General features: G+C 70.9%; 47 protein-coding genes. 17 read left to right on the top strand and 30 right to left on the bottom strand.

Features of this window, described 5'->3' with window-relative positions:
- Positions 1-468: 468 nt before the first annotated feature.
- A complete protein-coding gene (locus OG329_RS39295) occupies positions 469-987 on the bottom strand; it encodes a pyridoxamine 5'-phosphate oxidase family protein (RefSeq protein ID WP_405791471.1) in 519 nt (172 codons plus the stop codon).
- Positions 988-1,166: 179 nt separating this feature from the next.
- On the opposite strand from OG329_RS39295, the gene OG329_RS39290 reads away from it, so the two are divergent.
- From OG329_RS39290 to OG329_RS39265, 6 genes are all read left to right on the top strand, one after another.
- Positions 1,167-1,442 (top strand): hypothetical protein, encoded by a 276-nt coding sequence (locus OG329_RS39290; protein ID WP_405791473.1) that lies wholly within the window; start codon positions 1,167-1,169, stop codon positions 1,440-1,442.
- A 150-nt stretch (positions 1,443-1,592) separates the two neighbouring features.
- Positions 1,593-2,051, top strand: coding sequence for a site-specific integrase (locus OG329_RS39285; protein WP_405791475.1), 459 nt, complete (start codon positions 1,593-1,595; stop codon positions 2,049-2,051).
- 58 nt (positions 2,052-2,109) lie between these two features.
- Positions 2,110-2,661 carry a tyrosine-type recombinase/integrase gene (locus OG329_RS39280; RefSeq protein ID WP_405791477.1) on the top strand — a complete coding sequence of 184 codons (552 nt, stop codon included), beginning with the start codon at positions 2,110-2,112 and terminating at the stop codon, positions 2,659-2,661.
- 267 nt (positions 2,662-2,928) lie between these two features.
- Positions 2,929-4,035 (top strand): hypothetical protein, encoded by a 1,107-nt coding sequence (locus OG329_RS39275; protein WP_405791479.1) that lies wholly within the window; start codon positions 2,929-2,931, stop codon positions 4,033-4,035.
- 19 nt (positions 4,036-4,054) lie between these two features.
- Positions 4,055-4,999: a hypothetical protein gene (locus OG329_RS39270; RefSeq protein ID WP_405801597.1), complete on the top strand. Its 945-nt coding sequence runs from the start codon at positions 4,055-4,057 to the stop codon at positions 4,997-4,999.
- 1 nt (position 5,000) lies between these two features.
- Positions 5,001-5,489 (top strand): tyrosine protein phosphatase, encoded by a 489-nt coding sequence (locus OG329_RS39265; protein ID WP_405791481.1) that lies wholly within the window; start codon positions 5,001-5,003, stop codon positions 5,487-5,489.
- 987 nt (positions 5,490-6,476) lie between these two features.
- Here the strand turns inward: OG329_RS39265 and OG329_RS39260 are convergent.
- Together OG329_RS39260 and OG329_RS39255 are read right to left on the bottom strand one after the other, a co-directional pair.
- Positions 6,477-7,112 (bottom strand): NADPH-dependent F420 reductase, encoded by a 636-nt coding sequence (locus OG329_RS39260; protein WP_405791483.1) that lies wholly within the window; start codon positions 7,110-7,112, stop codon positions 6,477-6,479.
- 33 nt (positions 7,113-7,145) lie between these two features.
- Complete coding sequence (locus OG329_RS39255; RefSeq protein WP_405801598.1) at positions 7,146-7,829, bottom strand: SDR family NAD(P)-dependent oxidoreductase; 684 nt, start codon at positions 7,827-7,829, stop codon at positions 7,146-7,148.
- A gap of 114 nt (positions 7,830-7,943) precedes the next feature.
- Between OG329_RS39255 and OG329_RS39250 the strand changes: the two genes are divergently transcribed.
- The 3 genes from OG329_RS39250 to OG329_RS39240 all read left to right on the top strand — a co-directional run bounded on the left by OG329_RS39250 (position 7,944) and on the right by OG329_RS39240 (position 11,458).
- A complete protein-coding gene (locus OG329_RS39250; RefSeq protein ID WP_405802231.1) occupies positions 7,944-8,414 on the top strand; it encodes a TetR family transcriptional regulator in 471 nt (156 codons plus the stop codon).
- A 359-nt stretch (positions 8,415-8,773) separates the two neighbouring features.
- Positions 8,774-10,360 (top strand): amidohydrolase family protein, encoded by a 1,587-nt coding sequence (locus tag OG329_RS39245; RefSeq protein ID WP_405791485.1) that lies wholly within the window; start codon positions 8,774-8,776, stop codon positions 10,358-10,360.
- Positions 10,361-10,453: 93 nt separating this feature from the next.
- Positions 10,454-11,458 carry a hypothetical protein gene (locus OG329_RS39240; protein WP_405791487.1) on the top strand — a complete coding sequence of 335 codons (1,005 nt, stop codon included), beginning with the start codon at positions 10,454-10,456 and terminating at the stop codon, positions 11,456-11,458.
- A gap of 10 nt (positions 11,459-11,468) precedes the next feature.
- Here the strand turns inward: OG329_RS39240 and OG329_RS39235 are convergent, their stop codons facing one another.
- Positions 11,469-12,689, bottom strand: a complete 1,221-nt coding sequence (locus tag OG329_RS39235) for a hypothetical protein (protein WP_405791489.1) — start codon at positions 12,687-12,689, stop codon at positions 11,469-11,471.
- Positions 12,690-12,791: 102 nt separating this feature from the next.
- On the opposite strand from OG329_RS39235, the gene OG329_RS39230 reads away from it, so the two are divergent.
- Complete coding sequence (locus OG329_RS39230; RefSeq protein ID WP_405791491.1) at positions 12,792-13,730, top strand: aminoglycoside phosphotransferase family protein; 939 nt, start codon at positions 12,792-12,794, stop codon at positions 13,728-13,730.
- Positions 13,731-13,845: 115 nt separating this feature from the next.
- Here the strand turns inward: OG329_RS39230 and OG329_RS39225 are convergent, their stop codons facing one another.
- Positions 13,846-14,082, bottom strand: coding sequence for a hypothetical protein (locus OG329_RS39225; protein ID WP_405791493.1), 237 nt, complete (start codon positions 14,080-14,082; stop codon positions 13,846-13,848).
- 54 nt (positions 14,083-14,136) lie between these two features.
- Between OG329_RS39225 and OG329_RS39220 the strand changes: the two genes are divergently transcribed.
- Complete coding sequence (locus tag OG329_RS39220) at positions 14,137-16,719, top strand: Helicase associated domain protein (protein ID WP_405801596.1); 2,583 nt, start codon at positions 14,137-14,139, stop codon at positions 16,717-16,719.
- An 883-nt stretch (positions 16,720-17,602) separates the two neighbouring features.
- Here the strand turns inward: OG329_RS39220 and OG329_RS39215 are convergent.
- The 7 genes from OG329_RS39215 to OG329_RS39185 form a co-directional block, all read right to left on the bottom strand.
- Entirely contained in the window at positions 17,603-18,451 is an 849-nt protein-coding gene (locus OG329_RS39215) for a hypothetical protein (RefSeq protein WP_405791497.1), read from the bottom strand.
- The gene (locus OG329_RS39210) at positions 18,435-19,022 is read right to left on the bottom strand and encodes an RNA polymerase sigma factor (RefSeq protein ID WP_405791499.1); all 588 of its coding nucleotides are present in this window, start codon (positions 19,020-19,022) and stop codon (positions 18,435-18,437) included. The genes OG329_RS39215 and OG329_RS39210 overlap by 17 nt, the downstream gene beginning before the upstream one ends.
- Complete coding sequence (locus tag OG329_RS39205; protein ID WP_405791501.1) at positions 19,019-19,180, bottom strand: hypothetical protein; 162 nt, start codon at positions 19,178-19,180, stop codon at positions 19,019-19,021. Before OG329_RS39205 ends, OG329_RS39210 begins: the two co-directional genes overlap by 4 nt.
- 613 nt (positions 19,181-19,793) lie before the next feature.
- Positions 19,794-20,663, bottom strand: coding sequence for an SAM-dependent methyltransferase (locus tag OG329_RS39200; protein ID WP_405791503.1), 870 nt, complete (start codon positions 20,661-20,663; stop codon positions 19,794-19,796).
- Positions 20,664-20,782: 119 nt separating this feature from the next.
- A complete protein-coding gene (locus OG329_RS39195) occupies positions 20,783-21,877 on the bottom strand; it encodes an NAD(P)-dependent alcohol dehydrogenase (RefSeq protein WP_405791505.1) in 1,095 nt (364 codons plus the stop codon).
- A gap of 2 nt (positions 21,878-21,879) precedes the next feature.
- Positions 21,880-23,304, bottom strand: coding sequence for an aldehyde dehydrogenase family protein (locus OG329_RS39190; protein WP_405791506.1), 1,425 nt, complete (start codon positions 23,302-23,304; stop codon positions 21,880-21,882).
- An 8-nt stretch (positions 23,305-23,312) separates the two neighbouring features.
- Positions 23,313-24,089 carry a (5-formylfuran-3-yl)methyl phosphate synthase gene (locus tag OG329_RS39185; RefSeq protein WP_405791508.1) on the bottom strand — a complete coding sequence of 259 codons (777 nt, stop codon included), beginning with the start codon at positions 24,087-24,089 and terminating at the stop codon, positions 23,313-23,315.
- A 500-nt stretch (positions 24,090-24,589) separates the two neighbouring features.
- Here OG329_RS39185 and OG329_RS39180 point away from each other — a divergent pair, with 500 nt between their 5' ends.
- From OG329_RS39180 to OG329_RS39170, 3 genes are all read left to right on the top strand, one after another.
- Positions 24,590-25,471, top strand: a complete 882-nt coding sequence (locus tag OG329_RS39180) for an aromatic prenyltransferase (protein WP_405791510.1) — start codon at positions 24,590-24,592, stop codon at positions 25,469-25,471.
- Entirely contained in the window at positions 25,468-26,256 is a 789-nt protein-coding gene (locus OG329_RS39175; protein WP_405791512.1) for a nuclear transport factor 2 family protein, read from the top strand. Before OG329_RS39180 ends, OG329_RS39175 begins: the two co-directional genes overlap by 4 nt.
- A 180-nt stretch (positions 26,257-26,436) precedes the next feature.
- Positions 26,437-27,735, top strand: a complete 1,299-nt coding sequence (locus OG329_RS39170) for an NAD(P)/FAD-dependent oxidoreductase (protein ID WP_405791514.1) — start codon at positions 26,437-26,439, stop codon at positions 27,733-27,735.
- A 122-nt stretch (positions 27,736-27,857) separates the two neighbouring features.
- On the opposite strand, the gene OG329_RS39165 is transcribed toward OG329_RS39170, so the two are convergent.
- Positions 27,858-28,772: an aromatic prenyltransferase gene (locus tag OG329_RS39165; RefSeq protein WP_405791516.1), complete on the bottom strand. Its 915-nt coding sequence runs from the start codon at positions 28,770-28,772 to the stop codon at positions 27,858-27,860.
- Between the two features lie 444 nt (positions 28,773-29,216).
- Between OG329_RS39165 and OG329_RS39160 the strand changes: the two genes are divergently transcribed.
- The 3 genes from OG329_RS39160 (at position 29,217) to OG329_RS39150 (ending at position 33,375) form a co-directional block, all read left to right on the top strand.
- Positions 29,217-30,131, top strand: a complete 915-nt coding sequence (locus tag OG329_RS39160; RefSeq protein ID WP_405791518.1) for an aromatic prenyltransferase — start codon at positions 29,217-29,219, stop codon at positions 30,129-30,131.
- 70 nt (positions 30,132-30,201) lie between these two features.
- Complete coding sequence (locus tag OG329_RS39155; protein WP_405791520.1) at positions 30,202-31,641, top strand: DUF6851 domain-containing protein; 1,440 nt, start codon at positions 30,202-30,204, stop codon at positions 31,639-31,641.
- A 150-nt stretch (positions 31,642-31,791) separates the two neighbouring features.
- Entirely contained in the window at positions 31,792-33,375 is a 1,584-nt protein-coding gene (locus OG329_RS39150) for a DUF6851 domain-containing protein (protein ID WP_405791522.1), read from the top strand.
- Between the two features lie 94 nt (positions 33,376-33,469).
- Here OG329_RS39150 and OG329_RS39145 read toward each other — a convergent pair whose 3' ends face one another.
- The 17 genes from OG329_RS39145 to OG329_RS39065 form a co-directional block, all read right to left on the bottom strand.
- On the bottom strand, positions 33,470-34,123 hold the full coding sequence (locus OG329_RS39145; RefSeq protein ID WP_405791524.1) for a hypothetical protein: 654 nt from the start codon (positions 34,121-34,123) through the stop codon (positions 33,470-33,472).
- Between the two features lie 174 nt (positions 34,124-34,297).
- Positions 34,298-35,692: an MFS transporter gene (locus OG329_RS39140; protein WP_405791526.1), complete on the bottom strand. Its 1,395-nt coding sequence runs from the start codon at positions 35,690-35,692 to the stop codon at positions 34,298-34,300.
- Between the two features lie 106 nt (positions 35,693-35,798).
- The gene (locus OG329_RS39135; RefSeq protein ID WP_405791528.1) at positions 35,799-37,091 is read right to left on the bottom strand and encodes a cation:proton antiporter; all 1,293 of its coding nucleotides are present in this window, start codon (positions 37,089-37,091) and stop codon (positions 35,799-35,801) included.
- A gap of 55 nt (positions 37,092-37,146) precedes the next feature.
- Positions 37,147-37,896: a helix-turn-helix transcriptional regulator gene (locus OG329_RS39130; protein ID WP_405801594.1), complete on the bottom strand. Its 750-nt coding sequence runs from the start codon at positions 37,894-37,896 to the stop codon at positions 37,147-37,149.
- A 61-nt stretch (positions 37,897-37,957) separates the two neighbouring features.
- A complete protein-coding gene (locus tag OG329_RS39125; protein WP_405791534.1) occupies positions 37,958-39,031 on the bottom strand; it encodes a polyprenyl synthetase family protein in 1,074 nt (357 codons plus the stop codon).
- Between the two features lie 139 nt (positions 39,032-39,170).
- Complete coding sequence (locus OG329_RS39120; protein WP_405791536.1) at positions 39,171-39,419, bottom strand: acyl carrier protein; 249 nt, start codon at positions 39,417-39,419, stop codon at positions 39,171-39,173.
- A 33-nt stretch (positions 39,420-39,452) separates the two neighbouring features.
- Positions 39,453-40,478: a beta-ketoacyl-ACP synthase III gene (locus OG329_RS39115; protein WP_405791538.1), complete on the bottom strand. Its 1,026-nt coding sequence runs from the start codon at positions 40,476-40,478 to the stop codon at positions 39,453-39,455.
- Positions 40,479-40,505: 27 nt separating this feature from the next.
- Positions 40,506-41,504, bottom strand: coding sequence for an AvrD family protein (locus OG329_RS39110; RefSeq protein ID WP_405791540.1), 999 nt, complete (start codon positions 41,502-41,504; stop codon positions 40,506-40,508).
- 11 nt (positions 41,505-41,515) lie between these two features.
- Positions 41,516-41,947, bottom strand: coding sequence for a nuclear transport factor 2 family protein (locus OG329_RS39105; protein ID WP_405791542.1), 432 nt, complete (start codon positions 41,945-41,947; stop codon positions 41,516-41,518).
- A 1-nt stretch (position 41,948) separates the two neighbouring features.
- Positions 41,949-42,572: a flavodoxin family protein gene (locus OG329_RS39100; protein ID WP_405791544.1), complete on the bottom strand. Its 624-nt coding sequence runs from the start codon at positions 42,570-42,572 to the stop codon at positions 41,949-41,951.
- 72 nt (positions 42,573-42,644) lie between these two features.
- Complete coding sequence (locus OG329_RS39095) at positions 42,645-43,367, bottom strand: AAA family ATPase (RefSeq protein ID WP_405791546.1); 723 nt, start codon at positions 43,365-43,367, stop codon at positions 42,645-42,647.
- On the bottom strand, positions 43,364-44,950 hold the full coding sequence (locus tag OG329_RS39090; protein WP_405791548.1) for an AMP-binding protein: 1,587 nt from the start codon (positions 44,948-44,950) through the stop codon (positions 43,364-43,366). The genes OG329_RS39095 and OG329_RS39090 overlap by 4 nt, the downstream gene beginning before the upstream one ends.
- Positions 44,951-45,077: 127 nt before the next feature.
- A complete protein-coding gene (locus OG329_RS39085; RefSeq protein ID WP_405791550.1) occupies positions 45,078-46,217 on the bottom strand; it encodes a DegT/DnrJ/EryC1/StrS family aminotransferase in 1,140 nt (379 codons plus the stop codon).
- Positions 46,218-46,222: 5 nt separating this feature from the next.
- Positions 46,223-46,780, bottom strand: a complete 558-nt coding sequence (locus OG329_RS39080) for a cupin domain-containing protein (RefSeq protein ID WP_405791552.1) — start codon at positions 46,778-46,780, stop codon at positions 46,223-46,225.
- Complete coding sequence (locus tag OG329_RS39075) at positions 46,777-47,802, bottom strand: type III polyketide synthase (RefSeq protein WP_405791553.1); 1,026 nt, start codon at positions 47,800-47,802, stop codon at positions 46,777-46,779. The genes OG329_RS39080 and OG329_RS39075 overlap by 4 nt, the downstream gene beginning before the upstream one ends.
- A 523-nt stretch (positions 47,803-48,325) precedes the next feature.
- On the bottom strand, positions 48,326-48,691 hold the full coding sequence (locus OG329_RS39070) for a DUF3099 domain-containing protein (protein ID WP_405791555.1): 366 nt from the start codon (positions 48,689-48,691) through the stop codon (positions 48,326-48,328).
- A gap of 100 nt (positions 48,692-48,791) precedes the next feature.
- On the bottom strand, positions 48,792-50,525 hold the full coding sequence (locus tag OG329_RS39065; RefSeq protein WP_405791557.1) for a cytochrome bc complex cytochrome b subunit: 1,734 nt from the start codon (positions 50,523-50,525) through the stop codon (positions 48,792-48,794).
- Positions 50,526-50,742: the final 217 nt, after the last annotated feature.

Below are 50,742 nucleotides of genomic sequence, written 5' to 3'. Positions count from 1 at the left end.
CCCCAGCGCTGCGCGCTGGGGAATCAAACCGCCGCGCGTCGCTCGGCGGGAGCGGGGGCGCTTCGCGTCCCCGTGAACCCCGTTGCTTCGCAACGGGGTTGCCCCCGCTTCGCGGGGGCCGGCCCTTCGGGCCGTCAGATCCCGCGCTTCGCTTGGGATCTGGAAAGAGACTGCGGGCGCTGCGCGCCCTTGTGGCAGGTCCGCTTCGCTCCCCTGCCCGGTCTTTCCGGCTTCGCCTCCAAGCCCTTATGGCCCGCTTCGCGGGCAAGCTGGCTACGAGGGGCGGGGGGCGTCTTGTGGCGGTTCATCGGCACTGACTCCTACCGCTCGTGTCCGTACCGAAGATTGGCTTTATCGAGCAGTAGTGACGTCACCTGTTGATGAGTTTGGGAGGCGCCCCGAACCACGGTCGGGTGATGTTGATGAGTTTGGGAGGCACGAGGCTCTTACCAGGACAGGGGTTCGCGGCTACCTGCCCGATCTGGTCCAGAACTGGCGGGGCGCGAACCCCTCGCGCCGCAGCCAGTGCTCGGTATAGACGATTCGCTCGGCCTCGATCACGATGAGCGGCCCCAACGGGGGTTCCTCGAGGGAACGGGACCGCTCGACGTGGTCGGACTGCCAGCGGAAAGCTGGCCAGTAGTGCTCGAAATCGGGGTCGTCTTCGGACAGCACGCGAGCCTGTCCGAAGAGCTGAGCGCCTCGGCTGCTTGCCTGACCGACCAGCGGAGCGAAGATTCCTACTGACACCCGAGGGTCCGCAGCAAGGTTTCTCATCTTCGGCGAACCAGCGGCTGCGGAGAACATCACCGCGAAGTCGAGGTGGTAATACCGGACAGGAGTCGCGAGCGGCCCCTCCGGTCCGGCCGTCGCGATCACGCACATGTTCTGCGACGACAGCAGGTTGAGTATCCGCTCTTCCAGGCGCTGGGGTTCGAGTCGCTTCTTCGGGGACGGGCCGGCCAGCCACGGGTTGGTCACAGGCATGATCAAGTGTCCCATGCCTCTCCCGGGCTCTCCAGAGTTCAGACAGCACAGTCGTCGGCAGCGCCGTCAAAAGTCGGGTTCTGGCTCACTTTCCGTGGAGGGCTGACTGAGCGTGATGTCAGTGGTGTGTGATGGGATGGCCGGGCTCTGCTGCCGTGACCTGCTGGGAGCCCGTCTCGATGCCCGTGTACTCGTCTCTGACCCACGCCCTGGCCGAGGCCTTGGTCGACGTCCTGTGGTTCATCGAGGGCAGTGAAGACGAGCAGATGGATCCGGACGACGCGGTCAAGGTCCTGGAGGGCGTCGCCCACCTGGTCGGCAAGCTGTCGAGCGACCAGCGGAACGAGTTGATCGACCTGCTCGGGACGATGGCCGAAGCCGAGTCCGACCCCGCGCGGCGGGAGTTCCTGGAAGGGTTCCCGGAGGGCTTCGGGCTCCTTGATGATGCGGTCTGACCTGTGCTTCACGAGTAGAGCAAAACGCGTGTGCGCAGGAGGGCGAAGCCGGCCCGGCCGAACATCTGGCGTTTGAGCATCTTAAAAGTTACGTGGAATCTGCCGGAGTGATCATGTCTCTCCGGTGCAACCACGGACTTGGGAGATGTGTTGAGCGCCACGACGGTGCTGATGGAGAAGTGGCCGGTGCTCGGCCGGCACGAGCAGGCGGCGACCTGGCTGACGATCTGGATGGATCTCGGACGTGCGCCCCGCACGATCGATGCCTACGCCCGCGGGCTGGCCGAGTACCTGCTGATGTGCGAGCGGGAGGACGTCGACCCGGTCACCGCGAACCGCGCACATATAGCCGTCTACGTAAGGGAATTGACCTCACGGCCTCACCGTCGAGGGGCCAATGTGGTCTCGATCGACTCGGGGGCAGGACTGGCCAACGCCACCATCCAGCAGCGTCTGGTGCCAGTCCGTCTGTTCTACGACTTCCTCATGGAGGAAGGTCTGAGAGAGTCGAACCCGGTCGGCCGGGGCCGCTACACCCCGGGGCGCCAGCGGGCCGGGCAGCAGCGGGCTGGTACCGCGGCTGACGAAGCTGCCGTGGATCCCCAGTGAACAGCAGTGGCTGGGGATCCTGCAGGTCGCGCGGGAGGAGCCGGTCCGCAACCGGGTGATGTTGGCCCTGGCCTACGATGCCGCGCTGCGGCGAGAGGAGTTGTGCTCGCTACGGACCGGTGACCTTGATCCGGCCCACCGAACGCTGAGGGTGCGGGCGGAGACGACGAAGAACCGGTTGGAGCGGGTGGTGCCATACTCGGCGTCGACGGGCGTGCTGATGTCGGCCTACCTAGCCCACCGGGCCACGGTCAGCCGGGCCAGGGGGCCGCTGTTCCTTTCGGAGTCCCGGCGCAACCACGGGCAGCCGCTGGCCCTGTGGACCTGGTCGAAGGTGGTCCGCCGGATCGCCCTGGAGGCCGGTGTCCCGCGGTTCTCCACCCACACCACCCGGCACCTGTGTCTGACCGATCTGGCCCGGATGGGCTGGGAGTTGCACGCGATCGCGACCTTCGCCGGCCACCGCAACACCGATTCAACGCTCCAGTACATCCACCTGTCCGGCCGGGACCTGGCCGACAAGCTGGCCCGCGGCATGGAGCACATCCATGCCTGGCGAATACAAATGCTCACGTCTGCGGACGGCACGACGGCGGAGGTGTCGCGGTGACCGCACCACTGCCGGCCACCGCCGCCGAGGACGGGGCCGAACGCTGGTCCTGGCCGATCTCCCCGCCCCGCGACGACGCTGCGGCGGTGATGCGACCTGCCGAGGCCAGGGCCGTGGCCGACCTGGGCGTGCGCAATCTGCGACGACTGCAGTACCACGACCGACCCGTCCGCACCAGGCTGGCGCGTGATAGCGCGGCTGCTGGGCCCGCTGGAGACGGTCAACGCCGCACTGGACTCCCCGCCTACCCCGCACCGCCGACGGGCCATGCTCGATGTGGTCGCGGTGCTGCTGACGCGGTGCGCGGCGACCGGCCGGACCTTCTGGGGCTGGAGCGAGCAGGAATGGACCTACCTGCTCGGCCGCACTCAGGCCGAGTTCCGCCAGCACGCGCCCGCCTGGGCAGGCGACGAGGTCCGCCCCTATCTCGCAGCGCACGCCTACCTGCTCGGATCCTTCAACGAGTTCCACCGACTCGGCAGCTTCCAACGGCTCACCCTGGCCTGGAGGATCTTCGGACGCGACCGCGTCAACGGCGAGATCGCACGACTGCGCGCGGTCCTCGGCGCTTGGGGATACCGGCTCGGCCGGGACGAGGACACGCTGCTGCCGATGGTGGCCTGCCATCTGTTCCTGCTCGACCGCAGCCCGCATCTTGAGGATCTGGACACGGCGTTGTTCGACCGGGTCCGCCGCGACGAGTTGCTGGAGGGCAGTCGGCTGAACACCCTGCACGCGATGCAGCGGGCGGTCGCCGAGCTCGGATTCTGTGATCCTCCGCGTCCCGGCACCGGCCGCCACTCGGCGCGGGCAACCGGTGGCGCGCCGGTCTGGGAACAGTGGGCCGACCGCTGGCACACGACCTCGACGCTGACCCCGCGCGTTCGCGGCAGCGTCCGATCGAACCTGCTCAAGGTCGGCCGGTGGATCGCCGCCGAACAGCCCGACGCTGCGGATCCGGCCGACTGGACGCGTCAGACCTGCGCTTCGTGGATCGCCGCGCTGGACCGGATGAAGGTCGGCGACTACGTCCAGCGCACGATCGGTCTGGGCGACCGTCTCGGCAAGCCACTGGAAGCGCCCAGCAAGGCCGGGCAGATCACCGCGCTGTGGACGTTCTTCCGGGACTGCCAGGAATGGGAGTGGCTGCCCCGCCGCTTCGATCCACTGCGCGCTGGCCATCCCCCGCAGCATCACGGCCCTCCTCGGACCCGATCCCAGAGTGATCGCCGACGAGATCTGGGCGAAGCTGTTGTGGGCCGGCCTGAACCTGGAGCTCGCGGATCTGCCGCAGACCCGATCCGGGCATTTCTACCCCTTCGAACTGGTCCGCGCCGTCACGCTGACCTGGCTTTTCTCCGGCCAACGCAGTGACGAGATCGCCCGGTTGAGGGTGGGCTGCATCCGCTGGCAGCACGACGGGGCACCGATTGCCGGCGACTCGCAGCAGGTCCTGGCCCGCGACGTGGTCTGCCTGCTCGACGTCCCGACCCATAAAACCGGCTCCTCGTTCACCAAGCCGGTCGACCCGATCCTCGGCCAGGCCGTCGACGCCTGGCAGAGCATCCGCCCCGACCAGCCGAAGTTCACCGACCGCCGAACCAGCGAGCTGGTCGACCCGCTGTTCGCCATCAGGGCCCGCCGCGTCTCCACCAGCTACATCAACAACACGATGATCCCGATGCTCTGTCGCAAGGCCGGAGTCCCGGCCGCCGACATCCGCGGCAACATCACCAGCCACCGGGCCCGGTCCACCATCGCCAGCCAGCTCTACAACGCCAAGGAACCGATGACGCTGTTCGAGCTGCAAGCCTGGCTCGGACATCGGTCCCCGCAATCCACCCAGTACTGCGCGAAGATCACGCCCAACACCCTCACGAAGGCATACACCGAGGCCGGGTACTTCGAGCGCAATGTCCGCACGGTCGAGGTCCTGCTCGATCGCGACGCCATCACCTCCGGGGCAGCGGCCACCGGTGAACCCTGGCAGTACTACGATCTCGGTCACGGGCTGTGCTCTTACTCGTTCTTCGAACAATGCCAGCACCGGATGGCCTGCGCTCGCTGCGACTTCTACACACCCAAGGAATCGACGAAAGCCCAACTCGTTGAAGCCAAGGCCAACTTGCAGCGCATGCTCATGAGCATTCCGCTCACCGAGGAGGAACGCGCCGCCGTCGACGACGGCCAGAGCGCCCTCGACCGGCTTCTCCAGCGCCTCGCAGAGGTGGCCACCCCAGCCGGCCCGACCCCGAACGAGCTCCGCGCCGAACCCGGCCGACCCCTGCCACTGACCGTCCGATCACCACCTGACTCCACCGACCGAAAGTGCTGCTGACATGCGACCCGACCTCTTCACCATCGACTTCTCCGGCCCGGGACAACTGAGCACCATGGCCAGACCCCGTGGCAATGACTGGCTCGAAGACGAAATGGCCGCGCTGAAAGACTGCGGCGTCGATGTCTTGGTCTGCGCGCTCACCGACCCCGAACTCGACGAACTCGGCCTCGCAGACGAATCCCGGACAGCCATCACGGCCGGGCTGCAGTTCGTCGCCATCCCCATCCCCGACCGCACCGTCCCCGACCTCACCACGATCCTGCCCGCCCTGCACAGACTCGCCGAACAGCTACACGAAGGCGCACACGTCGTCGCCCACTGCCGAGCTGGCATCGGACGCTCATCCCTCCTCGCCGCCGCACTCCTCATCCTCAACGGCGTCGATCCCGACACCGCCTGGAACCAGATCGAACGAGTTCGCGGGCTCGCCGTCCCAGACACAGCCGAGCAACGAGAATGGACGATGGACCTGCGCAAATATGCATGATATTGACAAATCAGATTCCACAGAATGATTCGGTTGGCGTGACCTTCGACGACGCCTGAGCTCCAGGGCAGGGTGAGGCTGGCGATGACTGCATCCCGGTCACGGTCGATGCCTGCGGCGAGTGTGTGGAGGCCGGGAAGGTTGTCTCGCCGGACGGCATCGAGCCACTGCGGCAGCCGTTCGCCCTGGCGTTCTGTGAGCATCTGGCCGAAGGAGCGGACGTGGCCTGTGAGTGCGTCCAGCTCAGGGCAGTGGACCAGAACTGCCTTGAGCCGAAGGTGTTCCGTCTCGGTGAGGGTCTCCGGCCGGCGGAGGATCCATCCGGCGACGACCCGGGGTGACGGTGGCCGAGCCGTGACGCGGCCCGGCGAGAGCCGCTTCTCCCGGAAATAGGCGCGAACCCGCTGGTAGCTGCCCTGATAGCCAAGCGGCACGATCTCCTCCCACACCGTCCAGGCGTTCGTGCAGCCTTGGTTCCAGCGGTCATCCAGGTAGGGCTTGAAGGCGTCGAGTTTGGATGGCCGGCCCTGCCACTGCCCGTGGAACAGGTCCTCCGGGGTGGCTGCGTGTGATCGAGGTCGGTGGTGGCGGCCAGTGCGTAGGCGGTGCGGATCCGGATCGGAGGAGACTTCGGCGAGCGTGTCGGCACGGTAAGGGTGGCGGGTATCGGCAGCGATCCGGATCAGGAACGGCACGGCAAGCACGGCGGCCGCGTGCATGTCGTTGGCGCACATGCCGTTCACAACACCCGTTCCGGTGCGAACGAGCAGGCCGCGGGTGTGGAGCATCTGGATGGCCTCCCTGACGTGATACCCCTGCGGGAAGTTCTCCCAGGGGACTTCGTCGAGCAGGAATCCGTCGTTTGTGGGAGGGCGGAGTGCCGGGCCATGTGCGCGCCGTTGTCCGGCCCGCACGGGATGGCCCGGCCCCGCCGTCTACTCCGCCGACTCGCCACGGCCTCACTTGGCGAGTCCTTTCGGTGATCCGTCAACCGTCTACTGGGACGGGAAGTTCGGTGATGCTGAGGGCGAAGTCCAAGTTACCCACCCCGTGGTTGGCGAGGCCCACCGTGACCACGCCCGCTCCTTCCAGCCAGTGCGCCATTTTCAGGCTGCCGACGTCCAGCGGGCGCAGCCCGAGGCTCTCGACGAACGCCTTCACACTTACCTTGGCCTGCGTACTATCGCCGGCGATGAAGACGTCGGGCCGGCCTTTCTCCAGGACATGACGGAAGACGGTGTTGAACGCCTTCACCACACTGGCGCCGGCTGGGGCCACCTTGGCGGCTTCCTGCGCGATCGAGGTCTCCTCGTGATGGGCCAGCCCATCGAACGTGGCATTGAAGGGATTGCTGATGTCGACGATGACCTTGCCCGCGAGAGCGTCTGCGTAATGGGCGATGACCGGCACGACGCCGTCGTGCAACAGGGCCACGATGACGATGTCCCCGGCCGGGGCGGTGCCCCATTTTCCCGTCGTGGTGCCGCTGCCGAGAGCTTTGGCCAGGTCAGCGGCCTTGGACTGATCGCGGCCCATGACTTCGACGCTGTTGCCGCCCGCTACTGCCCGCACGCCGATGGTGCGGGCCATGTTCCCGGTGCCGATGATGCTGATGTTGCTCATGAGATGTCCTGCCCTGGTCGGGTGTTGTTCGGTTCAGATGGCGGTGGTGCCGCCGTCGGCGACGAGTTCCATGCCGTTGACGTAGCTGGAGTCGTCGGAGGCGAGGAAGAGGGCGGCGGTGGCGATTTCGTCGGGGCGGCCCATCTTGCTGCGGGGGATGAGGGACTCGAACTGGAGCTTGGTGGCCTCGTCGAAGAGTTCTTCCTGCTTGGCGGTGGCGACCTGGCCGGGGGTCAGGACGTTGACGCGGATGCGGCGGTCCTTGAGCTCGTTGAGCCAGACGCGGGCCCATGCCTGCTGGACGGCCTTGCTGCCGGCGTAGACGCTCCAGCCGGGGAAGGCGCCGAGGGAGGCGTTGGAGCCGGTCATGAGGATGGAGCCGCCGTCGTTGAAGAGAGGGAGGGCCTTTTGGACGGTGAACAGGGTGCCGCGGGCGTTGAGCCCGAACCAGGTGTCGAACTGGGCCTCGGTGATCTCGCCGAGCGGGGCGGGCTCGCCCCCGCCGGCGCTGGCCCACAGCACGTCGAGGCTTCCCTTCTCCCGCTTGACGGTGTCGTACAGGCGGTCCAGGTCGTCCAGGTTGGCGGCGTCGCCCTGGACGCCGGTGATGTTGCGGCCGATCTGCTTCACGGCCCCGTCCAGGGAGTCCTGGCGGCGGCCGGTGATGAAGACGTGCGCTCCCTCGTCGACGAACAGCTTCGCGCCTGCCAGCGCCATGCCGGTGGTGCCGCCGGTGATGACCGCGAGCGCATCATCAGCGCGTCCCAGCAACTGTTCCGCGAGCAGGGCATCAACCGCACCGGCATGGACCAGCTTTGCGCCACGGCCCAAGTGTCCAAGCGCACGGCCTACCAGCACTTCACCGGCAAGGACGAACTCGTCGCCGAGTACCTGCGCAGGTTCGACCCCTCCGTTCTGTCCGGCGTGTTCGACCGCACCGACCTCACGCCCCGCGAACGGCTCCTCGCCGCCTTCGACATCCCTCCCACCACCCCCCTGTGCCCCTACATCGCCGCCGCCGTCGAACTCCACGACCCCCAGCACCCCGCATCCCAGTACGCACGCGACTACAAGAAAGCCGTCGCCGCGCGGCTCGCCGACACCGCCCGCGAAGCCGGCGCCGCCGACCCCGAACAGCTCGGCGAGCAGCTCGCGCTACTCATCGACGGCGCCGCGGCCCGCACCCGCGTCCTCGACGCCGACGCCTTCCCCACCGCCGCCGCCATCGCCGCCGTCCTCATCGACACCGCCGTCCCCGCCACAGCCAGCGATGACCGGCGACGGGAGGAAGTGTCGAGTTGACGTGCCACCAACACTCCTGGTGACGCTCACGCACGTTGCCTGGGCTCCGGCCGGGACCGGCGCCCAGGTCTCACGCCGGAACTGCGGCTGCTTCCCCCTGTGAGCTGCGCGGACCGGGCACCGTCGCCCGGATGGACGGGTCCAGATTGAGGCGGCTGTTCATGTCCAGCTCGAACCTGCCGTACGGATTGGGGCGGCGTGATCGACCGGCTGGCAAAGTGCCGGGGACGGTCCTCGGTGGTCCCAGCAACACCCCCGTATGCGCTGTCTGGCCGCACTGTCCCATCGCCCCGTGTCCGCCAGAGTCGTGGGGGTCGGCGGACGAGTCCGACGAGTTGACCAGCGGGAGGGGAATCAGCATGTCCGGAGCAGCAGTGGGGGCGCATCGCGGTTTGGCCCGACGAGGGTTCCTGGCCGGGGCCGCCGTCGTGACGGGTACGGCGCTGACGGGTGCGGCGGTCGCCGGGACGGCACGTGCGGCGGGGGCGGGGGTCGCGAACGGCGCCGGCACCGGGCCGTTGGCGTTCACTCATGTCACGGTGATCGACGGATCGGGGGCACCGCCGGCTCCTGGTATGACGGTTGTCGTCGAAAGCGGTCGCATCACCGCACTGGCCCCGAGCGCACGCATGCGGCTGCGGCCGGGGACCCGTACGGTCGACCTGAGCGGCAAGTACCTGATGCCGGGGCTGGTCGAGGCGCACACCCACAGCGACGGCCCGGAGGCGGTGGTTCCGGCGCTGTACGCCCTCGCCGGGGTCACCACGGTGAGGGAGATGCGGGGCCAGCCGGTCCATCACGAGTGGCGCGAGAAGATTCGCAGTGGTGCGCTGCTCGGCCCCCGCTGGGTGGTCGGCAGTCCCATCGTCGACGGCACGCCGTCGATCTGGGCGGCGGACGTGGGTCCGACCATCGAGGTGGGCGACGCGGCCGGGGCCCGGCGTGCCGTGCGTCAGGTCAGGCGTGAGGGTGCGGACTTCGTCAAGGTGTACTCCCGGCTGTCCCGCGAGGCCTACTTCGCCATCGCGGACGAGGCGCGGCGCCAGGGCATCCCTCATCTGGGGCACTGCCCGGACACCGTACGGATCGCGGAGGCGAGCGCGGCCGGTCATCGCAGTATCGAGCATCTGCACGCGCTGCTCCTGGCGACCTCACGGCATGAGAAGGAGATACGGCGCCGTCTGGCCGCTGTACGGATCGACCCGGGCGACGCCAGCAGCCTGTCCCGGTATCGCAGTTGGTTCCAGCAGGTGCATCCTCTCGAGTGGCGGGCGGTGCAGGGCTACGACCGGGACCGGGCGGATGTCCTTTTCCGGAGTCTGGCGGCCGGGGGGACCGCGGTGGTGCCCACGCTGAGCGTGCACCGCACGCTGGAGATGCCGGGCGACGTTGTGTCCCGGGCCGAGGAGTGGAAGTATCTGCCCGCCTGGCAGGTGGAGAGCTGGCCGGACCAACTGGCGGCCCTGACCGGTGGGCGCACTGCCGAGCAGGTGCGGCGGATCCGCCGGATTTTCGCGCACCGGCTCCGGCTGGTGGGCGAGTTGCACGGTGCGGGTGTGCGGCTGGCGGCGGGCACCGATACCGGCACGGGATATCTCGTTCCGGGCTTCGCCCTCCACGACGAGCTGGCGTTGCTCGTGGCGGCCGGCCTCACTGCGGCTGAGGTTCTGTGCGCGGCCACGCGGGACGCGGCCCGCGTCCTTGGTCTGTCCGATGTCGGTACCGTGGCCCGTGGGCAGGCTGCCGATCTGCTCGTCCTCGACGCCGATCCGCTGCGTGACATCCGTAACACCCGGCGCATCCACGGCGTGGTCGTCGACGGCAGGTGGATCCCTCCGGAGGAACGCCGCCGGCTGCTCGTGGGGGTGGAGGAGGCCGCCGCAGCCACTGCGCCGCCTCAGGAGGGGGTGGCGATGACGGGCTGCGGCTGCGGGGGACATCCCTGACAGCCTTCCGGCGGCGGCGAGTAGGGTGCGGCGGTACGTACGGGTGGCCGGTACGACGGGGGAACGATGCGGCGCTGGGTGAAGGTTTCTGTGGTGGCTGCGGCCGTGCTCGCTCTGGGCGGTTATCTGGCCGCGCCGTCCGTGCGGGAGTGGCTGTTGGTCCGTCAGGCGTGCGACGGCGCGCTGCCGCGCGATGTTGTGAAGGGGCTCACGCCGGTGGACGCCCGCCTGGAGTCCGCGGAGTCGAAGCGTAGGCAGGCGCTCGGCTCCTACTCCTGCACGCTCACCTTCGACGGCCACAACGTCTCCGGGGAACGGACCGTGACGATGTCGGCGTCCACCCGGCGTGATGAGCAGGACCGGGCGTTCATGGCGGTCTTCACCCTCGATGGGTTCGAGGACCAGAAGCCGCTGCCGGGGAGTCTGCCCGGTTTCATCGACGAGTACGGCTCCATACGGTTTCTCGTGCCCTGCCCGGATCTCGGCAAGGACGGGCAGGGCCGGCCGCGCAAGCTGATGGTGCAGACCTACATGGGGCGGGACATTGCCACCGAGACGCCGGGGGCCGCGTACCGTATCGCTGTGGCGTTCGCCAACTCGGCGTCGGACAAGGTGGGTTGTGGTGCCGAGGCGATCGAGCCCCCGGAGAAGGACGTTGCGCCGGCCAGTGACTTGGATGGTGTGCCGGCGGTCCCTGTGGCCGAGGCGGCGGGCACGGACTGTGCCTGGGTGTCCCGGGCCGGGCTGCCCAAGGGCGGCGACTGGCGGATCAGGGTGGGGGCGAACAGCGCTGCCCCGACCGGGCGTTGCGAGCTGACGTTGGGGGGTGGGGACGGGTCGTCGGGGGGCCGCTCGGTGCTCGCCTTCGTGTCCTGGTACGGCGACTGGAGCAACCGGCTCACGGCGTACGACAACGACGGCAGGCCCCGGCCCGGAACCGCGAGCGCCCGCTGCGACGGTGAGGGGGCCAACTACGCCGTCAGCGGTTCGGATGACATCCCCGGGGTGAGCGCGGCGGCCAAGGAGCGGATGTTCGAGGAGTTCGCGCGGGACGAGGTCCGCCGCCACGGCTGCACGGACCTGCGGTTCCACTCCTGACACGGCGCGATTACCTGAGCCACAGGCCCCGGACGTAGAAGTCGTCCATCAACTGCCGCATGGCGGCCGCTCGCCGGTCGGGTACGTGGCGTTGCTCGGCCCATCGGTCCAGCACGGTGAACATCTGGTCGCGGCCGTCCATCAGATCGCCCCGTGGGGGGCCGGTAACGGGCCGGGCGGCTATGTCGCCCACCGGGAGGCGGGTCTTGATCTGTTTGCCGGCCGGGCGGAACGTGCCCCGGGTGTGTGCGCGTACGGACCGGTCGAAGGCGTCGAGGTCGGGGATCGTGCCGTCCCTGGTGTGGTTGGCGCGGTGTTTCATCAGGGTGCCGACCCGGCCCGCGAGGTCCTGGAGGTCGTTGTCCGGCCAGGCTGTCGGTCCCGATCGGTCGTCTGGGGAGGGGCGGTAGTCGGGGTCACCGCCGTCGTCGGTCAGCCGCTCCAGGTAGGCGGCCAGATTGGCGCGTTCGGCGTCGTAGAGAACGGCGAACGCCTCAGGGTCCTCGGTGAGTTCGGCCACCAGGGTCCTCATGTCCGTGTCCGCGTCGTAGTCGCCGTACTCGAATCTGGTGTGCACCTCGCCGGGCGCGAGGAAGCGGCCGAGTTCCGTAAAGCCGTTCATGTCGGGCAGGGCCTCGTTGGGCAGGGCGATGGGGCCGGTCGCGTCACTGGTGCCCAGGTCGTCGGCCCGTCCGGCGTCCACGACGTACTCGGCCAGCATCCGCGCCACCCCCGGCGCCAGTCCCGCCGGGATCTCCTGGCCGCTCAGGGCCGCTGCCACCGCGTAGGCGCTGCGGGCCTGCGCCGCGGTGTGCGGCTTGCCGGGTGCTGCGGCGCGGGTGCCCGCGTCCACGACGCGGCCGAGCACGCGGGCCCCGTCGCCGCACACCGTGTCGTGTGCCAGCAGATGTGCCGCGGACGAGATCTTGTCGAGGTCGTCCCCGGGATCCAGAGCCTTCGTGGCCGCTGCGGGGTTGTCGGCGAGTGCCCGGACCGATGGGGGCACCTCATGGCACTTCTCGCCGTCCTCGTCACCGGTGACGGCCACCACGACGGCGACGGTGGCCGCCACCAGCACGGCGAACGCCGTTCCCACCAGGAGGAGTTGGTGCTTCCTTGCTCGGGGCAGCCGGCCTCGGAGCCCCGGACGGGCGGCAGGACTCTGCGTGTCACCGCCGTCGCCGTTACCGTCGCCGTTGTTGCCGTTTTCCCCGGTGCCCCCGATACGCATCCGGCAAGACTAGGGCCTGACGTGTCGGACCCTGCGGACGGTCGGCTCCCCGTCGCAGGGTCGGTACGGAGCCCCTGGCGGAGCCGACTATCGTTGCTCGGCATGATCGGTACCGGGGTCGACATCACGGCGGAGTTGGTCCGGGACCTGTTGCGGGAGCAGCACCCCGATTTGGCCCATCTTCCTTTGCGGCTGGGTGCGCGCGGGTGGGACAACCAGGTGTGGCGGCTCGGCGACAATCTCGCCGTTCGGCTGCCCTGGGCGACCGGGTCCGCGGACGAGCTGCTGCGCAAGGAGTACGCGTGGCTGCCTGTCCTGGCTCCGCGGCTTTGTCTGCCGGTCCCTGTTCCGCAGCGTATCGGTGAGCCCTCCGAACGGTTTCCGCGTCCCTGGCTTGTGACCACCTGGGTGGCCGGTAGTCCTGCCGACAGCGTCCCGGTCACGCGGGCGGCTGAGGCGGCCGGCGCGCTGGCTCGTTTCCTGACGGTCCTTCACCGACCCGCGCCGCAGGGGGCGCCTGTCGGCCGTCTCGGGCGCGGGAGGCCGCCGGCCGAGCACACCGGGCAGTTCGAGAGGCAACTCGCCTCGGCCACCGGGCTCGGGCTGATTCCTGATCCGGAGGCTGTCCGGGCGGTGTGGGAGGACGCCGTCAGCGCGCCCGCGTGGCAGGGCCCGCCGCTGTGGCTCCATGGTGATCTTCATCCCGCGAATGTTCTGACGGCGGACGGCACCTTGTGCGGTGTGATCGATTTCGGGGATCTCTGTGCGGGCGACCCCGCCTGCGACCTTGCCGCTCCTTGGATCCTGCTGCCCGAGGGGGCGGCGCCCGGTTTTCACCTGGCCTACCGGCCGGCCGCCGATGCCGCGACGCTGCGCCGGGCGCGCGGCTGGGCGGTGCTGCGTGCCCTCGCCGGCATTCTGATCGGGGAGGACGGTGACCGGGGCCGTCCCAACGGGAAGTCCACCTGGGGTCCGCCGGCCCATGCCTCACTGCGCCGTCTCCTCGCGACGGCTCGCCCCGCCGGCCCGGGTGGCGTGTGATCCGGGGCGGTGAGTGCTCGGCGACGGCGCGGTGGCCGCGCGGAGCGGGGAACGCGGCGCGGCGTGCCGTGCCGTGTCGTGGGGGTGGGTGGATGGGTGGATGGGTGGGTGGGGGCTATTCGATGTGGCCGGTGGTGGGGTCGACCTGTGCCAGGAAGTCCCGGGCCGACTGCTCCAGTTCCCGCGCGCTCAGGGCTGTGGCCGGCCGTACCGCGGAGGTGAAGCCGTATCCGGGGTGGGGGCCGGACAGCCAGGTGAAGTCGTAGGTGCCTGGTTCGCCGGGGCGTTCGGTGACCTCGAACGTCTCCCCGTCGACCGTCAGTGTCCGGTTCTGTGTGCTGTGTCTGTCCATGGCGGTGAGTCTGCCCGGTCCTACGCGTGCTTCATTCTGTTCTGCGGATAGGCTATGGGCTCAGGGCTTGCCGGGGGTTTTTCGACAGGGCGGACGGATATGGCGGGCGCGGGCCGTGCGGATCAGCGGGAGGCCGTCCAGCGGGAAGCCGTTGACGCGGTTGTGCGTGCGCTTGAGCTGCCGGCGGGTTCACGGGTGCCCGAGCGGGGGCTCCGGACGCAGGTGATCATGGCGACCGGGTCGGGGAAGACGAGGGTGGCGGTGCGCAGCGCGCGGGAGTTGCGTGCGGGCCGGGTGCTGGTGCTCGTGCCGGGTCTGGATCTGCTCGCTCAGAGCGAGGCCGGGTGGCGGGAGGGCGGGCGTGGGGGGCCGGTGGTCGGGGTGTGCTCGCTGCGGGAGGGGGAGGCGGGTTTTCCCTGTACCACGGATGCGGGCGAGTTGGTGGAGTGGACGGGGGGCCTGGAGAAGGTCACGGTGTTCGCCACGTACGCCGCGGTGGGTCTGGGCACGCTGGAGCGGGCGCATGCGGCCGGTCTCGCGGGCTGGGACCTGGTGGTGGTGGATGAGGCGCACCGGGTGTCCGGGCGGATCGGGAAGCCGTGGGCGGTTGTCCATGACAACGCCCGTATTCCGTCGTTGCGCCGGCTGTACATGACGGCGACGCCCCGGCTGTGGCAGGTGGACGAGGACGGTGAGGGCGGTGAGGGCGGTGCGGGTGTGGCGGGTGTGGCGGGTGTGGCGGGTGTGGCGGGTGGGTTGGTGGCGAGTATGGAGGACGATCCTGACGGGCCGTTCGGCGGCAGGTGTTACACGCTGACGTTGTCGGAGGCGATCGACCGGGGGGTGTGTGCGCCGTACCAGGTGGTGTGTGTGGATATCACCGATGCCCGGCTTCAGGCCGCGCAGCTCCTGGGTGTGGAGGGGCGCTCGGACCGGGTGCGCGGGGCCCGGCTTGCCGCGTTGCAGACGGCGTTGGTGAAGGCGTCGGCGCAGGAGGGGTTCCGGCGGACGCTGGTGTTCCATCATGTGGTGCGGGAGGCCGAGGCGTTCGCGGCCGGTCTGCCGCGGGTCGCCGCTCAACTGCGTGCCGGTGAGCCGCGGTTGTATCCGCGCGAGGTCTGGGCGCAGTGGTTGTGCGGGGAGCACGGGCCGGTTCACCGGCGGCGGGTGCTGGACGAGTTCGCCGCCGGGGTCGCGGCGGACGGCACGGTCGTGGAGAAGTGCTTTCTGTGTTCGGTGAAGGTGCTGGGTGAGGGTGTCGACACCGTGAACTGTGATTCGGTGTTCTGGGCGGATGTGCGTGGTTCGATGCCGGATCTTGTGCAGGCGGTGGGGCGGGCGCTGCGGATGCGGCCGGGTGAGGGCAAGGTGGCGTCGCTCGTGGTGCCGGTTCTGCTCGGGCCGGGTGAGACGGCCGACAGCATGCTGACGTCGCGGGCGTACGGTGGGCTGGCGAAGCTGCTGGAGGCTCTGAGGGCGCACGATGCCCGGGTGGTGGAGCAGTTGGCGGTGCGGCAGGTTCCGGGGGTGTACGCCCCCGTTAGGGAGGGTGCGCGGGGGCGGGGTGGGCTGTCGGGGCCGGCCCGGCGGTTGCTGAGGTTCAGTACGCCGCGTGATCCGGCTGTTCTGGCCGCGTTCATCAGTTTGCGGGTGGTGGATCCGGAGCGTGAGCACTGGCGGCGTGGGGTGGAGGCGGCTGTCGTCTACGCCCGCGTACACGGTGATCTGCGTGTGCCGTTCACCTTTCGTGTCCCGGCCGGGGGTGGGCGGGTGGTGGGGGCCGGGGGGTGGCCGGCTTCGCTGTCCGGTTTTCCGCTGGGGCAGTGGATCGCCGATGCCAGGCGGTTGTGTGCCCAGGGGGAGTTGGGTGAGGAGCGCGTGGGGCAGTTGGAGAGACTCGGCATGGTCTGGAGCCGTCTCGATGTCGCGTGGCAGGAGGGTCTGGATGCCGCGCGTGGGTGGGCGGCGGAGCACGGGCATCTGCTGGCGCCGCTGGACGCCACGTACCGGGGTGTGCGGGTGGGGGTCTGGCTGAAGAACGCGCGGGCGGCTGCCCGCAGGGCTGTGGACAACGAGCGGCGGCGTGCCGGTGGTCTGCCGGTGGTGCCGGTGGTGTGGGCGATGCCGAGGTGGCGGCGTGAGCAGTTGGCGCAGATCGATCCGTCGTGGTGTCCGGCCTGGCCGGTGGAGTGGCAGCGCTGTTTTCACCTGGTCCGGCTTCACTTGGGGCAGGGCGGGGCGTTGCCTCTGTCGCCGGGCGTGGTCGTGCGCCAGGGTGAGGATCTGGGGCGGTGGGTGCGGTCGGTGCGGCTCGGGTGGGACGGGCTCACCGGTGTGCAGCGGTGGATGTGTGAGCAGGTGCTGGGGGTCGGGCCCGCGGGTGAGGGCGAGAGGCCGGGGGTGCGCCGTACGCAGGCGGACAGGTGGGCTGCGCATCTCGCCGCGGCGCGTCGGTACTACGCGCGTGAGGGGCACCTGCGGGTGCCGAGGGGGCATGTGGAGACGGTGCTGTCCGGGGACGGCAGTCAGGTGCGGTTGCGGCTGGGGGCGTGGGTGGGCAACCAGCGCAGCAGGGCTGCTTCGTTGTCGCCGGAGCGGGTGGAGCGGTTGTCCGAGGTCGGGATGCGGTGGTCGTGAGGGGTGTCGTCGGCGCTGTGGCTGTCGCGCTCGCGGGGGTCTGCGGCGGGGGTTGTGGCGGGGGTCTGCGGTGTCGTACGGCTTCTTCGCCTGCCGGTCGGTGGCCCTGTCGCTGCCCGGGGTCCGCGTACGGGGCCGGCACCCGGCCCACCTGTCCGGCCACCGCCCGCGCGCGCCAGGCGTCCGGTGTCCCGGGGGCGTTGGCCGGCGTGGGCGCGAGGGACTCGGGGCGCAGGATGTGTACCGGGCCGTGAGGCGTCATCGCTTCGAGGGGTGCGCCGGCGAGCGGGGAGCCGTGGACGGCGATCAGGGGCGTACCGTCGCCGTGGCCGGATGCAAACCGGCTGTGGCGCGACCGCGTGCGCGTAGTAAGCGACTTTTTCGACCTGGTGGTGCCGGTCGTCCGGGCCGCGGTACAGGGGGCTTGTATCGCCGCTTGCGGCAGTGACCGGCGGTGCGGACCGGACGTGGTGGGCTTGCTCATGCGGTCTCCCGGCTCTCGGCACTTTGCGTCGGGGACCGGTCCGGAGCCTGGGTGACGGTGCGTCGGCCGGGTGCGGGGCGGTGGCGCACCGGCTCGGGCGCGCGTTGCGGCGCTCTGGTCTGCGGTGAGGTGTTCGGGCGGCCGGCAGTCCGCGGGGCGGGCCGAGGTCCGCGGTGTCGCCGGTGGGCACGCGTCACCGGCCGGGCGGGCGCCCCCTCTTGGACGACAGCGTGTCGCCTCCGTCAGCGGTGGCGGGCGCCGGGCGCCGGGCCGGCTCGCCGTCCGGATCGGCCCCGCTCCCCCGGAGTCGGCGACGTCGGGTACGGGCAGGGGTATGTCGCCCGCTCGGCCGCGGGGCGCGGGCCGTCGTGCTGACAGCCGTGGGGGCGGGGGGGGGTGTCAGGTGCGGGTTTTCTCCTGTCGGCGGCACGGGGGTGTCCGTTCGGGCAGTGTGTTCTTCCCGTGGTGCCGGGTGGTGGGGGTCTTGGGGCGGCGGGCGGTCAGGGCGCGGATCCGGTCGGTGAACCCCGGGTCGGGCAGGGGCAGGTCCAGGTCTTCGTCGACGTAGCCGACGGCGGCGGGTACGTAGTCCAGGAGGGCGCGCAGGGCCGTGGGCCATTCGGTGACGGCGTCGCGTCCGGCGTTTCTCAGTGCGTTGATCAGGCGCAGGGTCGTGGGCAGGATGGTGAAGTCGGTGAGTGCCGCCTGGTCGAGCACGGTGGTGATGCCGAAGGGAACGCCGGGGGCAGGGGTGCCGGGGCCGGCGGGCGGGGGTTGTGTGTGCGCGGGCGTGGGTGTCGCGGTGCGCTCGGCCTGGGTGTGCCACCAGCGGGCTTCGGTGAGTTCGCCGCGGGCGAGGTGGTGCAGGTGGAGGCAGTAGGCGGCGGCGGCGTCGCCGTCGCCGGCGGCGTACTGCCACCAGTCGCGGGCGGCTTCGTGGGAGCGGGTGAGCCGCAGGATGCAGCCCAGCACGCGGGCGCCCTGCGGGTCGGGGAGGGGCTGGGCGAGGACGAAGGCGTCGCCCAGGACGTCCAGGGCGGTGGAGGCGACGACCGTCTCGCACAGGGTCCGCAGATCGCGTGCGGCGGTGCGTTCGTCCCGTGTGGCCGGCTCGGGCGGTACGGGGAGCGGCAGCGAGCGGGCGATGCGGGCGGCCAGGCGCCGTTCGGCGGCGTCGATGTCGGCCTGGGTGTAGGGCTCGTGGACCAGGCGGGCACGAGAGAGCAGGTCCTCAATGTGCGAGGTCATCGGTGTGTCCCTCCGTGGTGCGGTCCGGGTCGAGGATCGCCGCCAGGCGCAGCCTGGCGTAGCGGGCGGTCGAGCGGACGGTGGCGGCGGCGATGCCCAGTTCGTCGGCGATCGCGGCGGGGGTGAGGTCGTGGAGGTGGAGCAGGACCATGACGTCCTGCTGGCGGTCGGTGAGTTCGCGGAACGCCCGTAGCAGGGTCAGGGATTCGGTCAACTGGCCGATGGGGTCGGTCGTTTCGCGCAGGGCGGCGGTGTCGAAGGCGGCCGCGTCCAGCAGGGGCCGGCGGCGGCGGGCCTTGTCGTGGTCGTGGACCTGGTTGCGCAGGATCTGCCACGCGTACGCCTCGTGGTTCTCGCTGGCCAGGACGCGGTGCCATCGGCGGTAGATCCGTTCGAAGGCCGCGTCGGTGGCTTCTTCGGCGTCGGCCCAGTTGTGCAGGAACGACTTGGCGTAGCGCACGTAGCCGGGCCGGTGCATCTGGTGGAACGCGGCGAAGTCCAGGGGCAGGTGGTGGGGGTGGCGGGGCATCGGCGTGGCGCCGGGGGTGCGCGGGGTGGATTCTTCGGTCACCGGCCGCCGCTCCCTTCGTGGTGATGGCGGTTCATCTCCGTGACGCCGGCGCGTACGCCCGCGGCGGCCATCCTGCGCAGCAGGGCGACGGCGTCGCGTCCGAAGACCCGGACCGCGACAGCGAGCATGGTCACGTCCCCGGCGAGTTCGATGGTCATCGGCTGGTGGATTCCCCTCCTGAGGCAAGACGGGCCCGGTGCGCGTTCCCCCCAGAACGAGGGCCCGGGAGTGCGCTGTTGTGCGCCCTCCACCGAGATGACTGCCGGGCGTCGTGATGTGTGCACGGGCAATGCGAGAAAGAACTACGCAGGGCGATCCCCTGGGGGCGAATATCTGTTCGCGTGCGCGATTCGGTGCCAACACCCTCCGGGTGGTGTCTTGTTGGTCTTCGCTGACCTGCGTGCGCGTGAATTGGACCAGTCCACTTCGTGGGTTTGCGTGAAGAAAGCAAACGGCCGTTCCGGTGGGGTGTGGTTCATGTCACACAGTTGTGGCGCGCCTGGAGGGCGGCGGCGGGAGTGTCCGGGAACTCCGCGGGTGACGCCCGTTCCGCGGGGCCGGTGCGAAGTCGGCGGCGGCGTCACCAGGTCCGGGGGCAGAGGTGGGCCCCGGTGCGTTCTCGGTGGAACGGGTGTCTGCTGCGGGCGCGCCCGGCCGGATCGACGGCTGCGACGCTCCCGTGATGTCAGAACATTTCATCTTTCTCTGGTTGTTCGTCAACTCCAGTGCGTTTCGAGGGTAGTGGGCTCCGCCGCTGTGCCGGTGCGGGTGTTACGGGCGGGCTCTGGTCGCGAATACCCATCGGTTGCCCGCCAGGGCGTCGTCGGGTTCGGGCAGGGGGCCGCGGCCGTGGTGGCGGGTGAAGTCGAAGGGGGTGCGGACCGAGGCGGACCAGCCCCGGTGTGTCAGACGGCCGGCGGAGTCGGGGCGTGGCCGGGTGTCGAACAGGCTGAGCAGGTCGATGCCGATCTGGCGGGTCGTGGAGGTGTAGAGCGGGCTGTCGCGGTATTCCAGCAGGTCTCTGTCGAGCTTGACCTCGAACGCGAGAGCGCTTCCCCGGGTGCTCAGCCGGTCCACCGTGTCGATGAGGTTGGTCTCGGCGGCGGGGGGCAGGTAGAACATCAGCCCTTCCGCCAGCCAGACGCTGGGCTGGGATGTGTCGAAGCCGGCGCCGGCCAGTGCCGCGGCCCAGTCGGCGCGCAGATCGACCGGGACAACGACGCGCGCCGCCTTCGCGGTGGCCGACAGCGCGTGCAGCACGGTGTGTTTGAACGCCAGCACGCCGGGCCGGTCGATCTCGAAGACCACACGGCCCGGCGGCCAGTCGAGGCGGAAGGCCCGTGAGTCCAGGCCCGCGCCGAGCAGGACCACCTGGCGGGCGCCGCCGGTGTGCACCGAGCGCAGGAGGAAGTCGTCGAGGACCCTCGTGCGCAGGCCGAAGTAGCGTGCGAAGCGCCCCCACAGCGGGTTCGCGTCCCCGTCCTGGGCCTGCTCGATGCGTACCGGCCAGCCGGCGCACGCCGGTGCGGCGCGTACGAAGTGCTCCGCGTAGAGGTCCTGTGCCAGGGTGTCGTGGCGGTGGGTCTCGATCGCCCGTGCCGCGGCCACCAGGAGAGCGGTCAGTCCGACACCCCCTGCCACGCCTTCCGCACCTTCCGCACCTTCCGCACCTTCCACGCCGGTGGTCCCGGGCGTTGTGCCGGTCACATGTCCTCCCTGGGACGGTTCTGGATGAGCTGGGGAGCTGGGGAGCTGTGCGGTCATCCGCCGGGGAGCAGGACGGGTTTGATCACGCGGCCCGCGTCGCAGTCGCGTTCGGCCTCGTTGATGTCGGCGAGCGGGTAGGTGCGGATCAGCTTGTCGAAGGGAAAGAGCCCGGCCTGCCAGAGCCTGGTCAGCCGGGGAATCAGCAGTCCGGGCACCGCGTCCCCTTCGCAGATGTGGGAGATCCTGCGGCCCTGGTCCAGTGCTCCCGGCTGAAGTGGCAGCGCGGTGTTCAGCCGGGCCACCAGGCCGAGGTGGCCGGTCGGGCGCAGGGCCCGCAGCGCGTCGTTGATCAGGCGGGGCGAGGCCGTGGTGTCCAGGGCGTACTGTGCGCCGCCGTCGGTCAGCCGCCGGATGCGGCCGGGCAGGCCGGTGGGCGCGGCGTGCAGTGCGATCGCGCCGAACCGCTCGGCGAGGGCCAGCCGTTCGGGGTGCCGGTCGACGGCCACGGCCGTAACTCCGGCGGCGGTGGCCGCCATCACCGCGGCCAGGCCCACCGCCCCGGCGCCGAAGACCGCGAGGGTGTCGCCGGGTCCGGCGGCGAAGGAGTGGAAGACGGCTCCGGCGCCGGTGAGGAAGCCGCAGCCGAGCGGTCCGAGGAGTTCGAGGGGCAGCGCGGGGTCGGTCCGCACGGCGTTGCGGGCCGGGACCAGCGCGTACTGGGCGAACGAGGACTGGCCGAACCACCGGGGGGCCAGCGCGTTGGCGGCCGTGCCGGCCAGCCGTGCGGTGCTGCCCGGGCGCCCGGCGTAGAGGTTGAGTGAGGCGAAGGAGTCGCAGTAGGCGGGGGCGGCGTTCAGGCAGGTGCGGCAGTGTCCGCAGGAGTCGAAGCTCAGCACGACGTGGTCGCCGGGGCTCAGGCCGGTGTGCGCCCCGCCGGTGTCGACCACGACCCCGGCGCCCTCGTGGCCGAGGACCGCCGGCAGCGGGGAGCGGCCGGCCGAGCGCCGGACGGCGAGGTCGGTGCGGCACATCCCGCAGCCCGCGATCCGCACCAGGATCTCGCCGTCGGCCGGCCCCGCGTCCAAGGTCACCTCCTCGAGGGTGAAGGGGCTGTCGTACGCGCGCAGTACCGCCGCGGTGAATCTCATCGTCATGCCGTGCGGGGGCGGTGGACGACGAACGGCCTGAGGTTCCCGTAGAGGCCCCACGGCCCGCCGGCGACGCCGACGCCGCTGTCCTTGGTGCCCGCGAAGGGCTGGGCGAGGGACAGTTCGGCGTGGTGGTTGATCCATGCCGTCCCGCACTCCAGTTGGCCGGCGACCTCCTGGGCCCGGTCGAGGTCGGTCCCCCATACCGAGCCGCCCAGCCCGAAGCCGGTGCCGTTGGCCGCCTCGACGGCTTCGTCGAGGCGCGTGTAGGGCAGGACGGGCAGGACGGGGCCGAACTGCTCCTGTGTCACCACCGGGCTGCCGGGCGGGACGTCGGCCAGGATCGTCGGGGCGTGGAAGTGGCCCGGCCGCTTCGGGCGGTGGCCGCCGGCGGCGATCCGGGCGCCGTCCGCCAGGGCGCGGGCCGTGTAGTGCTCGACGCGGGCCAGTTGGGGGGCGTTGTTGACCGGGCCCAGCCGGGTGCCGGGGTCGAGGCCGGGTCCCACGACGGTGTCCCGGGCGCGTTGTGCGAGGGCTTCGACGACCTGCGGGTAGAGGCGGGCGGGGGCGTAGACGCGTTTGACCGCCATGCAGACCTGCCCGCAGTTGTGGAACGCCGCCCAGAACAGCCGGTCCGCGATCTGTTCCACGTCCGTGTCCTCGAGGAGGATGGCGGCGTCGTTGCCGCCCAGTTCCAGGGTGACGCGGGCGAGCGAGGTGGCCGCGCCCCGGGCGACGGCCCGGCCGGTGGGGACGGAGCCGGTGAAGGTCACGTGCCGGATCCCTGGGTGGGCGGCCAGCCGGGCGCCGAGGGGTTCACGGCCGGTGACGACCGTCAGTACGTCCCGGGGCAGGGCGGTGGACAGGACCGATCCCAGCAGCCGGGTGGCCAGGGGGGTCAGGGGTGAGGGTTTGAGGACCATCGTGTTGCCGGCGGCGAGGGCGGGTGCGAACTTCGCCGACGCGAGTTGCAGGGGGAAGTTCCAGGGGACGATCGCGGCGACGGGCCCCAGCGGGCGCCAGTGGATCTCGCTGTCGACCGGCCGGCCGTCGGTGATCGGCCGGGGGCCGGGGGCCAGTGCGGCGAAGTAGCGCAGGCGCGCCGCTGTGCGGGTGACCTCCGCGTACGACTCGGCCAGGGGTTTGCCCTGTTCACGGGTGAGGAGGGGGGCGAGGTCCGTCCCGGCCGCCTCGACGGCGTCGGCCGCCGCGAGCAGGGCGGCGGTGCGGGCTGCGGGATCCTCGCGCCAGCTCCGCCAGGCCCGGTGGGCGCGGGTGACGACGGCGTCGAGTTCGTCCGGGTGCTGGTCGGGGGCTTCCCCGAACGCCTCGCCCGTCGCCGGGTCGTGGACGGCGAGGCGCGCGGCACGGGGCCCGGGCGCGGCGCGGGCCGTGGTGGGCGTGCGGCCAGGTCCGTTCGTCGCCATGGCGGCGATCAGCCCGCGGCGGCGGTGGCGGTGGTGTGTTCGTGGGCGTGGCGGTCCATCCGGGCCCGGAAGGCGGCCACCAGCTCCGGCCGGATCCTTCCGGTGGTGCGGTCGCCGCCCTCGCAGACCGCGCCGCGCACTCCCACGATGTCGGTGCCGATGCGGGTCAGGGTGCCGAGGTCCTCGGCTTTCACACTGCCCGCGAGGGCGGCGAGCAGACCGGCGTCGTGGGCGAGGCGGACGAACCGCTCGCAGACGTCCGGGCCCACGTGGTCGAACAGCCGGGTGCCGTCCTTGACGGCGGTGTCGAGCATGGCCGCGTCGGCGCCGGAGCGGCGGGCGATGTCGGGCAGGGCGAGGGGGTTGACGCTGCCGATCCGGTGGGCGTCGGCGTAGCCGGAGGCGACGACGAACGCGTCGTGCCGGTAGTCCTTCACCGCCCGTACGACTGCGCGCATGACGTCGACGCCCTGTTCGGGTGTGGTGCATCCGTAGAGGCCGACCTTGATGTAGGTGGCTCCGGAGACGGCGGCGCCGAGGGCGGCCTGGGCCACCGTGCCGGGCTTGTACGGTACGTCTCCCACGGTGGCGGACACCGGTGTGCCGGCCGGGATGGTGTCGCGGATCTGCCTGATGATCCAGGGGAAGTTCGCGCCGAGTGACCCTTCGTCGGGCTTCTTGACGTCGACGATGTCGAGATGGTGTGCCGCTTTCGCGCAGTCGAGGGCTTCCTCGACGCTGTCCGGGGAGATGAGAAGCAACAACGTGGACTCCTTCCCCCGCATGCTCCACCCGGCCAGGAGGCGGGTGTGCGGGGTCGCCTGGGTCCCTTTCGGGTCCGCTCATCATTGCCGTGGCCCGGGGGCACCGGTAGAGCGTGCGAAGTGCGGGCGGGGACTGCCGGGGGGTCCTCGGTGCGCCGTGCGCGCCGGGTTGAACCGGCTCCCGCCCGGCCGCGGGCTCCGCCGCGCCGGTCGTGTCCCGGGGCGGGGGTGCTCGACGGGTGCTCGGGCTCTCTTCGCGGCCGTCTCGAAGGCCGCTCGAACACCTGCACCGGGCCGGCCCGGTGCGCGGGGCGCGGGCCGTACCGCCGGGCGGTGCCGGTGTACGGGCTTCGACCAGGCACTTCGCACCACAGCCCGGGCGGGCGGACGGTGGGTGCGCCCGGCCGGGGGGCGGGGGCGGGGGCCGGGGTGCGGGCGGCGGGCGGCGGGAGGCACTGCCCCGCGCGGGCCCCGGCGCCGCATGATGCACCGACAGCACCGTTCAGGGATCAGGAGGACACGTGTCCCCAGCCGCCGGAGTGGAAGATGTGTACGCGGCCGTCGAGGAGTCGGCCCGACTGCTTGACGTGCCCTGCTCGCGGGAGCGGGTGTGGCCGGTCCTGACCGCGTTCGAGCCGTTCGAAGGCGGGATCATTTTCAGCGCGTCGGCCGGTGAACGGCACGCGGGGGACCTCGACCTGACCGTCCAGGTGCCCCGGCGGATCGCCGACCCCTACGCCCACGCGGTGTCGAACGGGCTGCTCGACCCGACGGATCACCCCGTCGGTGACCTGCTCGCGGACATCCAGGAGCGGTGTTCCGTCAACGAGTTCCTGATCGATTTCGGGGTCGTCGGCGGATTCAACAAGGTCTATGTGCATTTCCCCCGTGACGTGCAGGGGGTGGTGAAACTCGCCGGTATTCCGTCCATGCCGCGCGCGGTGGCCGAGAACACGGATTTCTTCGCCCGTCACGGCCTTCACGAGGTGGCGATGGTCTCGATCGACTACCGGCGCAGAACGGTGAATCTGTACTTCCCCCTCCCCGACGGAATCAAGGCGCGGGCCGTCGCGTCGATCCTTCGCGACCTCGGGCTGCCGGAACCGGAGGAGAGCCTGCTTCAGTCCGCCCGCAAGACGTTCCGGGTCTATTTCACCCTCGGCTGGGATTCCCCGGTGATCGAGCGGGTCAGCTTCGCCCGCAGACTGGATCTGCCGGTGGTCAAGGACCGGGTGGAACCGGAAATCGTACGGTTCGTGACGGGCACTCCGTACACGTACCCCGGGGAGCGTTTCAGTATTTCGATGGTCAAATGGTCGCCCGACGGACAATGGTTCAACGTCGGTTCGTACTTCCAATTCGGGCCGCTGCAGTGGGAAGTACTGGGAAAGATCCTCACATGACGGCCCGCCTGCGCGTCGTGGACGACTTCTACCGTGCCCTGCAGGCCAAGGACCTCGACGCGTGGGGTGAGCTCTGGACGGCGGACGCGGTGTACCGGGTTCCCGTGACCCCGGACGGTGTGCGCGGTGAGTTCGCCGGGCGCGAGACGATCGTGGCCGCACTGCGGGGCTTCTTCGCGCTGTTCGGCCGGGTGCGGTTCACCTGGGACGCCGAGCCGGGCGGCGATCCGCGGCGGGTGCTGGCCACCTGGACGCTGGAGGTCGAACTGCTGGCCGGCGGCGTCTACCGCAACCGGGGGGTGGCGCTCTTCCGACTGGAGGGGGAGCGGATCGCCGAGTTCACGGAGTACGCCGACACCGCCGCGTTCCTGGGCGTCTTCTGCGCCAAGGCCGCCACCGCGCGCCGGTTCTTCACCCTGCTGCGCGACCGGGACAGCGCCGGATGGGGCGCGTTGTGGCACGAGCACGGTGCGCTCAGCGTGCCGTACCCGCCGCGGGGGTGCCCCGCCCTGATCGAGGGCAGGGAGAAGATCGTCGCGGCGTACGGGGAACTGTTCGGTGTGTACGGGCAGTTCGACACCGAGCTGACGGGTGTGCACCCGGCGGTGAGCTCCGACACGGTCTGTGTGGAGTTCCAGGTCCGCGCCCATCTCCCGGGCGGGGCGGTGCACACCGCCGCCGGCGCCGGGGTCTTCCGGTTCCGAGGCGGGCTGATCAGCGCGTACCACGGCCATTTCGACCCGCGCCGATTCCGGGAGGCCGCCGACGCGCTCAGGGGGGTGTGATCCGGTGCCGGGCCCCGGGGGGGGTCCGCCTTTCCGCGGCCCGGTTCCCACTGAGCAATCTGGGCGATGACACCGGCCGGGCGGCCCCTGCACTCTGGTCGGTGAACGCGCCGTGCGGGAGCGGAGGGTTGTTCACGTGACCCGCGGGTGCGGCCGGATCGGAACTGGGGAAGGTCTCATATGTCGTCCACTCTCTTCGGGTTTTCTGGCGATTTCGACGTCATCGTCATCGGCGGCGGGCCCGCCGGTGCGACCACCGCGGCGCTTCTCGCCGAGCGCGGACACCGTGTTCTCGTACTCGACCGTGAACGGTTTCCCCGATATCACATCGGGGAGTCGCTCATTCCCGGGGTGATGGTGCCCATGGAAGAACTCGGCCTTGTCGAGCGTATGGAGGCGAAAGGCTTCGAGCGCAAATACGGCGGCACCCTCGTATGGGGAAACAACGAGGTCCCGTGGAACTTCTCGTTCACCACGGGCGGGCGTATCCCCTACGCCTTTCACACACGCCGCGCCGACCTGGACACGATGATCCTGGACCGGGCGCGCGAGCTGGGCGCCTTCGTCGTGGAAGAGGCGACGGTGAAGGGGCCCGTCGAGGAGAACGGGCGCGTGGTCGGTGTCCGCTACGCCGTGGGCGGGCTCGACGGCGTGCAGGAGGCCAGGGCGTCCCTGGTCATCGACGCCTCCGGGCAGGCGCGGGTGCTCGGGCGCAAGTACTCGGAGATCACCTGGAACGAGCAGTTGCGCAACGTCGCGGTGTGGACGTACTTCGACAACTGCCACCGGCTGCCCGGCGACGAGTGGAGCAACATCCTCATCGAGGGGACCCGCGACGGCTGGTTCTGGGGCATTCCCATCGACAAGGGTGTGTTCAGCGTCGGTTACGTGACGCGGTCGGACGTGGCGAGCAAGAGCGACCAGTCCCTCAAGGAGCTGTTCGCCTCCGAGCTGGAGACCACCAGCAAGCTCAAGGATCTCCTCAGGGACGCGACCCCGGCCGCGGGGTACCGCACCGCGCGCGACTGGTCCTACACCAACGACCGTTTCCACGGCGACGGGTGGGTGCTGGTCGGGGACGCCGCCGCGTTCGTGGACCCGCTGTTCTCGACCGGGGTCGCGCTGGCGACACTGGCGGGCAGCACCCTGTCGAAGATCGTCGACAAGATACTGCGGAACCCGCAGATCGAGGAGAAGGCGCTCGACCGGTACTCCACCGCGTACCGCAACTTCTTCGACGACATCCGCACGTTCGTGGAGGGGTTCTACGACCGGTCGAAGACCAAGGGCTTCTACTTCGACCTGGCACAGCAGATCAACGACCCGGACAAGAAGAACGACGCGCAGGTCGACTTCGTCAAGCTGATCTCCGGGCTCAGCGGACGCGCCGGCGGACTGTTCGATCTCAGCCTCGACGACCTCATCGAGAACGTCGGGGACGTCGAGGACGTCAAGGACCCGTCCGCCGCCGGGAACTGACACCCCCGGCCCCCGCACCACGAGCGGCGCGGCGGCCGGCCCCCGTTCACGGGGGCCGGCCGCCGCGCCGCTCGTGGTGCGGGGGGGGTGCCCGTGGTGCGGGCCCCCGCGGCGCACCGGCTCTACCGGGCGGAGCCGGCGGAGCCGAGGAGCACCCGCGCCTCCAGGGAGCCCTCGCCGAGCTGGTGGTACGTCTGGAGTTTGAAGTACTCGCCGCCGGGGTGCGACGCGACGTTGTACAGGCCCTGGCCGGCGCCCGGGTAGGTGTACGGAACGTTCTTCGCGAACTTCTCGATCTCCGGCGGCACCGGGACGCGGGCGGGAAACGCCTCCATGTCCGGGACCATGGTGGCGAAGGTGATCCGTTCGATCTTCTGCGAGTCCCAGCTCAGGGTGGTGTAGATGCCGACCGCCCGCCCGGCGAGTTCGAGCATCTGCTCGCTGGGGTCCGGCAGGCCCAGTTCGCTCAGCATCGCGCGCACGGTGCGCGGTTCGCGGCACTCGGCGGGTGCCTGGAGGAAGTAGACGTTCACCGTCCGGCTCGGGTAGTCGATCCCGATCATGCTGTTCTTGTCGTCCAGGCCGTAGCGGGTGTAGAAGTCGAAATTCGCGGCCAGGGACGGCGGCATGGACGGCAGGTCGGCGAGCTTCGACAGTTTCTGCAGATCGTTCACGGGCAGGAACGTCCAGGTCTTCTTGAAGCCGTCGACGACCGAGAAGTCGACACCGTGGGCGGTGATGGGGAGTTTGCCCTGGACGTCCGCGAGCAGGGTGCCGACGGGGTGGTCCGTCGGCGGGGCGATGCCCCTGGACACCGCGAAGGCATAGGGGTTGACGTCCGCGGGAAGCGCCGTGAAGCGGCAGTCGAGATCGCCGGTGCCGCGGGTCGTCGCCCGGAAGGCGACGACGAGCCGCGGCAGGGCGTCCTCGTAGGTGGTCAGGATGGGCCAGACCTTGTCGCGCGAGACGCGGACGTCCAGCAGTGCGGCCGCGTCCTCGATGGCGGAGTAGAGACCTTCCATGCCTGTCCTGGTCATTGGTCCTCCAGTGTCGGATCCGAGCGTCCGTGTGAATCAGGGGCAAATTGATGTGGCAGTACACCGGCGGCGTCAATCGGCCGAACAAATGGTGTCGTACGGTGCCGCTCGGCCGGTCTACTCGCCGGCGGCCGGCGGACAACCGCCGGCGGCCTTGTCGCCGAGGACCTTCGGCCGGCACTGCGGCGGCGGCCGGACATATCGGCGCCGTTATCGGCACCGGGGCCGGAACGAATTCGTCCGGGTGTGCCGTGCCGGTACCGGGCGGGGCGTATCCGAATTTTCGCCGCTCTGTGAGTGTCGATGCCGGGCACGAGGCGTGTCAAGTTAATTGTTAATCATAGTGACTTTCTAGTGGATCTCTAGCGGCGGCCAGTAAGGTGGGGCCCGATTCCATGCGGAAAGAGCGGAAACATATTGCGCCGCCGACTACCTGGAGTATTGATGTCCGGAGGTATTGAGGCAGAGGAACTGTACGCGGCTCTCGAGAAATCGGCCCACCTGGTGGGTGCGCCCTTTTCGCGGGAGAAGGTCTGGCCGATCCTGTCCGCGTACCGGGACGGGTTCGACACCGGCGGGGCCATTCTCAGTCTGCAGGCCGGTGAGCGCGCCGAGGAAGTCGAATACAGCGTCCAGGTCTCTCCGGGGGTCGGTGACCCCTATGCCCGCGCCCTGGCGGGCGGCTTTGTGCCGGAGACGGACCACCCGGTCGCCACGCTGCTCCAGGACATCAAGGAACGGGTCCCCACCAGCGAATACTATATCGACTGCGGAATCGTCGGCGGTTTCAAGAAGATTTACGCGAATTTCCCTCACGACCCGCGGCGGGTGTCGGATCTCTCCGATATTGCGTCGATGCCTCCGGCGGTGGCCGGTAATTCGGACTTCTTCGGCCGCTACGGTCTTCAGGACGTCGTACTGATCGGGGTCGACTACCGGCGCAGGACAATGAATCTGTATTTCCAGCTCCCCGCGGGCACCGCCGGCGATCTCGATCCGAAGACCGTCCTGGCCATGCTCCGCGAAACCGGGATGCGGGAACCGGACGAGGACCTGCTGGCGTACGCGGGAAAGGCGTACCGGGTCTATGCCACGGTCGGCTGGGATTCTCCGGAGATCCGCCGGATTTCTTTTGCCCCGTCGCCGCGCCGCAGTCTTGACCTGTCGGAGCTTCCCGCCCGGCTGGAGCCGGGGTTCGAGGAGTTCATGCGCAATACCGCGCACACGTACGACGGTGAGCTCATCAATGCCTCGGCCGCCAAGTGGTCGCCCGACAGTGAATTCCTCGACCTCGCGGCGTACTACCAGATCTCGCCGCAGCATCTGAAGGCACTGACGGCCGCCGAAGCACAGGGATAGCGGGCGCATCCGTGGCCTGTCCCCGGGCCTCGCCCGCGGGGGCCTCTTCCGAGAAGAAAGGACACACCCCGTGACGACGTCCGGCCGCGCCCAGCGGATCGAATTCGACTTCGACAACGGCAATTTCATCCGGGACCTGATCACCACCCACGGCGGCGGGGGTTTCCCCCCGGCGGACGCCATGGCCCCGGGGGACGTGGCCACCTACACCTGGCTCACCCATCTGCTGCAGACCTCGTGGTTCGACGCCCTGGCGCCCTACCACCCGACCGCGGTCGGGGTGTACTCGACGATCCCCCGCCGCCCCGCCGAGGAGGGGGTGACCAACCGGAACAAGAACATCGCCGCCCTGTACGCCATGTACCAGGTGGTGCAGGCGGTGTTCGAGGAGCGGGCGCCGGTCATACGCCAGGCGCTGGGCGCGCTCGGCCTGGATCCCGACGACACGTCGCTGGACACGGCCGGTGCGGTCGGGATCGGCAACACGGCCGGGCGTGCGGTCGTCGCCGCCCGCGCGCACGACGGCATGAACGTCCTGGGCGACACGGGCCGCAGGTACAACGGGCGGCCCTTCGAGGACTACACCGGCTACGAGCCGGTGAACACCGCGGGCGAGCTGGCCGACCCGGCGCGCTGGCAGCCGGCGTCCGAGCCCCACCGCCGGCGTGTCGACGGGGGGCCGGGCGACAAGGGCGTGTTCACCGTCCAGCGGTTCGCCACCCCGCAGCTCGCCCTGGTCTCGCCGCAGACCTACCAGGACCCGGGCCTGTTCCCTCTGCGCCCGCCCGCCCATCTGGGCGACGGCGGCGAGGACGCCTACCGGGCGGCGGTGGACAAGGTGCTGGCGGCGTCGGCGGCCCTGAGTGACGAGCAGAAGGTGAAGGCGGAGTTCTTCGAGCACACGCCGCTGTCGGTCACCCTGTCGCCGCGCGCCGCCGCGCAGGCCCATGACCTGGACCTGGACGGCTGGGTCCAGTTGTTCATGGTCACCTCGGTGGCGCGGTTCGACAGCCTGATCGCCGCCTGGCACCACAAGCGCGGGTACGACGCGGTGCGGCCGTTCAGCGCGGTGCGGCACGTGTACGGCGACAGCGAGGTGACGGCGTGGGGCGGGCCCGGCAAGGGGCGCGTCGAGGACATCCCCGCCGGCCAGTGGGCCGGCTACCTGCCGGTGGGCAACCACCCCGAGTACCCGTCCGGTTTCACCACGCTGTGCGCCGCGCAGGCGCAGGCGGCGCGGCGGCTGCTCGGCGATGACGTCCTGGACTGGACGTACGCGTTCGCGGCCGGCTCCACGCAGCGCGAGCCGGGGCTCGTGCCGGCCGGCGACCTCAAGCTGACCTGGGACACCTGGACCGACTTCGAGAACGACTGCGCGACGAGCCGGGTGTGGGCCGGGGCGCACTTCGCCGAGACGGTCGAGGCGTCCCTGGGCTTCGGCGCGCAGTTCGGCGACCTGGCCCACGAGTTCGTCCAGCGGCACGTACGGGGCGAGGCCGCCGAGGACTGAACGCGCCCTCCCCTTTTCGTTCCGCCCGGTGCGGGCCCCCGCTCCCCCGCTCCCCCGTTTCCCCGTTTCCCCCTCGGTCGGGTCTGTCCGCGCAGACCTCACCCGCAGCAAGTGGCACGACCTCTTCCTCAAAGGACAAGGAACACACTCATGACGACGTCCGGCCGTTCTGCAGTCTCAGGCATCTCACCGCGGCGCAGGTCGCTGCTGATCGGTGGGCTCGGCGGCGCCTCGGCCGCGGCGATGACCACGCTGGGTCTTCCCGGCACGGCCGCCGCCGCCGGGAGCGACGCGCCCGCCAAGGTCGATTTCGACCTCGACACCGGCAACTACCTCTCCTGGGCGCAGCCCAGCGACGACATGGCCGGGCAGTCGCCGAACGCGGACATGTTCGGTCCCATGGACGTGACCGTGTTCCTGTGGCTCAACCGCCTGACGGCGCTCGCGGGGTTCGACGCGCTGGCGCCGTACCACGAGAGCGCGGTCGGTGTGTACTCGCGGATCGCGCGGCGTCCCTCCGGTGAGTCGGCCACCAACCGGAATCTGAACATCGCGATCCTCCATGCCCAGTACGGGGTGTGGAAGCAGGTGCTGCCGAAGAAGATGGAGCCCCTGCGGGAGATGATGGCCTCGCTGGGGCTGAACCCTGACGACACGTCGGAGAATCCGACGAGCCCGGTCGGGATCGGCAACATCGCCGCCAAGGGCGTGTGGAACGCCCTCAGGCGCGACGGGATGAACTTCCTCGGTGACGAGGGCGGGCGCCGGTTCAACCCCAGGCCCTGGTCGGACTACACCGGCTACGAGCCGGTGAACACCGCCTACGAGCTGCGCAACCCCTCGCGCTGGCAGCCCGACCTCGGGCCGCACAACGGGCGGCGGCTGGGCGGCGGTCCGGGTGACACGGGTATCTACGTCGCCCAGCACATGGTCACCCCGCACCTGCGGCGGGTGAAGGCGCACATCTTCAAGGACGTGAAGCAGTTCCGGCTGCCCGCGCCCAAGCACATCGACCACACCGATCCCCGTGCCTACAAGCGCTCGGTGGACGAGATGCTGGCGGCGTCGGCGGCGCTCACCGACGAGCAGAAGATGCTCGCGGAGGTCATGGACAACAAGGTGTGGGGCATCGGGCACTCGGCGATCGTGATGGCCCGCAAGCACGACCGCAACGGCGAGCTGGGGGTGCACGGGTGGATCCACTATCTGCTGGAGCACATCCTGGCGACGTTCGAGCCGGCGATCGTCGCCTGGCACCACAAGGTGGTGTACGACGCGGTGCGGCCGTTCAGTGCCATCCGTCATGTGTACGGGCGGCGCAAGGTGACCGCGTGGGGCGGGCCGGGGCGCGGGACGGTCGACAACATCCCCGCCGACCAGTGGGCCAGCTATCTGAACGTGAGTGACCACCCGGAGTACCCGTCGGGCTCCACGACGCTCGCCGCGGCCTCCGCGCAGTCCGCGCGGCGCTCCTTCGGCACCGACGAGCTGGACTGGAAGTTCACCATCGCGGCCGGCAAGTCGCTGGTGGAGCCGGGGCTCACCCCCGGCAGGGACCTCGATGTGCACATTCCCACCTGGTCGAAGTTCAGCGAGATATGCGCCAACACCCGGGTGTGGGGCGGGGTGCACTTCCAGAAGACGGTCGATGTGTCCCTGGAGCTGGGTGAGCAGTTCGGTGACCTGGCGCACGAGTTCGTGCAGCGGCACGTGCGCGGTGAGGTCGAGGACTGATCAAGGACCCACGGGGGGTGGCCTCCGGCCGGGTGTCCGTGTGTGTCGCGGGTGCCCGGCCGGAGGCCTGCTCACGTGCGGGGTGCGGCGGGGCTCACGTGCGGGTGCGGCGGGGCGGGTCGCCGGCGGTGCCGCCGGCCGGGCGGGCGAAGACGCCGGCCGGCGGGCGGACGGGCGCGGTGGGCCGGCTGTCGGTCACCGGCGCCGCCCCGGCGGCGGCGGTGGGGGTGGCGGTGGTGGGGGTGGGGGTGGGTGCGGGGGTCTTGCCGGGGAGCGGGCTGTCGGGCGGTGTCCGGTTCCCCCGGGTCCTGGAGTGGCCGAGTATCACGAACGCGGCCGCGACGAACACCAGGTTCTTCAGGATGTACTGGCCCTCGAGGGTGGCGACGGCGAAGTGTTTCCAGGTCCGGTCCGGGAAGATGACCAGCGGGGTGCAGGCGCCCGCCATGTGCCCGAGCAGCATGATGACCGTGGGTGCGAGTGCCTTTCCGCTCATCAGGAGCAGCCCGATGGCCGTCTCCAGTACGCCGGTCAGGACGGAGGCGGTGGTTCCCTCGATCAGGCCGAACGTCAGCCGCTGTGTGGTGTCCGTGGCCAGGGCTTCCGCCGGGCTGGCTCCCGGGAAGAACTTGGGCAGGGCGAACCAGAGGAAGATGATCCCCAGGGATATCCGTAACGCGGCGATCCCGAACGAGGCACCGCATCGCGTGAGGGAGCGTACGGTTTTTCCATAGATACGCCTGAACACTTCTGACGCCCTTTCAGTGCGGTGTGTTCGGTCGGATCCCCGGTGGCGGGTTCCGTCCCGGCGGCCTGTCACACCTGCCCGTGGACGGCGACGCGGTGGGCCTCGGCGGTGTGTGAGGGGCCGCCGGTCCGCCGGGGCGGGGCCCCGGCCCGGCGGACCGGGGGGCGGGGCGGGTCAGTGGGGGCCCGGCCGTTCGGGGACGAAGGCCGGCAGCGGGCGGGGGCCGGGGCGCGGTGAGGGTCCCGGTTCGCCGGCGCGGGCGCGCAGGCTCAGGGTGGCCAGCAGGCCGATCCCCACGGGTGCGGCCAGGACGAGCAGGACCGTGGCCAGTGTCCAGCCCGCGTCGACCATCATGCCGCCGAGCAGGCCGCTGACCACCGGGCCCAGCTTTCCCGCGCTGTTGGCCCAGCTCATTCCGGTGGCGCGGGCGGACGGCGGGTAGGCGACCGCGGCGATCGCCTGGAGTACGGAGCTGGCCGCCGGCAGGCACAGTCCCAGGACGAACGCCGCGGCGAGCAGCGCGGTGAACTGTACGGCCCACAGGGCGGCGGCCCCGAGGCCCAGTGCGCTCAGTGCCCACAGGCCGGTCAGTGTCTTGAACCGGTCCAGGCGTTTGAGGGCGAAGGACACCGACAGTTGTCCGGTCAGTCCGCCCCAGCCGAACACCGCGACGGCCAGCGCGGCCTGTGCGGCCGTCAGGCCCGTGCGTTCGGCCAGCAGGGGCAGGTAGCTGAGGATCAGGAACACCACTCCCTGGACCAGGAAGAAGCACAGCCACAGCAGGACCGTCGTGGCGGCGAAGGCCCTCGACAGGATGACCTTCGGGGCGGAGCGCGGCCGGTGCCCCGCGGTGCTCCGGTCCCAGTCGACGGTGGACAGGTCCTTCTCGCCGGCGACGGCGGCGAGGGCTTTGCGCAGTTGGGCCGGGGGGCGCCGGCGGGCGGTGAGGATGCTCACGGACTCCGGGACGTACCGCAGCACGGGCCCGATCAGCAGCAGGGGGACGATTCCGCACACTGCCAGCAGGGTGGGCCAGCCGTGGGCGGGGATGAGGGCCGAGGCGAGGAGTCCGCCGAGGGTGGTGCCGGCCGTGACTCCGGCGAAGGCCAGGGCGACCATCTGGACCCGGCGCGCGGCGGGTGTCCAGTCCGCGACGAGGGCCATCACGGTGGGCAGGACGGCGCCCAGTCCCAGGCAGGCGACGATCCGCAGCCCGGCGAAGGCGCCGACGCCCTGCGCGAGTCCCATGCCGGCCGTGCCCAGGCCGAAGACGGCGATGCCGGTGACGGTGACGCCTTTGCGTCCGTAGCGGTCGGCGAGCGGGCCGGCCGCCACACCGCCGGCGATCATCGCCAGGACGCTCAGGGTCACGATGGCGGTCACGGTGCTCAGGTCGGTGTCCCAGTCCTTGACGATCCTGGGGTACACGAAGGCGGCGACGGTGGTGTCCAGGCCCTCGGCCACCATCATGAGCAGGCCCAGTATCACGATGAGCCACTGCCGCCGGCTCATCGGTCGGTGGTCGATGAACTCCTGCGGGCCCATCTGTGCCGGGGCGTCCGTGGTCATGGGGCGGGCCCTTTCGTGACGGAGGTACGTGGAACGTACGCGGGCGGTGCCACGGCGTCCGCCGACGCGCCCGGCAGGGTTGTGCCCGGCGGGGGGTGGCGGGGTGTCAGACGCGGCCCTGGACGGTGGTGGTGACGCTTCCCGCCCCGTGCGCGGGTTCGCCGGGTTCGCCGGGTTCGCCGGGCGGGCCGCCGTCCTTGGGGCGGCCGAGGATCCAGTTCAGCAGCGGGCCGGCCATCGCGGTCGTGATCACGGCCATGACGACCATGAGGGAGTAGAGCTCCTGTCCGAGGAAGCCCAGTTGCAGGCCCACGTTCAGGACGATGAGTTCGGTCAGGCCGCGGGTGTTCATCAGCGTGGCGAGCGCGGCGGACTGCCGCGGCGGCATCCGGTTCGCGCGGGCGCCGAGGAACGCGCCGGTGAACTTGCCGCCGACGGCCACGAGCAGGATCAGTCCCAGGGCTCCCAGGGCGCCCGGGTCCAGTCCCGACAGGTCGACCTGGAGGCCGGCGACCAGGAAGAACACCGGCAGCAGCAGGGTGCCGGTCAACTGCCCCAGGCGGTCGTGGACTTCGGTGCGCAGGGGCTCGGTGCCGGTGCGCGGGAGGATCACGCCGAAGAGGAACGCGCCGAAGATGTAGTGCAGTCCCACCCATTCGGTGGCGGCGGCGGACAGCAGCAGGCCCGCCAGGACGCACGCGAACACGGTCGGGGTCAGGCGTTGTTCGGGCCGGCGGGCCGTGAAGCGGCGCAGCAGGGGGCGCAGGAGGAAGAGCATGGCGAGCAGGTAGGGCAGGGCGAGCAGGATGCGCCACTGGTCGGGGCCGGCCGAGCCGCTGACGGCGACCACGGCGGCGAGCAGGGACCAGGCCAGGACGTCGTCGATGGAGGCGCAGGCCAGGGCCACCACGCCCAGGGGGGTGTGGGACATGTGGCGGTCGGTGAGGATGCGGGCCAGTACCGGGAAGGCGGTGATCGACATGGCGATGCCCATGAAGAGCATGAACGCCGTCCTGTCGCCGGTGCCGTAGTCGTCCGTCAGGTGCAGGGCCAGGAGTGCGCCGAGGCCGAAGGGCAGCAGGATGGAGCTGAGTGACACGGTGGCGGCGAGGCTTCCGCTGCCGCGTATCATCGCCGCGTCCCATTCCAGGCCGACGAGGAACATGAAGACCGCGATTCCGACGACGGCCAGGGCGCTGAGCAGCGGGCGCACGGTGTGCGGGAACAGGGCGTCGGACAGGGCCCCGTTCAGCGCGGTCGGTCCCAGTGCGATGCCGGCGAGGACTTCGCCCATCACCGCCGGCTGGCCGATCCGCCGGGCCAGGGCGCCGAGCAGGCGGGCCAGGAGCACGATGGCGGCGAGGCCGAGGAGAAGCGACGTGGTCTGATGCGCGGTCATGCGGTCCCCTCTGCGTTTCGCGTTGCGGTCTCTCCCCCGGGCCGGGCCCGGGTGCTCATGCCGCCGTCGGCCGGGGGGCGAGGCCCGTCAGGGCGGAGAGGATCGGCGGGCGGGTCCAGTCCATCGGGGACAGGGTGATGTCCAGCCGGTGTCCGCGGTCGCCCTCGACCCTCACCGGGCCGACGGTGGCCGTCAGCGGGGTGAGATCCGGATCGGCGGCGGCCGGGCCGCTGCTGGGGGCGGGGTGTGTGCCGCGGGCCACGGCGTGGATGTACCAGGTGCCGGCGGGGATGCGGGTGAGTGTGAAGTGCCCGGGTGCGCAGGCGTTGGTCCAGGAGGCGGCGGCGCCCTGGAGGATGGCGCTGTCGAAGGCGCCGATGTAGACGGGGGGCAGTACGGCCCCGGCGGTGCGCAGTGCCCCGGTCACCGTGCCGGTGGCGCGCACCGCCCGCACCGGGGCGGGGCGGGGGGTGGCGTCGCGGGCCGCGAGGGACAACTGCCGGTAGCGGGTGGGCGGGAGCCCGACCAGTTCGGTGAAGCGGCGGGTGAAGCTGCCGGTGCTGCTGTAGCCGACGCGCGCGGAGATGTCGGCGACGTTGAGGGAGGTGCTGAGCAGCAGGCGTTTGGCCTCCTGGAGCCGTACGGCGGTCAGGAACCGTCCCGGTGTGACACCGGTGACCCGGCTGAACACGCGCAGGAAGTGGTATTTGCTGACCATGGCGTTCTGGGCGAGCGCGTCCAGGCTCAGCGGCTCCGGGTAGCGTTCGCGGATCGTGGTGACGGCATGCCGCACGAGGTGCTCCATGGAGGGCTCCTGATGGTCATGTGGCCGCCGGCGCGGCCCGGTTGCGGCAGGCGGCGGGGGCTCACTTGGTCCGGCGGTCGGCGCGTACGGCCATGGCCGTCAGTTCCTCGCGCCACGCGGGGGCGACGGGTGCCTGCGCGAGGGCGGCGCAGCCGCGTTCGACGAGGCCGGCGATGTGCTGTTCGACGCTGTGGGGGACGCCGGTGTCGAGCAGGCGGGCGCGTACTTCCTCGGGGGTGTGTCCGGGCTCGGTGATCAGGGCGCGGATGTGTTCGTCGCGCTGCATCGCCCATCCCAGCAGCAGGGTCATCTTGTGCTGGGAGAAGTCGAGCCCGGTGGGTTTGCCGGTCTGCGCGGAGTCCCCGAAGGCGTCCAGCAGGTCGTCGCGGAGCTGGAACGCCTCGCCCACCGCCTCGCCGTAGGTGGCGAAGGCGGCGGCGAGGTCGGGCCGTTGGGCCGCGTTCGCGCCCATGACCAGCGGGCGGTGGATGGTGTAGCGGCCGGATTTGATCAGGGCGATCAGCCGTGAGAGCTGGGGGTCGACGCAGAACTCGGCGGCGGCGGTGACGTCGAGGTACTGGCCGATGAGGACTTCGGAGCGCAGTGCGTGCCATTCGGTGAGCAGGGCCGGCGGTGCCTGGGTCATCAGTTCGTCCGAGTAGACGAGCGCGAGGTCGCCGACGAGGATGGCGACGCCTTCGCCGTAGCGGCGTGACTCGCCCTGCCAGCCGCGGGTTTGGTGCAGTTCGGAGAAGACGGTGTGCACGGTGGGCTGTCCGCGGCGTCGGCCGGAGTCGTCGAGGATGTCGTCGTGGACGAGGGCGGAGACGTGCAGCATCTCCAGGCCCGCGGCGGCGGCGACGATGCCGGGGTCGTGCGGGTCGCCGCCGGCGGCGAGGTAGCCGGCGATACAGAAGGCGGGGCGGATGCGTTTGCCGCCGGCCGCGACCAGGGTGGACAGCGCGTCGACGGCGGTGGCGGCCCGTTCGTCCACCGCGGCGCGGTGGGTGCGCTCGGCGGTGAGGAACGAGCGCAGCCGGTGCTCGGTGCGCCGCAGCAGGTCGTCGGTGACGCGGCGCACCTGGGCGGCCGGGGGCTGACCGGTGCCGGGCAGGGGGGTCGCTTCGGTGGTCACGGCTGTCTCCTTGGGCGGGGCGGGCGGGCGGCGCGGGGCGGGGTGCGGGGGCCGTGGTGGGTCTGTCCTGCGGCCGGTTGACGTGTAACGGGCCGGGCCGCGTGCGCCCGCGCTCCCGTGGTGGGCGGCGCGGGTGGTGTCAGTCGTTGGCGCCCTTCGCGGACAGCAGTTCGGCGACCTTGGCGGCGGTGCCGGCGGTGGCCAGTTCGTGTTCGGCCACCTCGACGCCGTACTGCTTCCTCAGTACGACCGCGAGTTCGATCAGGACCAGGGAGTCCAGGTCGAGGTCGGCGAAGTCGGAGTGGGCCGTCGTGCCGGCGGGGACCTCGAAGTTCGTGGTGAGGGTGTGCAGTACGCCCTCGGGCCGTACGGCGTGACGCGTCGTCATGGTGGTTCCTTTCCGTTCAAGGGGTGCGCTCGTTCAGGGGTGCGCCCGGCCGGGGGTGGGGGCCGGCCAGGTGAGTGCGGCGGAGCCCCAGGTCAGTCCGGCGCCGAAGGCGGTCAGCAGCAGCCGGTCGTGGGCCTGGAAGCGGTGGCGGGCGGCGGCGTCGGCCAGGGCGAGGGGGATGGAGGCGGCCGAGGTGTTGCCGGCCTGCTGGATGTGGGAGACCACGCGCTGTCGGTCCATGCCCAGTTGGCGTGCCAGGGCGTGCAGGATCCGCAGGTTCGCCTGGTGGCCCACCAGGTGGTCGACCTCATCGACGTGCCAGCCCACGGTGGCCAGCGCGGCGGCCGAGGAGTGTTCCATCCGGTGGACGGCGTGGGTGAAGATCTCCTTGCCGCGCATCCGCAGGTAGCGGTCGTCCGGGTTGGGTTCGGGGCGCAGGGAGCGTTCGCGGGCGCCGCCTCCGGGGATGGACGCGAAGTCCTTGCCGGTGCCGTCCGCTCCCAGGTCCACGGCCAGGACGGCGCCGGGCTCGTCGCGGGTGCCGGCGCGCAGGACGACGGCGCCGGCGCCGTCGCCGAAGATCACCGCGGTGGTGCGGTCGGCGGGGTCCAGGACGGTGGAGAAGGTCTCCGCGCCGATGACCAGGGCGTGTTCGGCGTGGCCGGCGGTCAGTGCGGCGGCGGCGGTGGCCAGCGCGTAGACGAAGCCCGAGCAGCCGGCGGCCAGGTCGAAGGCGGCCGCCTGGCCCAGGCCCAGGCGGGCGGCCACGTCGGGGGCGGTGGCGGGGCACGGGTGGTCGGGGGTGGTGGTGGCGACGATCACCATGCCGACGGTGTCCCCGGTGCCCAGGGCCGCGGATCTCAGTGCCCGGTGGCCCGCTTCGACGGCGAGGTCGCCGGTGGACACGCCGGGGCCGGCCCAGTGGCGCTGGCGGATGCCGGTGCGCCGGCGGATCCATTCGTCGCTGGTGTCCAGTTGGCGGGGCAGTTCGTCGTTGGTCACCGTGCGGGGCGGCAGATAGCCGCCCAGCCCCGTCAGGACGGCGGCGCGAGCGGCCATCGTCCACCCCCTAAATTTTTCTTCTGGTCAAAGGTCGTTGCCGTGCCAGGAGGCCGGGAGCAGATGGGTGACACCGGCCTGTATCCGCACCGCGTGCAGGGCGCCGGTCACCTCGGCCGTGCGCCAGGTGCCGGCCTGTGAGGGCAGGAGCCTGGCCCGTTCCAGGGACGCCGTGGCCCGCGCGGGGCCGTGGGCGGGGCCGGGCGGGGTGCCGGTGGTGACGCGGGTGCGGCGCATCCACAGGTTGGCGCTGTCGGCGCGGTCGACGCCGTCCAGTGTGTAGAGCAGCACCTGGCCGAGCTGCAGGACGGCGGCGAAGGCGTCGATCATGGTGGCCGGGGTGCCGTGCGGGATCTGGCCCGCCCGGTGGCCGGGCAGGGTGACGTCGGCCGAGGCCGTGGGGTCGCCGGGGCCCCGGGTGCTGACGCCGACCTGGGTGAGCAGTTGTTTCCGTGCCCGGTGCGCGATGCCGTACGGTGCGTCGTTCCAGGGGCCGGGCAGCTCGTCGGCCCGGTCGTAGACGTGGGAGGAGCGGGTGGGGCCGTGGCCCGTGCCGTGCACGGCGTGGACCCTGGCCGACAGTGATCCGATCCGGCAGTCCATGGTGGTGGCCGGCCCCTGTTCGCCGCCGGGCCCGGTGCTCACCAGGCGGGCGCTGACCGGGAACTCCTGGAGGTCGTCCTCGTCGGGGCGGGATCCGGCCTTCATGTCCAGTTGCCGCACGGCGAAGTGGGCGTGCGGCGGCAGGCCGAGTGTGTGGGCCGCGTACAGGCCGGTGAGCTGGGCGGCGAGGATCATCGCGTCGATGGTGCTCAGGTGGGGTCTGGGGCTCTGGTCGCCCTTGCGTGACCACAGGCCGGGGATGGTGAGGTGGGCGGTGGCTTCGATGCTCCCCGCGCCGTCGGCTCCCGGCGTGATGGCGAGGTGGCTCAGGGCGTGCTCGACGCGTTTGAAGCCCTCGCCGAGGAACCGGCTGTCGCGCGGTCCCAGGACGTCGTCGATGGACGCGTGTAACGGGCGGTGCACAGGGGTGCTCCTCAGTCGGCGAAGGCTCGGGCGATCGCGTGGCTGTCCTCGTACATGTGGTAGCGGGTGATCAGGCCGTCCTCGACGCGCAGGTGCAGGGCGTAGCGGTTGGTGAACTTCTTTCCGGTGGCCAGGACACCGAAGACGCCGTGGGCCGTGAGGACCGCGTCGTGTCCGTCGACGACGCGGGTGTGGACGGTGAAGCTTTCCGGCGGTGTCAGGACGGTGGGCAGGAGTGCGAAGAACGCGGCGATCTGATCCGGGCGCGAGCGGGTGCCCGTCCAGGGCACGTTGGGGCTGCCGTCGACGCGGAAGTCCACCGTGCCGGCGAACAGGGCGAGTACGCCCGGTATGTCGCCGGAGCCGAATCGGTCGAGGAACGCGTCGAGGGTGGTGCGGGTGGAGTGGGCCTGTGCTGTCTGTGCTGTCTGTGCTCTCGTCATGTCAGCTCTTCCCGCCGGTGCCGGTGCCGGTGCCGATTCCCAGGGCCCGGCGTCCGGCGAGGAAGATCGCGGTGTGCCGGGCGACGCGGTCACCGAGGTATTCGGCCGTGGCGATGTCGGCCTTGTGCACGGCGTCGACGGGCAGGTCGCCGGGTGTGGTGCCCGCGGCGCCGTTGAAGTACCCGAGCCGGTTCAGGTCGTTCTCGCTCTCGTGGCTGAGGTGCCAGCCGGGGAGCAGGCCGAGGTTGATCCAGGTCATCTGGTGCTGGGCGCCGAGGGTCGCGAAGTAGGCGAGTGTGGAGTGCTTGTCGCCGGCCTTGCAGGCGCCGGTGGTGAATCCGGAGCCGAGTTTGTCCCGCCATGCCTTGGCCGCCCAGCGTTTGTTGGTCGACTCGGCGAAGGTGTGGAACTTCCCCGAGGCCGAGCCCATGTAGGTCGGGGATCCGAAGACGATCGCGTCGGCGGTGTCGAGGCTTTCCCACTTGGCGTCGGTCATGGTGCCGACGCCGACCAGGGTGACCGTGGCCCCGGCGGCTTCGGCGCCGGCTTTGACCGAGCGGGCCAGGACGTCGGTGTGGCCCCTGCCGGAGTGGTGGGCAATGGCGATTGCGGGCGGGGTGTCCATCGTGGTTGTTCCCCTGTTCTCCCGGAGGCGGGGGCGGGCGTGGCCGCACCACCGGTGCGGGCGGGCGGTGGGTCAGGTGCGGGCGGGGGCCCGGTCGGTCTCCAGGCGGAAGTCCTGGCGGGCGTAGTCGCGGCGGGCCAGTTCCACGGCCCGGCCCGTACTCATGACGGGGGTGAGGCCGAAGATCGCCGTGATGGTCTCCAGGCGCTCGTCCATGGTGCCGCCGACCACGTGGTAGGGGATCTTCAGTTCGTCCAGCGTCGCCAGCAGCATCGTGTCGATGGTCGCGCGGAACCGGCTGTTCATCGGCCGGTGTCCGTCGGCCGCCAGGGGCAGTTCGTGCCGCAGGTGGACGTAGGCGTCGTAGGTGTTCTTCACGTGCTGCTTGAACGCCTGTCCGTACTGCTCGACGACCTTGCCGAAGAAGACCATCTCCTGGTCGCCGGCGCTGTCGCCGGGGGCCGGGCGGCCGTCCTGCCGGTGCGCGGTGGCGTTCGGGTTCATTCCGTGGATGAGCCGCCCCGCCCCGTACAGCCACTCCTGGAGGGAGGACCCGTCGGAGATGAAGTCGTCGCCCAGCAGGGCTTCCTGGACGGCGCGGCCGGTGTGGCGGCGCATCGTGAGCTGGAGGAACTGTGCGGGTGTCACCTCCGCCAGGCGCAGGCCCGGCAGGGCTTCGGGCATGATCTCGCGGATCGTACGGGCCAGGGTCCGCGGGATGCCGGTGTAGTGCGACAGGGCCATCACCGTGGAGGTCTTGCCGGAGGAGTAGGTGCCGGACACGGCCAGTTTCATGAGGGGTCCCGGGGCTGTTGCTTCAGGCGCCGGGCCAGCGCGAGGCGCTGGACCTTCAGCGTGGCGGTGCGGGGAAGCTCGGCCTGCGGGATCTGGACGGGGGCGGCCAGTTGGGGGAAGGCGGCGGCGGCCGTGGCCCAGCGGGCGGGGTCAAGGGGTTTGTCGTCGACGGTGCAGATGACCGGGACCGGTCCGCCGTCCGGGCCCTGGACGACGACCAGTTCGCTCAGTTCGTTCAGCTGGCTCAGGACGACGTCCTCGATCTGCAGGGAGCTGCGTACGCCGGGGATCATGTCGATCTCGCGGTCGAGCATGTGCAGGCAGCCCAGCCGGGTGCGGTAGCCGACGTCCCCGGTGCGCCACCAGTCGCCGTCGCGGTTGGTGTCGTAGCGCTCCTGCTCGGCGAAGTAGGTCTTGGCCAGTCCGGCCCACGCGACCTCGATGAAGCCGGGGTTGGCCTCGGAGGGGGGTTGGCCGTCCCGGCCGACCACCCGGATCCGCGCGGCGCCCTTGGGCATGGCCCAGCCGACGCAGCGCCCGTTGGCCTTGTGGGCGGAGTTGCGGAAGTAGGCGCGGCCGACGGCCGGGCCGACCTCGCTCTGCCCGTAGATCTGGAAGAACAGGGCGCCGCGCCGGTCGGACGCCTTGAGGAGGCGGCTCATCGTGCCGGGGTGGATCGCGTCGAAGGTGCTGCTGAAGACCTTCACCGAGCCGAACGGGGCGCGCGGGTCGTCGGCGAGTTCTTCCCACTCCATCAGTGAGTTGGGAAGCGCTTCGACGAACACGGGCCGGTGTTCGATGAACCGCTCGGCGACGGCGGCGGGGTCGGAGTCGCGCATGAGCAGGACCGGGAACTGTTTGAGCAGTGCCAGGGACATCGCCGCGACCATCCGCGAGTGCACGAAGGGGATATGGATCGCGACGGTTTCCTTCTTGCGCATCAGGGCCAGCAGCCGCCACTGCGGCAGCAGGCGGATGCCCTGGGTGCGCGGTGTGTGGACCACGAGTTTGGGGATCCCGGTGGTGCCGGAGGTGTGGGTGATCACGGCGGGCGCGTCGATGGGGCGTACCACCGGGCGCACCGGCGGTGCGCCGGCCAGGGAGGTCAGGGACAGTGCTCCGGGGCGGTCGCCGTCCGCGGTGATCACCCGCCGGGTCAGGTCCGCGAGCGGCAGCTCGGCCAGGGCGTCGAGCGTGCGTGTGTCGGTGAGCAGGTTGGGGTGGTCCACCCGCTCGATCAGGGCGCCGACGGTCACCGCGTCCAGGGCGGGTGAGAGCATCACGACGACCGCTCCCACCCGTGACGCGGCGGCGGCGAGCATCCAGATGTCGGCGTTGGCGCTCTTGTGGATCACGACGTGTTCGTCGGGGCGCACCCCGGCCGCCCACAGGCGGGCCGCCAGGTCGGCCACGTGGCCGGCGTACTGGGCCACGGTCAGCCGGCGTCCCGCCTCGGGCAGGACGTCCAGGTCGTGGTCCAGGGTGATCGGCGTCGACGCGTTCACGGCCGCGGCCATCTCCGGCAGCAGGCCGATGTGAAGACCGCGTTTTTGTATGGATGTGTAGGCTGTCGAGCCCTTCATGGGCACTGTCTCCTTCTCGGGCGCCTCGCGGGGTCGGCGGCGCAGGGCGCACGGGGCGCGAATTCCGGTGGGGGGCGGGTGCGACCGGGCCGGGTGCGGGGGTGTGTGCTGTGCGGCGCCGGGGCCTTCAGGACGCGTGGGCGCGCAGCGCGGTGCGCAGCACCCGTACGACCCGTTCGACCTGGTCCATGCTCAGTTCGGCGTGCATGGGTATGGCCAGGGTGCGGCGGAAGAGATCCGCGGAGACGGGGCAGGTGTGCTTCGTGGCGAACACCGGCTGCAGATGGGTGGCCCAGGCGCCGTGCCCGCAGCCGATGCCCGCCGCGCGCAGGTCGGTGGCGACCTTCGCGCGGTCCACGCCCGCGTCAAGGGTCACCGGGTAGGACTGCCAGGCGTGGGTGCGGTCCGCGGGCACGTGCGGCACGCTCAGCAGTTCCTCGCCGGCCAGGAGTTCGCCGTAGCGTGCGGCGACGGCGCGGCGGCGCTGGAGGAGTTCGCCGGTCCGCCCGAGCTGCACCCGCAGGATCGCCGCGGCGATGTCGGACAGTTTGAAGTTGTAGCCGATCTCGGTGAACTCCGGCACGGGCAGGCCGACGATCTGCGCCTGGTCGAAGATGCTGCCGATGCCGAACGAGGAGCGCATGCGCGCGTCGCGGGCGACCGCCGGGTCGGTGGCGATCAGCGCCCCGCCCTCACCGCTGGTGGCCCCCTTGCGCCCGTGGAAGGACAGACAGGCCACCGGGGCCAGCGCGCCCGCCTCGCGGCCCTGGTAGGTGGCGCCGACCGCGCAGGCGGCGTCCTCGACGAGGAACAGCCCGTGCCGGTCGGTGACCGCCTTCAACTGCGCGTAGTCCGCGGGCAGTCCCAGTGTGTCGACCGCGATCACGCCCACGGTCCGCGGGCCGATGAGGTCCGCGACCGCCTGCGGGTCGACGGTCCCGGTGTCCGCGCGCACGTCGGCCGTCACCGGGGTGGCACCGACGTAGCGCACCGCGTGGGCGGGGGCCGGGAAGGTGTAGTCGGCGACGATCACCTCGTCGCCGGGTGCCACGCCGAGCGCGAGCATGGCCAGGTGCAGCGCCGCGCCGCAGTTGCTCACCGCGACCGCGCCGCCGGCCGCGTAACGCCGCGTCAGCTCGGCCTCCAGCCCGGTGCCCTGCGGGCCCTGGCCGGCCGGCCAGCCGGAGGTGAACACCTCGGCCACCGCGGCCAGTTCGCGCTCGCCCAGGCTCGCGCGCACCAGGGGAATCGTGTCCGTCGCGTTCATCTGGCTCACACTCCGTGCTCGGTCGCCGGCCGGGTGGGAAGGAGGGCGGGAGGGTCGTAGCGAAGCGGTGTGAGCTGGTCGACGTCGTAACGCCGGCGCATCCGCTCCACGGCCCGGGGGTCGACCGTCTCGCCGGACGCCCAGATCTCCGCGATCTCCTCGAAGTACAGCTCGTGGTACGGCGAGGGGAAGCACTGGAACAGCATGCGTGCCGGTGCGTCGGAGGCGTTTTTGAACGCGTGCGGGGTTCCGGGGGGAACGAACATGCACGCGCCCTCGGTCGCCCGGATCACCCGGTCCCCCTGCGGGGACCGCCAGTCCTGCCAGGACTGGCCGGTGCGTTCCTGCGGCTCGAACGCCATGAGCTGCAGCTCGCCTTGAAGGACGTAGAAGAATTCCTGCGAGTCGCGGTGGACATGGGCCCCGACGTCGAAGCCGGGCGGCACGACCACCTCGAAGATCGACACGGCCGAACCCTGCGCCTTCGTCGCCTTGAAGGTCACTTCCTGCGCCTTCGTGATCAGCCTGCGCCCCTGGCCGGGCGGCAGGACGACGCCGCTCATGCGGCCTTGCCCAGTCGCGCCGGGGCGTCGGCGCCCCAGCGGCCCAGCGCCATCTCCGCGGTGATGCCGGGACCGAAGCCCGCGATCAGACCGGTGGCCTCGGGCCGGGGGGTGTCCTGCTCGAACAGCCGGCGCGCCGCGTCGAGCACGACGGCGCTGGCGATGTTCCCGTACTCGGTCAGCGTCGCCCAACTGTGCCGGAACACCTCACGGTCGACGTCGAGGAACTTGGCGAGATCGTCCAGGATCCGCGGGCCGCCGGCGTGCACGATGTAGAAGTCGAGGCTGCCGATGTCCCAGCTGTGGTCCTTGGCGAACTCCCGCAGCACCGGGGCGAGCGGTTCCATCGTCCCGGGCACCCGGCGGTCCAACTGGAAGTGGAAGCCGGTGTCGCGCACCGAGTAGGAGATCCAGTCCTCGGTGTGGGGGATGAGGTAGGAGGCGTTGCGCTCCAGCTCGATGCCGGTGCCGCCGCTGCCGCGCACCACGGCGGCGGCGACCGCGTCGCCGAACAGCCCGTCGGACAGCAGCGAGCCGATGTCGTCGGCGTCGGGCTGGTAGCACAGTGAGCACAGCTCGCACGCGACGATCAGGACGTTGTTGCCCGGGTGGGCCAGGCAGAAGTCGTGCGCGCGGTTGATCGCCGCGCCGCCGGCGGCGCACCCCAGTTGCGCGATGGGTATCTGGCGGGTGTCGGAGCGGAATCCGAGTGTGTTGATCAGCCACGCGGTGAGTGAGGGCATCAGGAATCCGGTGCACGACACGTAGATGATCGCGTCGATGTCACGTGCCGTCATATCGGCGTTCTGAAGGGCCTGTTCGACGACCTGGGGGCAGCGCTTCTTGGATTCGATCTCGTAGATACGGTTGCGTTCCGTCAGGCCCGGATGGCGCAGCGTCTTCTCGATCGGCTGCACCAGATGCCGTTTCTGCACCCCTGTGTTGCGGATCAGCCGCAGCGCCAGCGGAAGCTGCGGCTTTCCGTCGTGGGCGCTTCGGGCGAATTCCAGAGTCTCTTCCATCGTGATGACGTGTTCCGGCGCATGCACCGCGGGCTTGCATAGCCTTGGCATATCTGGGGTCCGCTCTCTGTAGAGTCTGCCTTCTGTACGGGAAGAGCCCCGGTGCTCGTCGGGCGGGTGCCGCCCGCGGACGCGCGCGTGGGACCCCGCGCCGAAAGGCCGGGGCCCGGGGGCGGGGTTGCGGGTGAGGTGTGGGGCGGGACGCGTCGCGCGAAGGCCCCTGCGGGCGCCGGACGGTTGTTCCGCCGGGGCACAGGGCCGCCCGGGTACAGGGCGTGTCCGGCACGGACCCGGTTCGCCTGTACGGGGGGGTGGACACTCAACCCGCTGCCGCACGGCAGGTTTTGGGCAGGGGGAGCTTGCTCAAATAGTGACACGGCCGTCACGTGCGCGCCAAGAGCACCGTGAAGTGACGTGGATCACGTCAACCGGCGTCAACCGGGGGCGCGGGGACGGGAGTTCTCCCGCCCGCGCGGCCGGGTGCCGGGCGGTTCGTGCCGGGCGGTCTGTGCGGGGGTGCGGGTCAGGTGCCGGGGTGCGGCGCCGTGCCGGGTTCGGGCGGCAGGATCAGGGTGGGTTCCAGTACGGCACGGGCGGCCGGGGCGGGGGCGGTGCGTGCCGGCGCGGACCGCGTACCGCGCCGCTGGGGCCACCCGGCCTGGGCGGCGACCACCGCGGCGTAGGGGATGACGACCCCGCCGGTCAGGGCGCAGACGGCGAGGACGGGCCAGCGGTTCCAGGTGGCGGCCATCACCAGCACACAGGCGGTGCGCACCAGCATGGCCGTGATGTAACGGCGCTGACGGGCGCGCAGGTCCTGGGTCAGGCCGGGGCGGGCCCCGGTGACGGACTGGGGCCGGGGCGCGCCGGGCCGCGGTGCTGGGCTCATCGGGCCTTTCGTGGGCACTGCGGCAAGGGGCGCCGGCCGGCCGGGACGGGCCGGCCCCCCGGCCCGGTCCGGTCCGGATCGCGGCGGACGCCGCGCCGGGTCAGCGCAGTTGGCCCGGCTCCCGTTCCCGTTCGGTGGCGGGGCGGGGCACGGCGGGGCCGCTGTGCCCGTCGTGGCCGTCGGACGGGCCCAAGGAGCCGTCGGGTGTGTGGGCGGTGTGCTCGTGGGCCTGCTCCAGCTCCCGGGGTGCCGGTTTTTCGATGTTCCCGCCGTACAGCCAGCGGCTGAGGCGGTGGCGCAGGACCTGGGTGCGGGCGCGCGGGCGGGGCACGCCGTCGTGTTCGGCCACGGGCTCGGGCATCGGCTCGTAGTCCTGCCGGGACAGCAGCGCGTAGCGCTGTCCGGGGTCCAGGGGCTCGTGGACCTCGACGAACTCGCCGTGCGGCAGCCTTCTGATCCTGCCGCTCTCGCGGCCGTGCAGGATTTTGTCGCGGTCGCGGCGCTGGAGGCCCAGGCAGAGCCGTTTGGTGATGATGTAGGTCAGTGCCGGGACGAGGAAGATCCCGATGCGTACGGCCCAGGTGATCGTGTTCAGGGACAGATGGAGGCGTTCGGCGAGGATGTCGTTGGCGCCGCCGAAGAACAGCACCAGGTACAGGGCGACGAAGGCGATGCCGAACGCGGTGCGTGTGGGGTGGTCGCGCGGCCGGTCCAGGAGGTGGTGTTCGCGTCTGTCGCCGGTGACCCAGGCTTCCAGGAACGGCCACAGGCCGATCACCGCGATCATCAGTGTGGGCACGACGACGGCCGGTATCAGGGCGCCCATGTTGACGGTGTAGCCGCCCGGTATGACGAACTCCCAGGCGGGCATGGCCCGCAGGGCGCCTTCGAGGAAGCCCATGTACCAGTCGGGCTGGGAGCCCTGGGAGATCTGGTCGGAGCGGAAGGGCCCGTAGACCCACACGGGGTTGATCTGGGCGATGCCCGCGAGGAGCGCGAGGACACCGAAGACCAGGAAGAAGAAGCCGCCCGCCTTGGCCGTGTAGTTGGGCACCAGGGGTTCGCCGACGACGTTGTTCTCGGTGCGGCCGGGCCCGCGGAACTGGGTGTGCTTGTGGTAGAAGACCAGGATCAGGTGGACGGTGAGCAGGATGAAGATGAGTGCGGGCAGCAGCAGGATGTGTACGGGGTAGAGCCGGGTGACGACTTCGGTTCCGGGGAACTCGCCGCCGAACAGGAGCATGTGGGCGTAGGTGCCGAGCACCGGGACGGCGAGGGTGACGCCCGAGGCGATGCGCACGCCGGTGCCCGAGAGCAGGTCGTCGGGGAGCGAGTAGCCGAAGAAGCCCTCGAGGGTGACCAGGATCAGCATCGTGAAGCCGATCAGCCAGTTGGCCTCGCGCGGCTTGCGGAAGGAGCCGGTGAGGAAGTGCCGCAGGGTGTGCAGGCACAGGGCGCCGATCATGATCAGGGCGGACCAGTGGTGGAGCTGGCGGATGAGCAGGCCGCCGCGTATCTCGAAGCTGATCTCGACGGTGGAGGCGTACGCCTCCGACATCAGCACGCCCTGGAGCGGGACGTAGGGGCCGTCGTAGACGGTCTCGGCCATGCTGGGGTCGAAGAAGAAGGTGAGCCAGGTCCCGGTGAGCAGCAGGATGATGAAGCTGTAGAGCGCGATCTCGCCGAACATGAACGACCAGTGTTCGGGGAACACCTTGCGGATCAGAAACCGGAACTGGTAGAGCCCCAGCCGCCCGTCCGCCCAGTCGGCGACCCGCTCACCCTTCGGTGTCTCGGTCCGTGAGCCCTGCGGGGCCGTTCCGGTCGTGCTCATACCCGCGCGCCCTCCCCATCGCCGCCGGCCGTGACAGGCACACCCGGTCCGGCCGGCGAGCGGTCGTTGGTCCAGGCGGTCCGCCGCGGCGCGGGCGGGCCTGTGCCCTGGATCAGTGGGAACGCTATCGACGCGCGGCGCGGGCGGACAACCTCTGCGGGCCGGGGCCCGGTCCAACTGGACTGGTTCTTGAGCGAGTTACGAGGTGCCGGGGTGT

It is taken from the genome of Streptomyces sp. NBC_01506 (assembly GCF_045040295.1).
Taxonomy (GTDB): domain Bacteria; phylum Actinomycetota; class Actinomycetes; order Streptomycetales; family Streptomycetaceae; genus Streptomyces.
This window is presented reverse-complemented; position numbering and strand designations above follow the sequence as displayed.

Excerpts from the sequence above, each read along its gene's own strand:
- OG329_RS39295 (WP_405791471.1), bottom strand. The coding sequence starts at position 987 with ATGCCTGTGACCAACCCGTGGCTGGCCGGCCCGTCCCCGAAGAAGCGA.
- OG329_RS39290 (WP_405791473.1), top strand. The coding sequence starts at position 1,167 with ATGCCCGTGTACTCGTCTCTGACCCACGCCCTGGCCGAGGCCTTGGTC.
- OG329_RS39280 (WP_405791477.1), top strand. The coding sequence starts at position 2,110 with ATGTTGGCCCTGGCCTACGATGCCGCGCTGCGGCGAGAGGAGTTGTGC.
- OG329_RS39275 (WP_405791479.1), top strand. The coding sequence starts at position 2,929 with ATGCTCGATGTGGTCGCGGTGCTGCTGACGCGGTGCGCGGCGACCGGC.
- OG329_RS39265 (WP_405791481.1), top strand. The coding sequence starts at position 5,001 with ATGCGACCCGACCTCTTCACCATCGACTTCTCCGGCCCGGGACAACTG.
- OG329_RS39260 (WP_405791483.1), bottom strand. The coding sequence starts at position 7,112 with ATGAGCAACATCAGCATCATCGGCACCGGGAACATGGCCCGCACCATC.
- OG329_RS39255 (WP_405801598.1), bottom strand. The coding sequence starts at position 7,829 with ATGGCGCTGGCAGGCGCGAAGCTGTTCGTCGACGAGGGAGCGCACGTC.
- OG329_RS39245 (WP_405791485.1), top strand. The coding sequence starts at position 8,774 with ATGTCCGGAGCAGCAGTGGGGGCGCATCGCGGTTTGGCCCGACGAGGG.
- OG329_RS39235 (WP_405791489.1), bottom strand. The coding sequence starts at position 12,689 with ATGCGTATCGGGGGCACCGGGGAAAACGGCAACAACGGCGACGGTAAC.
- OG329_RS39230 (WP_405791491.1), top strand. The coding sequence starts at position 12,792 with ATGATCGGTACCGGGGTCGACATCACGGCGGAGTTGGTCCGGGACCTG.
- OG329_RS39225 (WP_405791493.1), bottom strand. The coding sequence starts at position 14,082 with ATGGACAGACACAGCACACAGAACCGGACACTGACGGTCGACGGGGAG.
- OG329_RS39220 (WP_405801596.1), top strand. The coding sequence starts at position 14,137 with ATGGGCTCAGGGCTTGCCGGGGGTTTTTCGACAGGGCGGACGGATATG.
- OG329_RS39215 (WP_405791497.1), bottom strand. The coding sequence starts at position 18,451 with ATGACCTCGCACATTGAGGACCTGCTCTCTCGTGCCCGCCTGGTCCAC.
- OG329_RS39205 (WP_405791501.1), bottom strand. The coding sequence starts at position 19,180 with ATGACCATCGAACTCGCCGGGGACGTGACCATGCTCGCTGTCGCGGTC.
- OG329_RS39195 (WP_405791505.1), bottom strand. The coding sequence starts at position 21,877 with ATGAGATTCACCGCGGCGGTACTGCGCGCGTACGACAGCCCCTTCACC.
- OG329_RS39190 (WP_405791506.1), bottom strand. The coding sequence starts at position 23,304 with ATGGCGACGAACGGACCTGGCCGCACGCCCACCACGGCCCGCGCCGCG.
- OG329_RS39185 (WP_405791508.1), bottom strand. The coding sequence starts at position 24,089 with ATGCGGGGGAAGGAGTCCACGTTGTTGCTTCTCATCTCCCCGGACAGC.
- OG329_RS39175 (WP_405791512.1), top strand. The coding sequence starts at position 25,468 with ATGACGGCCCGCCTGCGCGTCGTGGACGACTTCTACCGTGCCCTGCAG.
- OG329_RS39170 (WP_405791514.1), top strand. The coding sequence starts at position 26,437 with ATGTCGTCCACTCTCTTCGGGTTTTCTGGCGATTTCGACGTCATCGTC.
- OG329_RS39165 (WP_405791516.1), bottom strand. The coding sequence starts at position 28,772 with ATGACCAGGACAGGCATGGAAGGTCTCTACTCCGCCATCGAGGACGCG.
- OG329_RS39160 (WP_405791518.1), top strand. The coding sequence starts at position 29,217 with ATGTCCGGAGGTATTGAGGCAGAGGAACTGTACGCGGCTCTCGAGAAA.
- OG329_RS39150 (WP_405791522.1), top strand. The coding sequence starts at position 31,792 with ATGACGACGTCCGGCCGTTCTGCAGTCTCAGGCATCTCACCGCGGCGC.
- OG329_RS39140 (WP_405791526.1), bottom strand. The coding sequence starts at position 35,692 with ATGACCACGGACGCCCCGGCACAGATGGGCCCGCAGGAGTTCATCGAC.
- OG329_RS39135 (WP_405791528.1), bottom strand. The coding sequence starts at position 37,091 with ATGACCGCGCATCAGACCACGTCGCTTCTCCTCGGCCTCGCCGCCATC.
- OG329_RS39130 (WP_405801594.1), bottom strand. The coding sequence starts at position 37,896 with ATGGAGCACCTCGTGCGGCATGCCGTCACCACGATCCGCGAACGCTAC.
- OG329_RS39120 (WP_405791536.1), bottom strand. The coding sequence starts at position 39,419 with ATGACGACGCGTCACGCCGTACGGCCCGAGGGCGTACTGCACACCCTC.
- OG329_RS39115 (WP_405791538.1), bottom strand. The coding sequence starts at position 40,478 with ATGGCCGCTCGCGCCGCCGTCCTGACGGGGCTGGGCGGCTATCTGCCG.
- OG329_RS39105 (WP_405791542.1), bottom strand. The coding sequence starts at position 41,947 with ATGACGAGAGCACAGACAGCACAGACAGCACAGGCCCACTCCACCCGC.
- OG329_RS39100 (WP_405791544.1), bottom strand. The coding sequence starts at position 42,572 with ATGGACACCCCGCCCGCAATCGCCATTGCCCACCACTCCGGCAGGGGC.
- OG329_RS39095 (WP_405791546.1), bottom strand. The coding sequence starts at position 43,367 with ATGAAACTGGCCGTGTCCGGCACCTACTCCTCCGGCAAGACCTCCACG.
- OG329_RS39090 (WP_405791548.1), bottom strand. The coding sequence starts at position 44,950 with ATGAAGGGCTCGACAGCCTACACATCCATACAAAAACGCGGTCTTCAC.
- OG329_RS39085 (WP_405791550.1), bottom strand. The coding sequence starts at position 46,217 with ATGAACGCGACGGACACGATTCCCCTGGTGCGCGCGAGCCTGGGCGAG.
- OG329_RS39080 (WP_405791552.1), bottom strand. The coding sequence starts at position 46,780 with ATGAGCGGCGTCGTCCTGCCGCCCGGCCAGGGGCGCAGGCTGATCACG.
- OG329_RS39075 (WP_405791553.1), bottom strand. The coding sequence starts at position 47,802 with ATGGAAGAGACTCTGGAATTCGCCCGAAGCGCCCACGACGGAAAGCCG.
- OG329_RS39070 (WP_405791555.1), bottom strand. The coding sequence starts at position 48,691 with ATGAGCCCAGCACCGCGGCCCGGCGCGCCCCGGCCCCAGTCCGTCACC.
- OG329_RS39065 (WP_405791557.1), bottom strand. The coding sequence starts at position 50,525 with ATGAGCACGACCGGAACGGCCCCGCAGGGCTCACGGACCGAGACACCG.